The organism is Brachybacterium sp. YJGR34, from assembly GCF_003347015.1.
Taxonomy (GTDB): Bacteria; Actinomycetota; Actinomycetes; order Actinomycetales; family Dermabacteraceae; genus Brachybacterium.
In genome coordinates this window covers 1-57671 of record NZ_PNFB01000022.1, presented here as the reverse complement: position 1 = coordinate 57671, position 57671 = coordinate 1, and the positions used below count along the sequence as shown (strand labels likewise).

The following is a 57671-nucleotide window of genomic DNA, read 5'->3' as shown; positions in this document are numbered from 1 at the left end:
GACGTCGTCGCCGGCGGCATCGAGATCGCCCTGGTGCGCGACGAGGACGGCGGCGTCCACGCCCTCGAGGACGTCTGCTCGCACGACGAGATCGCCCTCTCCGACGGCGACGTCGAGGGCTGCACCATCGAGTGCTGGAAGCACGGCAGCCAGTTCGACCTGGTCACCGGTCGCCCGCTCCAGCTCCCGGCCGTCCTGCCCGTGCGGGTGTTCCCCGTCCGGGTCGACGAGGAGAGCGGCTCGATCCTGGTGGATCCGACCGCGACCACCTCCCCCTGAACTCATCGGGTGGGGCGCCTGCGCTCCACCCATCCCACGAATCCACCAGCACCCCTGGTCAAGGAGAACCACTTATGTCGATCCTGGAGATCAAGAACCTCCACGCCACCGTCGAGACCCCCGAGGGCACCAAGGAGATCCTCAAGGGCGTCGACCTGACGATCCGGTCGGGCGAGACGCACGCGATCATGGGCCCCAACGGCTCGGGCAAGTCCACCCTCGCCTACGCCGTCGCCGGCCACCCCAAGTACGAGATCACCGACGGCGAGCTGCTGCTCGACGGCGAGGACGTGCTCGAGATGAGCGTCGACGAGCGCGCCCGCGCCGGCCTCTTCCTCGCGATGCAGTACCCCGTCGAGGTCCCCGGTGTGACCGTCTCGAACTTCCTGCGCACCGCCAAGACCGCGATCGACGGCGAGGCCCCTGCGCTGCGCACCTGGGTCAAGGACGTCAAGGGCGCCATGGACGGACTCCGCATGGATCCCGTCTTCGCCGAGCGCAACGTCAACGAGGGCTTCTCCGGCGGTGAGAAGAAGCGCCACGAGATCCTGCAGATGGAGCTGCTCAAGCCCGGCATCGCCATCCTCGACGAGACCGACTCCGGCCTCGACGTGGACGCGCTGCGCGTGGTCTCCGACGGCATCAACCGGGTCAAGGAGAACACCGAGGTGGGCATCATGCTCATCACGCACTACACCCGCATCCTGCAGTACGTGAAGCCCGACTTCGTGCACGTCTTCGTCGGCGGCCGGATTGCCGAGGAGGGCGGCCCCGAGCTCGCCGAGCGCCTCGAGAACGAGGGCTACGACCGCTTCCTCGTCGGCGCCGGGAGCTGACCCGGATCGCCGGCCCGGCCCGGGGAGCATTCCCGGGGCCGGGCCGGCACCCCATCCATCCGCGGGCCGCGCGCCCGCACCGCATCGGGAGGATGCCATGACCGACCAGAAGACCTCCGACGCGACCGTGAGCTCCGAGGACGTCATCGAGGCGATGAAGGACGTCATCGACCCCGAGCTGGGGATCAATGTCGTCGACCTCGGGCTCGTCTACGGCGTCACGGTCGAGGACGGCCACGCCGTCGTCGACATGACCCTGACCTCCGCCGCCTGCCCGCTCACCGAGATGCTCGAGGAGCAGACCTTCGCGGCGCTCGATCCGATCACGGAGACCCACCGCATCAACTGGGTGTGGATGCCGCCGTGGGGCATGGAGAAGATCACCGAGGACGGCCGCGAGCAGCTGCGCGCGATCGGCTTCAACCTCTGAGCTGACGCGAGAGACCCCCTGATCTGCGCGAGCGCAGGTCAGGGGGTCATTTTCGTGTCGTCCGGACGGACGGATCCCGTCATCCTGGCGATGCTCTCGGCCCGAGCTCGCTGCTGCCGAGGTTCTCCGGTCTCTCGATCCACCCGAGCCCGCGGCGAGTGAACGACGGCCGAACAGTTCCGCGTCCTGTCGCTCGGATCCCTCCTGTTCTCTACCGTGGACCCATGGACAGCGAGTTCGGGCCGGCCGGCAGCGTCCTGATCGTGGTCGCGACGCTCGCGCTCGCGGCGATGATGCTGCTGTTCGGGCTGCTGGCGCGACAGGGCAGGCCGGAGCGGAACTTCGCGACGGCGGATGCGCAGGATCTGCGCAGCCTCCTCTGGACCTCGGAGGCGACGTGGCGGGCCGCGCACCGCGCGCACGCCCCCTGGTTGTTCGCCGCCTCGGCGGGCCTCGTCACCGGCGGCGCGGTCATGACCGTCGCGATGGTCGTCAAGGGTCCGGGGGAGGCCGTACCGGCCGTCGTCGCCACGCTGTGCGTCGCCCTGTTCTGGGTGATCGCGTGCTGCAGCGTGGCGGTGATCGCCGGGCGCATCGCGGCGAAGCGGGTCCTCGCGCAGCAGGCGGCTGCCGATCGAGAGGCGCGATCCCCGCGTGACCCGGATCGATAGGCTGTCTCGATGTCGTGGGTAGGGGTCGTCCTCGGAATCATCGTCGCCGTCGTGCTGGTCCTCGTCGCCGGGGCCGCGCTGGCGTACGGATCGATGCGCCGCAGGTACCGACGTCAGCTCGATCGGCAGGCGCAGCAGGCCGCCGAGTTCCCGGCCTGGGCGGACGAGCACGGCTATGCCTTTTCCGCGGACTTCCCGGAGTCCGACGTCGACCGGCTCCGTGGTCTGGGGCACCTGATGCCGTTCAGCGATTTCGTGTTCTCGCGCGTCGAGCACGTCTTCCGCCGCACCGAGCACGGCAGGGTCCGCTATCTGCTGCAGCTGACGGTCCTCGGCGAACCGGGGCCTGCGGTCCGCCCGCGCGGCGCGCTGACCGTCGCCGTGGCCGAGCTCCCGTCGTCGTCGGCGACGGCCGCCGCGACGCATGCGCCGGCGGCCTCGCGCGGGCAGGCGAGCGTGCACGCGCACGGCCGCTGGGTGACGAGCTACCTCGGCGGACCGCTCACCATCTCCTCGATGGAGACCGTCGAGGAGGAACTCGACCGCTACCTGCAGACGCGGTGAGAACGTCCGCCGCGGGCGACACCGGACCCGTGCACCGACCCCGTCGCGCCCACCGGGACGCCGCCCCGGTGCGCTCATCGCCCCGGGGCGGGGGAGGGGCGTCGCTCAGCCCAGGATCTCCTCGGCCGCGGTGACCTCGAGGCCGTGCGCCTCCCCGGTGCCGGCATGGGTCAGCTGCCCGTCGTGGGTGTGCAGGCCCGCCGCCAGCGCCGGATCCGCCCGCAGCGCCTCCCGCCACCCCGCTCCCGCAAGGCGGAGGATGTAGGGGAGGGTCGCGTTGTTCAGGGCCGCGGTCGCGGTCACCGGCACCGATCCCGGCATGTTCGCCACGCAGTAGTAGACCGTGTCGTGGACGCGGAAGGTGGGGGCGTCGTGCGTGGTGGGACGGGAGTGCTCGAAGCAGCCGCCCTGGTCGATCGCGACGTCCACCAGCACGGCGCCGGGCTTCATGGACGCGACCATCTCGTCGGTGACGAGCTTGGGCGCCCTCTTGCCCGGGATCAGCACCGAGCCCACCACCACATCGGCCTCGCGGACCATCGCGGCGAGATCCAGCGAGGTCGAGTAGCGGGTGAGGATCCCGCCGTGGTGGACGGTCGCGATCTGTCCCAGGCGCTGGACGTCGAGGTCCATCACGGTGACATTCGCGTGCAGGCCGTGCGCCATCAGCGCGGCCTGCTCGCCCACCACGCCGCCGCCGATGACGACCACGTTCGCCTCGGAGGTGCCGGGCACGCCGCCCATCAGCACCCCCGAACCGCCCAGCGGAGACATCAGGTGGTAGGCGCCGACCTGCGCCGCCAGCCGACCGGCGATCATGCTCATCGGAGCCAGCAGCGGCAGCGAGCGGTCCGGCAGCTGCACGGTCTCGTAGGCGATCGCGGTGGCGCCCGAGCGCAGCAGGGCGTCAGCGAGCGCCCGGTCGGCCGCGAGGTGCAGGTAGGTGAAGAGCACCTGTCCGCGGCGCAGGCGCCCGTACTCCTCGGCGACGGGCTCCTTGACCTTGACGATCAGCTCCGCCTGCGCCCAGACCTCGTCGGCGCTCTCGAGGACGTGCGCGCCCGCGGCGCGATAGTCCTCGTCGCTCACCCGCGAGCCCCGGCCCGCTCCCGACTCGACCACCACCTCGTGGCCGCGCACCACCAGCTCGTGGACCCCGGCGGCGCCGAGGCCCACGCGATTCTCATTGTTCTTGACCTCACGGGGGACACCGATTCTCATCTCGCGCCTCTCTGCGGTGATCTCCGGCCCCGCACGGGGCCGCTCCCACCCAGCATGGCACCGCAGGGCGCGGCGTGCGGTGGAATGCGAGCACCTCCGGCACCGGGGTCGCCGCTCCGGGAAGCACACCTCGCTGCCGGAGCGGCCGGAGGGTCCGCCGACGGGCGGCGAGTGTGGTTCGCGGCACCGTCGGCGGCGTAATCACGGGCGGTGGGGGCGGTGCGGCCCTAGACTCGATCCGGCCCTGCGCGGGACCGGCCCCGGGCCGCCGCGTCGCAGCGTCCGCCCCGTCCCGTCCCGAACAGGAGCACCCCTGCAGTGATCACCGTGCACGACCTCGCCATCCGCGTCGGCGCCCGGCTGCTCATGAGCGACGTCTCCTTCCAGATCACCGACGGGGACCGGGTGGGCCTGGTGGGCCGCAACGGCGCCGGCAAGACCACCCTGACCAAGGTGCTCTCGGGGACCCTGGATCCCTCCGAGGGGTCCGTCGAGGTCACCGGCGAGCTCGGCTACCTGCCCCAGGACACCCAGAGCGGCGACCCCTCGGAGCTCGTGCTCGCCCGCATCCTCTCCGCCCGCGGCCTCGACGGCATCTTCCGTCGCCTGCGCAAGGCGGAGCAGGAGATGGGGGACATGAGCCTCTCCGAGGCACGGCGCGAGAAGGCGATGAACCGCTACCCGCGGCTCGAGGCCGAGCTCGACGCCGCCGGCGGCTACGCCGCCGAGGCCGAGGCCAAGCGGATGTCCGCCAACCTGGGCCTGCCCAACCATCTGCTCGAGCAGGAGCTGGGGACGCTCTCCGGCGGTCAGCGCCGCCGCGTGGAGCTCTCCCGGATCCTCTTCTCCCAGGCCTCCACCATGATCCTGGACGAGCCCACCAACCACCTCGACCACGACTCGATCGTGTGGCTGCGCGAGTACCTCATGAGCTTCCGCGGCGGGCTGATCGTCATCAGCCACGACGTGGAGCTCGTCGAGCAGGTGGTCAACAAGGTGTTCTACCTCGACGCCAACCGCTCGATCATCGACATCTACAACATGGGCTGGAAGCTGTACCAGCGCCAGCGCGAGGACGACGAGAAGCGCCGCAAGCGCGAGCGCACCAATGCCGAGAAGAAGGCCACCGCGCTGACCGCCCAGGCGGAGAAGATGCGGGCCAAGGCCACCAAGGCCGTCGCCGCCCAGAACATGCTCAAGCGGGCCGAGCGGATGCTCGACGGCGTCGAGGGGGAGCGGCAGGTCGATCGCGTCGCCTCGCTGCGCTTCCCCAAGCCCGCGCCGTGCGGCAAGACGCCGCTGATGGCGAAGGACCTCTCGAAGTCCTACGGCAGCCTCGAGATCTTCGCCGGCGTGGACCTCGCGATCGACCGCGGCTCCCGTGTGGTGATCATCGGCCTCAACGGCGCCGGCAAGACGACGCTGCTGCGGATCCTGGCCGGCGTGGACGCGCCGGACACCGGTGAGATCCTGCCCGGCCACGGCCTGCGCGTGGGCTACTACGCCCAGGAGCACGAGACCCTGGACCTCGAGCGCACGGTGCTGGAGAACATGATGACCGCGGCGTACGAGCTGCCGGAGGTCGAGGCCCGCAAGATCCTTGGCTCCTTCCTGTTCACCGGCGACGACGTGCACAAGCCCGCGGGCGTGCTCTCCGGCGGGGAGAAGACGCGCCTGGCGCTCGCGGCGCTGGTCGTCTCCAGCGCGAACGTCCTGCTCCTGGACGAGCCGACGAACAACCTCGATCCGGCCAGCCGCGAGGAGATCCTCGGGGCGCTGGCGGCCTTCGAGGGCTCCGTGGTGCTGGTCTCCCACGACCCGGGCGCCGTCGCCGCCCTGAACCCCGAGCGGGTGCTCATGATGCCCGACGCCGTCGAGGACCTCTGGAACGCCGAGTACCAGGAGCTCATCGAGCTCGCGTGACCCGCTCGGGGACGCCCCGCAGGGAGCGTTCCCTCACCTCGGCCCCGGGGCCCCGTCGAGTGCTCGCTGCGGTGCCCCGGCGGGGACCTCGAGGGTGATCGACACCCGACCCCACGGCGGCACCGCCAGGTCCACGAGGCCGGGCGCATGCGCGGTCAGCTCGCTGTGGAGCGTCCCGTCGGCTGTGCGGACTGAACCGCCGAGGATCGCGCAGGGGGTGCGCACGAGCAGGGACGCCTCCGCCGTGGCATTGAGGATCGTCACCTCGGCCACGAACACGGAGCCCAGCTCGATCGGCTGCGGTGCGTAGCGTGCGATCACCGCGCGCCCCAGATCCGGGCGGACCGCTGCCACCGTGTCGTACCCTCGCTGGGCCCCGGTGACCACGAGGTCGCCGTGCAGGACGAGCTCGGCGTGGTCGCGCCACAGCTGCAGCAGGTTGCGCACGGTCTTCAGCTGTCGCGCAGGGAGCTCCGTCAGCCGCATCGAGATCTGCGGCACGGAGAACCATCCGGCATACAGCTGCTGTGCGGCGGCCTCCGCCCCTCCCGTGGGCCCCCACATCATGGGGTCGGCATGGACGATCTGGCCGGCGGCGAACAATCGCGCGTCGATCGTGGAGGTGCGGTTGGCGATGCTGTCGGCGGGGCAGTCGCCGGCGCGGAGGATCTGCCCGAACCGCGCGACGGCCGGGCTCACGTAGGGCTGACGGAACTCGAAGACGACCTCGGCCCTCCCCGCGAGGACCAGGGCCTCGCGCAGCCGTCCCAGCAGCTGGGCCATCGCCTCGCCGACGTCGGCGATGTCACCGGCCGGCGGTGCGTCGCGGTAGACCATGGCCTGTTCGAGGAAGTCGATCTTCAACAGATCCGCCCCGTACTCCGTCACCAGTCGCAGGCACGTCTCGACCACGAAGGTGCGGACCTCGGGGTGGCGCGGGTCCAGCACGGAGCAGCTGAGGTTCTCGCGCCGCTGCGGGGCGAACGGTGCCATCGAGGAGTAGGCATCGCTCTGTGCGCCCAGCAGGAGCGGTGCCACCCAGAGAGCGACGCCGAGTCCCTGCCGATGGATCCGTGAGACGGTGCCCGGCAGGTCGGGGAACTTGGTCCGGTCCGGGACCCAGTCCCCGCAGCCCTGGTATCCGCGCCCGTGGGCGAGGCGCTGCCAGCCGTCGTCGATGAAGACCGATCCGCAGCCGAGCTCGGCCGCGCGGCCCGCCTCCTCGAGCACGAGGGCGTCGCTGATGCTCTGCGTGAAGGTGTACCAGGTCGAGTACACGGGACGGTGTGCGACCGGCGGGACGGGGAGGGCGGCGCCGGCGACGCGCTGCGACATCCACTCCGCCAGGCGGCCCAGCGTCCTCGGCAGTGAGTCCCCCGTGGTGTCGAGGACCAGCTGCAGGGGGCCGGACAGCGGGCGTGCCGGACGGACGGCGAGGGTGAAGATCTTGCGCTCCTCCGAGACGCCCGCCGTGATGATCAGCTCGGCCACGGCCTCACCGGCCGCCCAGGCGAAGAGCACGGTGCCGCTGTCGTCGTACAGGGCTCCGGCAGGCGCGGAGTCGACCAGGCCGGACGAATGGGTCCCGGCCCAGTCCGGAGGGAGCAGGTGGCCATCACGGCCTCCGGGCCTCCAATAGGCCACGGCGGCGCCGAGCTCGACCTCCACCTGGAGCGAGGGGAGTCCGTCTATGGCGTGGGCAGAGATCTCGAGGGCCGCGTCCCCGGTGCGGTCGACCTCGAGGGCGGTGGCACCGCCGGCCCTCAGGGCGATGACGCCGGGGAGGGTGGCGTCGCTCGGCGGTGTGCTGCTCGGGGTCGGGACAGCGGATGGAGGGTGCGAGGTCTCGGGGGCGGCGGTGGTCGTCGGTGAGGAGGGGGTGGAGTGCATCGGTGCCTCTCGGTGAGGGGGTGGAGTGGTCAGATGCCCGGGATCGTGGCCGAGGGGACGGAGCCCGGGCGGCGGGTCCCGGTCTAGGTCTTCGATCCCGAGAGTGCGATCCCCTCGACGATCTGACGCTGGGCGATGACGAACAGCAGCAGGAAGGGCACCGCAGCCAAGGTGGTGGCGGCCATCAAGCCGCCCCAGTCGGAGGAGTAGGCGCCCTTGAACTGGTTCACCCAGAGCGGCAGCGTGAAGAGCTCGGCGCTGTTGAGGAAGATGAGCGGGTGGAAGAAGTTGTTCCACTGGCCGAGGAACGTGAAGATGCCCAGCGCGACCATCGGGGTGCGCAGCAGCGGCAGGATGATCGTGATGAACACCTTCACCCGGCCAGCGCCGTCGATCGCGGCAGCTTCCTCCAGCTCCCTCGGGATGCCGCGCACGTACTGGCGCAGGAGGAACACGCCGAAGGCGTTGAACAGTGCCGGCGGGACGAGGAGCGCCAGGTGGGTGTCGATCCACTGCAGCTTCCCGAGGATGATGTAGAGCGGGATGATCGTCAGCTGACCGGGAACCATCATCGTGGCCAGGAACACCGCGAACAGCAGATTGTTGCCCGGGAAGCGCATGCGGCCGAAGGCGTAGGCGGCCATGGCACAGGTCAGAAGCGAGACTGCAGTGACGACGGTGGCGATGTAGAGGCTGTTGAGGAATGCGGGCAGGAAGCCGCCGGTGGCGAACGCCGTCTCGTAGTTCTGGATCGTCGGCGCCATCGGCAGCAGCTTCGGAGGGCGGAGGAAGATCTCCTCGAGCGGCTTGAACGAGGACAGGATCATCCAGAGGAACGGCAGGGCCATGACGACGGCCCCGAGGATCAGCAGCGCGTGGAGCAGGACGCGGGTCCACCGCAGCGGGCGGCGTGCTGTCCTGGTGGTCGCCGAGGGCGGAGCGAGTGTCGGGGGCTCGGAGCGGAGGTCGGGGGGAGTGGTCATTCTGTGTAGTGGACCCATCTCTTCTGGGCCAGCAGCTGCAGACCGGTCAGCGCCAGCAGGATCAGGAACAGCACGACGGCGAGGGCGGAGCCCCGTCCGAAGTTGAACTCGCGGAAGGCGATCTGGACGATCTCGTAGACGATCGTGCGTGCCGACGAGGGCGCCGTCGTGTCCAGGAAGAAGTAGATGTAGTCGAAGACCTGGAACGAGCCGATGATGCCCGTGATCGACAGGAAGAGGATCGTCGGGGAGAGCAGCGGGAGGGTGATCCTCCACAGCTTCTGCCGTTCGGAGGCGCCGTCGATCGAGGCGGCCTCCAGCAGCGCCCGGGGCAGGTTCTCGAGCCCCGCCATGAAGATGACCATCTGGTACCCGAGGCCCTGCCAGATGCTGACCACGGCGATCGCCGGGATGACGGTGCGCGGGTCCTGCAGCCAGTCCGGGGCGATGATGCCCAGCTGCAGCAGCGCGTTGTTGATCGGCGAGAGCTCGGGATTCAGCAGCCACAGCCAGATCGCGGCGACCGCCACGCTCGAGGTGACCACGGGCGCGAAGAAGAACACCCGGTACAGGTTCCGTCCGCGGGCCGCCTTCTGGAGCATGAACGCCACGAGGAAGGCGGAGACCATCATGCCCGGGACCTGGATGACGGTGAACCACAGCGTGTTGCGCATCGACGTGAGCATCTGCGGGTCGGTGAAGACCCACCGGAAGTTGGCGAGCCCGGCGAAGGAGCGCGTGCCGAAGCCGTCCCAGTTGCTGACAGCGAGGACCAGGGCGAACAGGAGCGGGCCGAGCATGAACACCGTCAGCCCCAGGAGCTGCGGAGAGAGGAAGGCCAGGGCGAGGGCGTTCTCCGCGCGTCGCCGCGCACGACGTGCCGGGGAGGAGCGCCGGCCGCGGGAGCCGTCGCCCGAGGGGGCGGCCGCGGGGGTCGCGGCCCGGAGGTCGGTGCTCATGGTCAGCTGCCCTCGTTGATGAAGGCGGCGATCTTCGTGGCGAAGGTCTGGGCATCGTCGCCGGCCCGGATGGATCGGTCCATCTCGGTGCCGAGGTTCGTGGACACCTCGGCCTTCCGGGCGAGCACGAGCGGGATGGCGTATCCCGTGGCGGCGACCTCGGTGAACCACGCCCCGTGCTCGGGCAGCCCGCCTTCCGTGACGACTTCGTCGAGGCCCGCGATCGAGGGGACGGCGTTCCCTCCTCCGGCCAGACGTGCGCGCTGGCCATCGACGTTGACGTAGTGGGACATGAACGTCAGGGCGGCGTCCTTGTCCTGCGCGTCGGTGTTCACGGACATCGCGGCGACGCCCACCGCCACCGGAGCGAACTCGTCGCCGGTCGCGGACGGCATCGGCGCGATGTCGAAGTCCTCGACATTGGGGAGCTTCTCGAGGTTGGGCAGGATCCAGCGTCCGTACTGGATGGTGGCCAGCTGCCCCCCGTAGAAGAGGGCATCGACGCCCTGCCCCTTGGGCAGGCTCCCCCCGTAGGAGATCGTGCCGGCCTCGAAGTGATCGAACAGCCAGCTGATGACATCCATCGCGACCGGGTCCGTGTCGAAGACGGCTTCGGTGTCCGTGAACGCGGTCCCGCCGAAGGTGGTGATGAGGCTGACGAAGTCGAACCAGTTCGCCTCCATCACCATGCCGCGCTTGCCGGTCGCCGCGACCTTGGTGAGCAGGTCGTCGAGCGCTTCGCGATCCCAGGACCCCGCCTCGAAGGACTCGGCCGGGGTCGTCGTCACGCCGGCCTCCTCCAGCAGCGCCTTGTGGAACCAGAACACCTTGGGGTTGGAGTCGACCGGGAGGCCGTAGAGGCCTCCGTCCTCTCCCTGGCACCACTGGGTCAGGCCCGGATAGACCGCGTCGGGGTCCACCGCGGACTCCGGGCCGTGGAGGAAGGCGGAGAGGTCCTCCAGCTTGCCGGACTCGATGAGCGTGGCCATCGAGCCGTCGCCGACGTAGAACGCATCCGGTCCCGAGCCGCTGGCGAGCTGCGTGAGGAGCTTGGCCTGGTAGTCGCCGACGACCTGCTGCCAGGTCACGGACACCCCGGTGGATTCCTCGTAGTCCTGAGAGAACTGCTTGAACCGTTCGGCTTCGCCGGGGTTCGCCCACGAGCTCCAGGTCACCCCACCGCCTCCTCCCGCTCCGTCGGCGGGCATGCCGCTGCTGCCGCTCCCGCAGGATGTGAGCACGGTGCTCGCGCCGGCGGCGGCGACGGCACCGGTGCCGGTGAGCAGGGCGCGGCGGCCGAGCGGGCGCTGGTGGGCAGTGCTGAGGTATCCGGCCATGTCATTCCTCCTTGAATGATCCGCCCGGGACTGCTCGTCCGGTGGCCCGTCACGGGGACGTGACGGGTGTGATCGGACAGGGCGGCGACTGTGGGTCGTCGGGACTCTACACGAATAGATTCTGGATGCAAGAGGAGTCCTGAAGTCTCCTGACCTCCGGGTCTATTCGAGTAGCGACCGCATAGTGCGAAGAGGCTCTCATTCGTCCGGATCGGCCCGCTCGGCACCGCCCCCGCAGTAGTGTCACCGTCATGGCCGATCCGACCGCTCCACGTCCGACCACCCGACGAGCGGTCACCCGCGCGGACGTGGCGCGGGAGGCGGGCGTCTCCACGGCGGTGGTCAGCTACGTCATCAACGACGGACCGCGTCCGGTGGCGGCGACGACGGCGGCACGGGTGCGGGAGGCGGTGGAGCGCCTGGGGTACCGCCCCAATCTCAGCGCGCGCGCCCTGCGCCTGGGGACCACGGATCTGATCGGGCTCATCGTGCCCGACAGCAGCAATCCGTTCTTCGCCGAGTACGCGCTGGAGATCGAACAGGCGGCCGCCCGTCGTGGCTGCTCCCTGGTGGTCGCGAACAGCAAAGGCAGCCCGTCCCTCGAGCGGCGTAACGTGGAGAGCCTGGCGAACCGTCAGGTCAGCGGACTGATCGTGGCCAGCGCGACGGCAGGTGATCGAGTGGACCTCCGCGCCCGGCGCGACGTCCCCGTCGCCCTCATCAACGCCGACGGCCCGGTGTCCGGCCTCTCGACCCTGGGTCCGGACTTCCGGCAGGGTGCCAGAGACGCGGTCGAGCACCTCATCGTCGAACACGGGGCTGCGACCGTCGGCCTGGCCACCGGGCCGCGGCGGAACCACACCGCCTACGGGCGCGAGGACGGCTGGCGGGAGGCGTTGGCCCGGCACGGGCTGCCCGCAGGGCCGATCCTCGAGGATGAGTTCAGTCGCGCCGGAGGCTACCGCATGGGTCGACAGCTGCTGCGCGGTGATGCCCCGGACCTCCCGGACGCTCTCTTCGCCCTGTCGGACCTCCAGGCCGTCGGGCTCCTGCGGGCTCTCCATGAGACCGGCATCGACGTCCCTCGCGATGTGGCCCTGGTCAGCTTCGACGGCACCATCGAGTCCGAGTACTGCTGGCCGGGCCTGACCGTCGCGCGCCAGCCCATCCGGGCCATGGCGGAGGCCGCCGTCGCCGCGGTCATGGACGCCCCCTCGGAGCATCAGGTCTTCCGCACCGAGCTGGTGATCCGACGCTCCTGCGGCTGTGAGAGCAGCGAGCCGGTCGTCGTGACCCCGTAAGCCGGGCGGTCGATCACGGCATCCGGTGTCGGCACGGTGTCAGCTGCAATCGCGTGTACGCTGTCGTACAGCGCATTTTTACTGAGTTCCGGGTGAGAGGTGGTCGAGGCCGATGTACGTCCTGTCGTTCTCCGGAAGGGCTCTGGGCTCTCGTGACCGCAGTGATCCCGTGCCCGCGCTCCTCGACGCCCTGGCACCGGTGCCGCAGGTGCTGGCGGCCGAGCGCACCGCCGGCGCCGAGGCGCTCGCCCTGGTCTCGCGCGCGGAGGATGCGCTGGCCGCGGTGCTCCGTGCCCGCGAGGCGGGGCAGTGGGCCATCGGACTCGGGATCGGGGCGGTCGAGCGCCCCCTGCCCGACACCGTCCGTGCGATCTCCGGCCCCGCGGTCCTCGCGGCGGAGCGGGCCGTGCGCGCGGCGCGCACCACCTCCTCCGTCGCCGTCTCCGTGCGCGCAGCCGACGGGCGCCAGGACGCCACCGCCGCGGATGCGGAGGCTGTGCTGCGGCTCATCGGCTGGATGATCCGCACCCGCAATCGCGGCCAGTGGGAAGCGGTCCGGGCGCTGCGCGAGGATCCCGGCGCCACGCAGGCGCAGCTCGCCGAGCGCCTGGGCGTCACCCAGCAGACCGTCTCCCGGGCGGTGAAGACCAGCGGCTGGCGCGAGGAGAGCGCCGCCCACCCCCTCGCCGAGCGTCTGCTGAGCATGATCGACCTCACGTCGGCCCGCTGACTCGTCCCGCGCCCCGCGGTTCCGGCGCCCCTGCGCGCTATCCTTGGTCCGCCCCGACGACTACCGAGGAGACTCATGGCGACGACGAACGATCTGAAGAACGGGATGGTCCTCGTTCTGGACAAGCAGCTCTGGAGCGTGGTCGAGTTCCAGCACGTCAAGCCCGGCAAGGGACCGGCCTTCGTGCGCACCAAGCTCAAGAACGTGATGTCCGGCAAGGGCGTGGACAAGACCTTCAACGCGGGCGTCAAGGTCGAGACCGCGACCGTCGACCGCCGCGACATGCAGTTCTCCTACCTGGACACGGACATGTACGTGTTCATGGACACCTCCGACTGGGAGCAGACCTCCGTCACCGAGGAGATCGTCGGCGGCGCCAAGGACTTCATGCTCGAGGGCCAGGACGTCGTCGTCGCCTTCCACGAGGGCCAGGCGCTGTTCGTCGAGCTGCCCGCCTCCGTGGTGCTGACCATCAGCTTCACCGAGCCCGGCCTGCAGGGCGACCGCTCCAGCGGCGGCACCAAGCCCGCGACCCTCGAGACCGGACGCGAGATCCAGGTCCCGCTGTTCCTCAACGAGGGCGACAAGGTCAAGGTCGACACCCGCAGCGGCGACTACCTCGAGCGCGTCAAGTGACCCGAGGCTCCGCCGAGGACGGCACCGGGGAGCAGGCCGCTCCCCGGGCCACGGGCCTGCCGCATCCCACCCGCGAGGGCGCGGAGGTCGAGTTCGAGCGCACCGTCCCGGCGCGCGCCGATCGGCTGCACGGACGCTCCCGGGACCGCATCCGGGCGATCGACGTGCTGTTCGAGGCCGACGCCAAGCAGGTCGAGGTGCTCGACGTGCTCGCGGAGCGCCTGAAGGTCTCCGCCGCGCAAACGCCCCTGCCGCCGCGCGCCCGTCAGCTGGTCGAGCTGTACGCCCCGCACGCCGTGGACATCGACGAGGACCTCGCCACCCACTCGCGGGACTGGCCGCTGCACCGCATGCCCGCCGCGGACCGGGCGATCCTCCGCCTGGGCAGCGCCGAGGTGCTGTACGGCGAGGACGAGTCCTCCCGCGGTGCGGTCATCGGCGAGTACACGAAGATCGCCGAGGTCCTCTCGACCGACGACTCCCCGCGCTTCGTCAACGGCCTGCTCCAGCGGCTCGTGGACGTCCGCGGACTGCTCTCCTGAGCGCACGGCACCACCCTCCGGTCCACCGGGAGGACGAGCCGACGCGCTCCGTCGCGCTCGGGTAGGATCGCGAGAGCTCGCACGAGCACCCGCACCCTTTAACGACACGTCCTGTGAGGCGTGGAAGGGAGACAACTCCATGACGAACGACCCCGCGGCGCCCTCGGGCGCCGCACCCCCCGCCGACGAGCACGCTCGCGTGCTCGGGGCCGACGAGATCCGCCGGGCCCTCACCCGCATCGCGCACGAGATCCTCGAGAGCGGCCACGGCGCCGAGGACCTGGTGCTGCTGGGCATCCCGCACCGCGGCGTCCCGCTCGCCCAGCGCCTCGCCGAGCAGATCCGGCGCGCCGAGGGCGTGGACCGTCCGACGACGGACCTCGCCGGCTCCCTCGACATCACCATGTACCGCGACGACCTGCGCGGCAATCCCACCCGCTCGCCGAGCCCCACGCGGATCCCGCGGGCGGGCATCGACGGCCGCATCGTCGTGCTGGTGGACGACGTGCTGTACTCCGGGCGCACCGTCCGGGCGGCGCTCGACGCGCTCGGCGCGATCGGCCGGCCGGCGGCCGTGCGCCTCGCGGTCCTCGTGGACCGTGGCCATCGGGAGCTGCCGATCCGCGCCGATCATGTCGGCAAGAACCTGCCCACCTCGCGCGCCGAGCGCGTGCACGTGCAGCTGGAGGAGACCGACGGCGTCGACGCGGTGGACATCGTCCGCCCGGCGGCCGGGACCCGGGAGGGGCAGGCATGAGGCACTTCATCTCCATCGCCGACCTCGACCGCGCCGCGGCGATCGACGTGCTCGCGACCGCCGAGCACATGGCGGAGACCCAGTCCCGCTCGATCCGCAAGCTCCCCACCCTGGTGGGGAGCACGGTGGTGAACCTCTTCTTCGAGGACTCCACGCGCACCCGCATCAGCTTCGAGGCCGCCGCCAAGCGGCTCTCCGCCGACGTCATCAACTTCTCCGCCAAGGGCTCGAGCGTCTCCAAGGGCGAGTCCCTCAAGGACACGGCGCTGACCCTGCAGGCCATGGGAGCCGATGCGGTCGTGGTGCGCTCCGGCTCCGCGGGCGCCGCGCACCTGCTGGCCCATGCGGGCTGGATCGACCAGCCGATCGTCAACGCGGGCGACGGCGCCCACGAGCATCCCACCCAGGCGATGCTCGACGCCTTCACCCTCCGCCGCCACCTGCGTCCCGGGGATTCCGCCGCAGGCCTGGACGGGCTCCACGTGGTGATCGTCGGCGACGTGCTGCACTCGCGCGTGGCCCGGTCCAACGTGCTGCTGCTGACGCTGCTGGGTGCCCGCGTCACCCTGGTGGCGCCGCCCGCGCTGGTGCCCGTCGGCGCCGGCGCCTGGCCCTGCGAGATCAGCTACGACCTCGACGAGGCCCTCGCCTCCGGCCCCGACGCGGTGATGATGCTGCGCGTCCAGCGCGAGCGCATGGTCGGGGGCGGCTTCTTCCCGACGGCGGGGGAGTACTCCCGGCGCTACGGGCTCACCATCGACCGCGCCGCCGTCCTGCCCGAGCACGCCATCGTCCTGCACCCCGGCCCCATGAACCGGGGCTTCGAGATCGCCGGGGACGTCGCCGACTCCCCGCGCAGCGTCATCGTCGAGCAGGTCGCCTCCGGCGTGTTCGTCCGCATGGCCGTGCTCTACCACCTGCTCGCCACCGACGCCCGGGAGGCGCCCCGTGAGAACTGAGAACACCACCACCGCAGCGGCGACCGCCGAGGCGCCCACCCTGCTGATCCGCGGCGGCCGTCCCTACGGCGAGGACGTCCAGGACCTGCTGCTCGAGGGCGGGGAGATCCGCGCCGTCGGCACCGACCTCGAGGCACCCGCGGGCGCCGAGGTGATCGACGCGGAGGGCTGCATCGTCCTGCCGGGTCTCGTCGACCTCCACACCCACCTGCGCGAGCCCGGGGGAGAGGAGGCCGAGACCGTCGAGACCGGCACCCGCGCCGCCGCTCGCGGCGGGTTCACCGCGGTGCACGCCATGGCCAACACCACCCCGGTCGCGGACACCGCCGGCGTCGTCGAGCAGGTGGCGCGCCGCGGGGACGTCGCCGGCTGGTGCGCCGTGCGGCCCGTCGGCGCGGTCACCGTGGGCCTGGCGGGCGAGCGGCTCGCCGAGCTCGACGCGATGGCGGGCTCCCGCGCCCGGGTCCGCGTGTTCAGCGACGACGGGAAGTGCGTGCACGACCCGGTGCTCATGCGCCGCGCGCTGGAGTACGTGAAGTCCTTCGACGGGGTCATCGCCCAGCACGCCCAGGACCCCCGTCTCACCGAGGGCGCCCAGATGCACGAGGGCGTGGTCTCCGCGGAGCTCGGACTGGCCGGCTGGCCGGCCGTCGCCGAGGAGTCGATCATCGCGCGCGATGTGCTGCTGGCCCATCACGTCGGCTCCCGCCTGCACGTGTGCCATCTGTCCACCGCCGGCAGCGTGGACATCATCCGCTGGGCCAAGCAGCGCGGCATCGCGGTGACCGCCGAGGTCACCCCGCACCACCTGCTGCTGACCGATGAGAAGGTGCGGCAGTTCGACGCGGTGTACAAGGTCAACCCGCCGCTGCGCACCGCCGAGGACGTGGCCGCGGTGCGGGAGGGCCTGGCCGACGGCACCATCGACATCGTCGCCACCGACCACGCACCGCACCCCCGCGACGCCAAGGACCGCGAATGGGACCAGGCCGCGATGGGGATGACGGGCCTCGAGACCGCGCTGTCCGTGGTGCAGTCCACGATGGTCGACGAGGGGCGCCTGACCTGGCGGGACGTCGCCCGAGTGCTGTCCGAGAAGCCTGCGGAGATCGGCCGGGACGAGGACCAGGGACGCCCGCTGGCACCGGGGTCCCCGGCCACCGTGCTGGTCTGGGACCCGCGCCCCGTGCGGATCGCCGATCCCGGTGAGCACGCCTCGCGCAGCCGCAACTCGCCCGTCGCGGGCCTCGAGCTGCCCGGCGCCAACCGCCTCACGGTGCTGGCCGGCCGCCCGACGGTGCGCGACGGCGCGATCGTGGAGCACCCCTGATGGACCAGCTCGTCCCCGTCCTGCTCCTCGCCGCGCTGTTCGTCCTCGCCCTCGCCGCCATGGCGTGGGGATGGCGGCGCCGGGGCCGGTCCCAGAGCCACCTGCCCGCTCCCGAGCACGCAGCTCTCGCCGCGCGCGGCGAGGAGATCGCCGCCGGCCCCTTCGAGGCCGTGTACGTCGACACGGTCCTGGCCGATCAGCCGCTCGAGCGCGTCGTCGCCCACGGCCTGGGCCAGCGGGCACGGGCAGCGGTGAGCGTCGGCGACGGCGGCAGCTGGCGCCTCGAGCGCGAGGGCGCCGCGGACCTGACGATCCCCGCCCCCGCTCTCGCCGAGGTGACCTCCGCTCCCGGCATGGCCGGGAAGTTCATCGGGGGCGACGGCCTCCTCGTCCTCCGCTGGCGCCTCGGCGACCAGCTCCTCGACACCGGCCTGCGCCTGGCCCGGCGCGCCGACCACGACCTCCTGCTCTCCCGGAAGGAGCACGCATGACCCTCCACGCGGTCCCCGCTACGAACGCTTCCACCAGGCCGCCGGCCGCCCGCGCGCGCCGCGACCGTGCGCTGCTGATCCTCGAGGACGGCACCGTCCTGCGCGGCAGCGCCTACGGCGCCCGCGGCGCCCGTCTCGGCGAGGTGGTCTTCTCCACCGGCATGACCGGCTACCAGGAGACCCTCTCGGATCCCTCCTACGCCGGCCAGATCGTCGTGCAGACGGCCCCGCACATCGGCAACACCGGAGCCAACAGCACCGACATGGAATCGCGGAAGGTCTGGGTGCGCGGCTACGCCGTCCGCGACGCCAGCCGCATCTCCTCGAACTACCGCGCCGAGCAGACCCTCGACGACCTGCTGATCAGCAGCGAGGTGGTGGGCATCTCGGACATCGACACCCGCATGCTCACCCGGCGCCTGCGCGAGACCGGTTCGCTGCGCGGCGGCATCTTCTCCGGCGACGCGCTGACCTCCTCCGAGGAGGAGCTGCTCGCCGCGGTGCGGGACCAGCCGGAGATGACCGGCGCGAACTTCGTCGAGGAGGTCACCCTCGCCCAGCCCGTGGTGCTCGAGCCCGAGGGCGAGGCGATCGCCACCGTCGCCGCCGTGGACCTCGGCATCAAGGGCGCCTCGCCGCGCAGCATGCTCGAGCGCGGCCTGCGCGTGCACCTGCTGCCGGCCACCACCTCCCTCGAGGACCTGCTCGCCACTGAGCCCGACGCCGTGTTCTTCTCCAACGGGCCCGGCGACCCCGCCGCGGCGGAGGAGCAGGTCCAGCTGCTGCGCGGCGTCCTCGACGCCGATCTGCCGTTCTTCGGCATCTGCTTCGGCAACCAGCTGCTGGGCCGTGCCCTCGGCTTCGACACCTACAAGCTCAAGTTCGGTCACCGCGGCATCAACCAGCCGGTGCTGGACCGTGAGACCGGGAAGGTGGCGATCACCGCGCACAACCACGGCTTCGCCGTGGACGTCCCGCTCGAGGGCGAGCACGTGGCCCCCCACGACGGCGGCCGCTACGGCCGGGTCGTGGTCAGCCACGTCGGCCTCAACGACGAGGTGGTCGAGGGCCTGCGCTGCCTGGACCGCCCCGTCTTCTCCGTCCAGTACCACCCCGAGGCGGCCGGCGGCCCGCACGACGCCGCGCCCCTGTTCGACACTCTGGCCGAGATCGCCGTCGCCCACCGCGCCGCCTCCGCCACCAAGGAGTCCTGATGCCCCGTCGCTCTGACCTCTCGTCCGTCCTGGTCGTCGGCTCCGGCCCGATCGTCATCGGCCAGGCCGCCGAATTCGACTACTCCGGCACCCAGGCCTGCCGGGTGCTGCGCGAGGAGGGCCTGCGGGTCATCCTCGTCAACTCCAACCCCGCCACGATCATGACGGACCCGGACATCGCCGATGCCACCTACATCGAGCCGATCGACCCCGGGATCCTGCGCTCGATCATCGCCGCCGAGCGGCCCGACGCGCTGCTGCCCACCCTGGGCGGGCAGACCGCCCTGAACGCCGCGATCGCCCTGGCCGAGGACGGCACCCTCGAGGAGTTCGGGGTCGAGATGATCGGCGCGAGCCTCGACGCGATCCAGAAGGCCGAGGACCGCCAGCAGTTCAAGGAGGTCGTCGAGCGGGTGGGCGGCGAGTCCGCGCGCTCGAAGATCTGCCACTCCGCCGAAGAGCTGCTCGAGGCCGCCGAGGAGCTCGGCTACCCGATGGTGGTCCGTCCCAGCTTCACCATGGGCGGGCTGGGCTCCGGCATGGCGTACGACGAGGCCGACCTGCTGCGCATCGGCGGCGACGGCCTCCACTACTCGCCCACCACCGAGGTGCTGCTGGAGGAGTCGATCCTGGGCTGGAAGGAGTTCGAGCTCGAGCTGATGCGCGACCACCACGACAACTGCGTCGTGGTCTGCTCGATCGAGAACGTCGACCCCGTCGGCGTCCACACCGGCGACTCCGTGACCGTCGCCCCGGCGCTCACCCTCACCGACGTCGAGCTGCAGAAGCTGCGGGACCTCGGCATCGGGATCATCCGCGAGGTGGGCGTCGACACCGGCGGCTGCAACGTGCAGTTCGCGACCCACCCCGAGACCGGCCGCGTGGTCGTCATCGAGATGAACCCGCGCGTCTCGCGCTCCTCCGCGCTCGCCTCCAAGGCCACCGGATTCCCGATCGCGAAGATCGCGGCGCGCCTGGCCATCGGGTACACGCTCGACGAGATCCGCAACGACATCACCGGCACCACGCCGGCGAGCTTCGAGCCGGCGCTGGACTACGTCGTGGTCAAGGTCCCGCGCTTCGCCTTCGAGAAGTTCCCCGCGGCGGACGCGACGCTGACCACCACCATGAAGAGCGTGGGCGAGGCGATGGCGCTGGGGCGCAACTTCACCGAGGCGCTCGGCAAGGCGCAGCGCTCGATCGACGTCAAGGGCGCCGCCCCCTCCTACGAGGGCCTGCCGCCCACGGCCGGGGAGGTCGCGTCCCTGCTGGACGAGGTGCGCACACCCACCGACACCCGCCTGGTGACCATCTCGCGGATCCTGTGGTCCGCGGCGGAGGGGATCCTGGATCCGCGCGAGACCCTGGACCGGCTGGTGGAGGCCACCGCGATCGACCGCTGGTTCCTCGACCAGATGCTCATGGTCGCGGAGATCGCCGCCGAGATCCGTGCCTCCGCGGTGCTGGATGCGGAGCTGCTCTCCCTCGCCAAGCGTCACGGCTTCTCCGACGACCAGATCGGCACGCTCCGCGGCCAGAGCGGCGACGTGGTCAAGGGCGTGCGCGAGGCGCTCGGCATCAACCCCGTCTACAAGACGGTGGACACCTGCGCCGCGGAGTTCGCCTCCCGCACCCCGTACCACTACTCGAGCTACGACCAGGAGACCGAGGTCGAGCCGCGCGAGCGCCCGGCCGTGCTGATCCTGGGCTCGGGCCCCAACCGCATCGGCCAGGGCATCGAGTTCGACTACTCGTGCGTGCACGCCGCGCTCGCGCTCGGCAACCCCGAGCTGCCCGGCGGCGGCTACGAGACCGTCATGGTCAACTGCAACCCCGAGACGGTCTCGACCGACTACGACATCGCCGATCGCCTCTACTTCGAGCCGCTCACCTTCGAGGACGTCGTCGAGGTGTACGAGGCGGAGCTCGCCGCCGGTCCCGTGGCGGGCGTCGTGGTGCAGCTCGGAGGGCAGACCCCGCTGTCCCTGGCCCGGCGCCTGGAGGCGGCCGGTCTGCCGATCATCGGGACCAGCCCCTCCGCGATCGACAACGCGGAGGACCGCGGTCACTTCGGCGCGGTCCTCGCCGAGGCCGGGCTGCCGGCCCCGCCCTACGGCACCGCCTGGGGCCTGAGCGATGCGGTCGAGGTGGCGGCGACGGTCGGCTACCCGGTGCTGGTGCGCCCCAGCTACGTGCTCGGCGGGCGCGGCATGGAGATCGTCTTCGACGAGGCGGGCCTGGTCGACTACGTGAGCCGGAACCTGCCCGACGGCGGTCGCGCCGAGGCCCCGATCCTCATCGACAGCTTCCTGGACACGGCGATCGAGATCGACGTCGACGCCCTCTACGACGGCACGGATCTGTACATCGGCGGCGTCATGGAGCACATCGAGGAGGCCGGCGTGCACTCCGGCGACTCGGCGTGCACCCTCCCGCCGGTCACGCTCAGCGACGCCGTGCTGGACCGCATCCGCACCTCGACCCTCGGGATCGCCGAGGGCGTGGGCGTGCGCGGCCTGCTCAATGTGCAATACGCCCTCTCCCACGGGGTGCTCTACGTGCTCGAGGCGAACCCCCGCGCCTCCCGCACGGTGCCCTTCGTCGCGAAGGCGACGGGCGTCCCGCTCGCCCAGGCGGCCGCCCTGCTGATGGCCGGGACCTCGATCGCGGACCTGCGCCGCACCGGGGTGCTGCCCGCCATCGGCGACGGCACCGACCTGCCCGATGACTCGCCGATCGCGGTCAAGGAGGCCGTGATGCCCTTCAAGCGCTTCCGCACCAAGGAGGGTCGCGCGGTCGACTCCGTGCTCGGCCCGGAGATGCGCTCGACCGGCGAGGTGATGGGACTGGACTCCACCTTCCCGCTGGCGTTCGCGAAGTCCCAGCTGGCGATCGGCGGAGAGGGCCTGCCCACCGCGGGCACCGCCTTCGTCTCCGTGGCCGACCGCGACAAGCGCTCGCTGCCGCTGCCGGTCGCCCGCCTCGCAGCGCTCGGCTTCGAGATCCTCACCACCGCCGGCACCGGTCGGGTGCTGCGCCGCTACGGCATCCCCTGCCGGGTGCTGCGCAAGGCCTCCGAGCCGGGGGACGAGGCGAGCGTGCTCGACCTCATCGAGAACAGCGCGGTGGACCTGGTGCTGAACACCCCCTCGGGCTCCAACGCCCGGGTGGACGGCTACGCCATCCGTGCCGCCGCCACCAGCATGGACGTCCCGGTGATCACGACCCTCCAGGAGTTCCAGGCGGCGGTGCAGGCGATCGAGGCCCGCCCGGTGGAGCCCTTCGAGGTGCGCAGCCTCCAGGCCCACACGGCCACGCTGCACGCGGCCCGCGCGGCCCAGGGTTCGGCATGAGCGCGGCGGCGCCCTTCGGGAGGCGCCTGCAGGGTGCGGTCGTCGAGCGGGGGCCGGTGGTGGCGGGCATCGACCCCCACGCCTCCCTGCTCGAGGACTGGTCCCTGCCCGATGACGCGGACGGTCTGCGCACGTTCTCGCTGCGCACCCTCGAGGCGGTGACCGGGCGCGTGGCCGCGGTCAAGCCGCAGTCGGCGTTCTTCGAGCGCCACGGGGCGGCGGGGGTCGCCGTGCTCGAGGAGCTGCTGGCCGCGTGCCGCGAGGCCGGGGTGCTGACCATCCTCGACGTCAAGCGCGGCGACATCGGCTCGACCATGGGCGCCTACGCCGCGGCGCACCTGCGCGCCGGCGCACCGCTCGAGGCCGACGCGATCACCGTCAGCCCGTTCCTGGGCGCCGGATCCCTCGCCCCGGCCGCGGAGCTCGCGGCCGCCCACGGGAAGGGGCTGTTCTATCTCGCGCTCACCTCGAACCCGGACGGGCCGCAGGTGCAGCACGCCCGGACGGCGGGGGACACGCCGGTCGCGCTCGAGATCGCGCGACACGCCGAGGAGATCGGCGGCGGCGCGCCGGGGCAGTGGTCGAGCGTCGGGCTCGTGGTCGGCGCGACCGTCGGCGACGCCTACCGACGGCTCGGTCTGGAGACCGCCGCCCCCCACGTCCCCCTGCTCGCCCCGGGATTCGGCACCCAGGGCGCCGGCCCCGAGCAGAGGTCCGAGGTCTTCGGCAGCAGTGCAGGTCACGTCCTGGTTTCGCTCTCCCGAGGGCTGCTCGGCGCCGGACCGGACAGCGCCGCGCTGCGCCGCCGCGCCGAGGAGCTGCGGACCGCCTACGCCTGATCCGCGAGGGCCGGATCCGGACCCCCGCGGGAGGATCGAGAGCCTCTCGCGGAGGGCTCACGGAAGGCACCGATATGCATCGGACCAGGGCGGAAGCGTGTCGAAACTGCCCCCTGCCGCGAATATGGGGTTACGCTCTTCCCACACCGAGGTCCTTCCGGATCTCGCCCGTCACCAGCAAGAGAACAAGAGGTAAGAACAGTGGCTCTCCCTCCCCTCACCCCTGAGCAGCGGGCCGATGCCCTGAAGAAGGCTGCCGAGGCCCGTCGCGAGCGCGCGGCCATCAAGGCCCGTCTGAAGGACAGCGCCGGTCACCGCGGCGAGGAGATCAAGAAGGTCCTCGCGGAGGCCGAGACCAACGAGGTCGTCGGCCGTCTGCGCGTCTCCGCACTGCTGGAGGCGCTCCCCGGCGTCGGGAAGGTCAAGGCTCAGCAGATCATGGAGGAGATCGGCATCTCCCCCTCGCGCAAGATCCGCGGCCTCGGCTCCCACCAGGCGGAGAAGCTCGTCGCCCACTTCTCCGAGTGAACGAAGCACGTCCCCACGGGGCCGGCGCCGGCGCGGCGCCGGCCCCGGTGACGGTCCTGGCCGGCCCGACGGCGGTCGGCAAGGGCACGATCTCCGCCGCGATCCGTGAGCAGTACCCGCAGATCCGCCTCTCGGTCTCCGCGACCACCCGTCCTCCACGTCCCGGTGAGGTCGACGGCGTGCACTACCTCTTCGTGAGCGAGGAGGAGTTCACGCACCTGGTCGAGTCCGGCCAGATGCTCGAATGGGCCGTCGTCCACGGCCGTCACCGCTACGGCACGCCGCGCGGACCCGTCGAGGAGGCCGTCGGCCAGGGCCATCCGGTGCTCCTGGAGATCGACCTCGCCGGGGCGCGGCAGGTCCGCGAGAGCCTGCCCGAGGCCCGCTTCGTCTTCCTGGCCCCGCCGGACTGGGAGACCCTGGTGGACCGCCTCGTGGGCCGTGGCACCGAGGACGCCGAGGAGCGCTCCCGCCGCCTGGAGACCGCCCGTCGCGAGCTCGCCGCCGAATCCGAGTTCGACGTCACGATCGTCAACGACGAGGTGCCGCGGGCGACGGCGGAGCTCGCCGCCCTCCTGGGCGTGCGCGACCTCACCTGACCCCGTGCGCGCCCGCCCTCGCCCTCGACGGGCGGAGGGCGTATCCTGGAGCGTCGCACGCCGAAACTCACGAAGGGACTTCCGTGGCCGGAACAGTCGCCCAGCCCGAAGGCATCACGAACCCCCCGATCGACCGTCTCCTGGAGACCGTCGACTCGAAGTACGCCCTGGTGCTCTACGCCTCCCAGCGTGCGCGCCAGATCAACGCCTACTACTCGCAGCTCTCCGAGGGCCTGCTCGAGTTCGTCGGCCCGCTGGTCGACGTCGAGAACCAGGAGAAGCCGCTCTCGATCTCGCTGCGCGAGATCGACGAGGGCCTGCTGACCGTCCGCGAGATCGACGAGGAGGAGTACGCCGCGCAGAACGAGCCGGACCCCAACGCTCCGGCGCCGCTCGTGCTCGGCGACGACGCTCCCGAGATCCCGCCGACCGACTTCCCGCTCTGATCCCGGCCCTCGCCGGATGATCCGATGAGCAGCGTGCCGCGCACCCTGGCCGGTGCCCGCGTCCTGATCGGCGTCGGCGGCGGCATCGCCGCCTACAAGACCGCGCACCTGGTGCGCGGTCTTGTCGGTGAGGGGGCCGAGGTCCGCGTCGCCCCGACGGCCGCCTCGCTCGAGTTCGTGGGCGCCGCGACCTGGGAGGCGCTCAGCCACCACAAGGTCCTCACCTCCGTCTTCGAGGACGTTGAGTCGGTCGCCCACGTCCGGCACGGCCAGGAGGCGGACCTCGTGGTCATCGCCCCGGCCACCGCGGACCTGCTCGCCCGGATGCGCGGCGGCCGGGCCGACGACATGCTCACCGCCTCGCTGCTGGTCACCCGGGCCCCCGTGGTGGTGGCCCCCGCCATGCACACCGAGATGTGGGAGCACCCCGCCACGGCCGAGAACATCGAGGTGCTGCGCGCGCGAGGCGTGACCGTGCTCGAGCCCGCCGTCGGCCGGCTCACGGGCCCCGACTCCGGTCCGGGACGGCTGCCCGAGCCCTCCGCGATCCTGGAGGCGGCGCGGGCGGCGATCACCGCCCCCCGCGATGAGCGCGGTGCCGTGCGGCGGGACCTGGCCGGTCGCGAGCTCCTGATCACCGCCGGCGGCACCCGCGAGGACCTCGACCCGGTGCGCTTCCTCGCCAACCACTCCTCGGGCCGACAGGGCTGGGCCCTCGCCCATGCCGCTCTCGTGCGCGGTGCGCGAGTGCACCTGGCCGCCGCGAACGTGGATCTCGAGACGCCCCCCGGGGCCCGCCGCCGGGACGTGGGCAGCGCCGCGGAGCTCGCCGAGGCCGTGGCCGCGCACCGCTCCGCGGTCGACGCGCTCGTCATGGCCGCCGCTGTGGCGGATTTCACCGCCGCGGAACGCGCGGAGGCGAAGATCAAGAAGGACGACGGGGACGAGGACTCGGTGCCGGCGATCGCGCTGCGCCGCACCGAGGACATCCTGCGCCGCAGCGTGCTCGAGCGCGGCGATGCCGCCCGACCCGCGATCGTCGGATTCGCCGCCGAGACCGGTGGCGACGGCGCCTCCGCCCTGGACCTGGCGCGGTCCAAGGCGCGCCGCAAGGGCGCCGACCTCCTGGTCTTCAACGACCTCACCGCCGGGGTGTTCGGGGCGGCCGACAACGCCGTGCGGGTGCTGGACCGCGAGGGCGAGGAGGTCGCCCGCGCCGAGGGCAGCAAGACCGCCGTCGCCCACGCCGTGCTCGACGAGCTCGTGGGTCTGCTCCCAGAAGTACCCTGGACCGCATGACGACCAGCGAGCTGCGCACCTTCACCTCCGAATCGGTCACCGAGGGGCACCCCGACAAGATCTGCGACCAGATCTCCGACGCGATCCTCGACGACCTCCTCGCGCAGGACCGCGACGCCCGGGTCGCCGTGGAGACGATGGTGACCACGGGCCTCGTGCACGTGGCCGGCGAGGTCCGCACCTCCGGGTACAGCGACGTGGCCACGATCGTGCGCGACGTGATCCGCGAGATCGGCTACGACTCCTCGGAGAAGGGCTTCGACGCCGACTCCTGCGGCGTCGAGGTGTCGATCGGCGCGCAGTCCCCGGACATCGCCCAGGGCGTGGACGCCTCCGTCGAATCGCGGGGAGACGCGACCGCGGAGGCCTTCGCCCGTCTCGGGGCCGGCGACCAGGGCCTCATGTTCGGCTACGCCTGCCGGGACACCCCCGAGCTGATGCCGCTGCCGGTCCATGCCGCTCACCGCCTGACCAGCAACCTCTCCACGGCCCGCCGGGACGGCGTGCTGCCGTACCTCCGTCCCGACGGCAAGACCCAGGTCTCGATCGGCTACGACGAGGAGGGCGTGGCGCGCAGCGTCGAGGCGGTGGTGGTCTCGACCCAGCACAGCGAGGAGGTGGACCTGCTCAGCCAGCTCGCCCCGGCGATCTCCAAGGTGGTCATCGCGCCCGTGCTCGAGGACCTCGCGGCGCTGGGCCTGGACACCTCGGACGTCACCACCCACATCAACCCCTCCGGGCGCTTCGTCCTCGGCGGGCCCAAGGGCGATGCCGGGCTGACCGGCCGCAAGATCATCGTCGACACCTACGGCGGGATGGCCCGCCACGGCGGGGGCGCCTTCTCCGGCAAGGACCCCTCGAAGGTGGATCGCTCCGGGGCCTACGCGATGCGCTGGGTGGCCAAGAACATCGTCGCCGCCGGCCTCGCGGACCGCTGCGAGGTGCAGATCGCCTACGCCATCGGCGTCGCGGAGCCGGTCGGGCTGTACGTGGAGACCTTCGGCACCGGCCACGTCCCCTCCCACCAGATCGCCGCCGCGGTGCGGAAGGTCTTCGATCTGCGCCCCGCGGCGCTGATCGACGCCCTCGACCTGCTGCGCCCGATCTACGCGCGGACCGCGGTGCACGGCCACTTCGGCCGCGAGCTGCCGGAGTTCACCTGGGAGCGCACCGACCGCGCCGAGGAGCTGGAGCGCGCCCTGTGACGACCACCGACCCCACCGACCCCGTCGCGGAACTCGATCCCGAGCTCGCCGCCCGCCTCAAGCACGACGCCTCCGGTCTGCTGACCGCCGTCGTCCAGGACGCGGGCGACGACCGCGTGCTGATGGTGGGCTGGATGGACGACGAGGCCCTCCGCCGCACCCTCACCTCCGGACGCGCCACCTACTGGTCCCGCTCGCGCGGGGAGTACTGGCGCAAGGGGGACACCAGCGGTCACGTCCAGTGGGTGCGCTCGGTCGCACTCGACTGCGACGGCGACACCCTGTTGGTGCGCGTCGACCAGGTCGGCGCGGCCTGCCACCGCGGCACCGACACCTGCTTCGACGGCGGGGACCTCGGCGCCGTCGTCCTCGACCCCACGGAGCGCACCGCATGACCGACGCATCGTCCGCCCCGCGCACGGAGGCCTACCCGGAGCTGGTGGGCGGCCGCGAGGGGGAGCCCCTCGGTGTGATCACGCCCGACCGGGAGACCTTCCGCGAGCTCGCCTCCCGCCAGCGGGTGGTGCCCCTGAGCGTGCGGCTGCTCGCCGACGAGGACACCCCCGTCTCGCTGTACCGGCGGCTGACGGCCGACGGCGACGGCCGGGGCACCTTCCTGCTGGAATCGGCGGGCGAGGGCGAGGCCTCCCGCTACTCGATCATCGGGACCCGGGCGCGCGCCGTGCTCACCGAGCAGGACGGCGAGGCCCGGTGGCGCGGCGACGTGCCCGCCGGGGTGCCGACCGGCGGCAGCCCGGTCGAGGCGCTGCGCGAGGTGACCGGCGCCTTCCGCGCGGCCCGCCAGCCCCACCTGCCGCCCTTCTCCGGGGGCATGGTCGGCTTCGTCGCCTACGACGCGGTGCGCCACTGGGAGAAGCTCGAGGCCTCGCCGCCCGACGAGGTGGGCCTGCCCGATCTCTCGATGCTGCTGGCGCAGGATGTGGTGGTGCACGACGCCCACGACTCCACCGTGGTGCTGGTCGCCAACGCGCTGAACCTCAACGCCACGCCCGATGGCGTCGATGCCGCCTACGAGGACGCCCTCGCGCGGCTCACCGCGATGCGCGAGCGCCTGCGCACGCCCCTCGGCGGCGGCGCGACGGTCTATGACGCGGTGCGCGATCTCGAGCCGAAGTCGCGCACCAGCCGCCTCGAGTACGAGCGCTCCGTCCAGGCGGCGGTGCGCGACATCGTCGACGGCGAGATCTTCCAGGTGGTGCCCTCGCAGCGGTTCTCGCTGCCGGTCGCCGCGGATCCGCTGGACGTCTACCGCGTGCTGCGGAGGATGAACCCCAGCCCGTACATGTACCTGCTGCGCACCGTCGACGCCGAGGGCGAGAGCATCGACGTGGTGGGGGCGAGCCCCGAATCGCTGGTGACGGTGCGCGGTCGGACCGCGACCACCCACCCGATCGCCGGCTCACGACCCCGCGGGGCGACCCCCGAGGAGGACGAGCAGCTGGGCGGCGAGCTGCTGGCCGACCCCAAGGAGCGCAGCGAGCACCTGATGCTCGTCGACCTCGCCCGCAACGACCTGCAGAAGTTCTGTGACCCCGGATCGGTCGTGGTGCGCGACTTCATGCACCTCGAGCGGTTCTCGCACATCCAGCACATCGTCTCCACCGTCACCGGGCATCTGCGCCAGGACGCGATCGCCTACGACGCGCTGCGGGCCACCTTCCCGGCCGGCACCCTCTCGGGGGCCCCGAAGCCCTCGGCGATGCGCATCATCGACCGGCTCGAGCCGGTGCGGCGCGGCGTGTACGGCGGCACCGTGGGCTACATCGACTTCGCCGGTGACATGGACATGGCGATCGCCATCCGCACCGCCGTGCTCCGCGACGGCACCGCGCACGTGCAGGCCGGCGGGGGAGTGGTCGCCGATTCGGACCCCACCACGGAGTACCGGGAGACACAGACCAAGGCCGCCGCCGCCCTCCGCGCCGCCGCCTCGGCGGAGACGCTGCGCCCGGCATGAGCGCTGCGACGGATCCCACCCCCACCCCCTCGGAGCGCGGTCGTGCCGGGGGAGGGCGCGCACCGAGCCGACGCGTCGCCGTGCTGCTGGGCCTGGCCGCCTCCGCCGCGCTGATCGGCGCCACCCGCACCCTCTGGGTCCGGGCGAGCGCCCCGGATCTCACCGGCACCGCCCAGCAGATCGACGTGCTCGGGGCGGACGCGGCCCCGGCCGTGCTCGCCCTCGGGCTCGTGGCGGCCGCCGCCTCCGTGGCCACCGCGCTGTCCTCGCGCTGGGTGCGTCGCATCACCGGTCCGGTCCTGATCCTCTCCGGCCTCGCCGCGGGCTGGTCCGCGCTCGGGGCCTGGCGGGACCCGCAGGACGCCGCGGGCTCGGCGGTCGCCGGGGCCACCGGCGTGGTGGGCGGCACCATCGACGCCGCGGCGACCCCCTGGGCGCTGGTCGCGCTGCTGCCCGCCCTCGCCGTCGTCGCGGTCGGGGTCCTGGTGCTCGCCGTCGGCCGGCGCTGGCCGGTGGGCACCCGCTACCGCAGCCCCGCCGTCGCCGCGACCGCCGATCCCTCGGCGGATCCGGCGGCGGCCTGGGACGCGCTCACCCGCGGGGAGGACCCGAGCCTCGAGGACCCCGCGGACGACCCCGCGGACGACCCCGACGAGGACCCCGGGGCGGAGCACACACCGTCGTCACGGTGAGGCCGGTCACCTCCCGGCACCGCCGCGACCCCGCGGTGCCGGGAGGATCCCGGAGGGGCCGCGACGGCGTGGCACAATGGCCTCGACCGGGACCCTGACTGGAGAAGGACCATGCCGAAGACCTACACCGTGCCGCCGCCGCCCCACCACAACGAGGGCAAGACCGTCGCGGGCTGGACGATGAGCCTGGGCATCGTCGCCGGGTCGACCGTGTTCTGCGCCGGCATGGTGCTCGCGGACATGGCCGTGCTGCTCTGGGTCGGTGCGGCGATCGTCGCCCTGGCCATCGTGGTGAGCATCGCGCTGTCGCTGGCCGGGCTCGGACAGCCGCGCGGACGGTCCCACGAGGCCGCGCACGCCGCCCACGCCCCCGCCGTCGCGCCGCAGCCGGCCGAGGCCGACGCGAGGTGACCACCGCGGCGCGGGCGCCCCGCGGCGAGGCCGCGGCGGACACCCCCGCCGGCGGCCTGCGCAGGGTGCTCCTGCCGCTGGCCGTCCTCGCCGGCGGAGCGGCGCTCGCGCTCGGCGTGCAGGCGGTCTTCGATCCGTTCCGGACGCATATCCCCCTGTGTATCGTCCATGAGCTGACCGGTCTGGAGTGCCCCGGCTGCGGAGCGATCCGCTCCGTGCACGCGCTGCTGGCGGGGGACCCGCTGCTGGCCCTGCGCAGCAATGCGCTGGTCATCACGGCCCTCCCGCTGCTCGCCCTCGGCATGGTGCTCTGGGCCGTGCGCCGGGCCCGTGGACAGTTCGCCGGACTGAGGCCCTCGACCCGTACGCTCCTGGTGCTGATCGCGATCATCGTGCTGTACACCGTGCTGCGGAATCTCCCGGCGTTCTGGTTCCTGGCCCCGATCTCCTACGTCGGCGCCTGACCTCTGATCCCTCCCCGGTGCTGCGCTGAGCGCGGACCGTCACGACCTGCTGCAGGAGGCACCACGATGACCACGGGAACCGTCCTCGACGAGATCATCGTCGGCGTGCGGGAGGACCTCGCCCCGCGGCGGGCCGCCGTGCCCGACGCGGAGATCGAGCGTCGCGCCCGCGAGGCGGCGCCGGCGCGCGATGCCCGCGCCCACCTGGAGGGTGACGGCACCACCATGGGCCTGATCGCGGAGGTCAAGCGCTCCAGCCCGTCCAAGGGAGATCTGGCCGAGATCCCCGAGCCCGCCGAGCTCGCCGCCGTGTACGCGGAGCACGGGGCCTCGGCCATCAGCGTCCTCACCGAGCAGCGCCGCTTCCGCGGCAGCCTCGCCGATCTCGACGCGGTCCGTGCCCGGGTCGACGTCCCGGTGCTCCGCAAGGACTTCGTGGTCGAGCCCTACCAGGTCCACGAGGCGCGCGCCCACGGGGCCGATCTCGTGCTCCTCATCGTCGCCGCCCTCGACGACGAGCGCCTGCGGGCGCTGCACGCGCTGGTGGCGGAGCTCGGGATGCAGTCCCTCGTCGAGGTCCACACCGAGCAGGAGCTCGAGCGGGCGCTCGCCCTGGGGGCGGACATCATCGGCGTCAACGCCCGCAACCTCAAGGATCTCAGCGTGGACCTCGCCCGCGCCGCCGATCTCGTGCGGCGGATCCCCGCGGGGCCCCTCGCGATCGGGGAGTCCGCCGTCTCCTCGGTGCAGGACGTCCGCGCCTATGCCGAGGCCGGTGCCGATGCCGTCCTGGTCGGCGAAGCCCTGGTGACCTCCGGGGATCCCGCCGCCGCCGTCACCTCGTACCGCCGGGTCGCCCGCCGCGGCCGCCCCTCCCCGGAAGGAGCCCAGGCATGAGCACCTCGCACGACCCCGTCCTGCCCGACCTCACCCGCCCGGAATCCGAGCTGCGCTCCGAGATCGGTCCGTACTTCGGCGACTTCGGGGGGCGCTTCCTGCCCGAGGCCCTGGTGCCGGCCCTCGACGAGCTCTCCGAGCACTACGAGAAGGCGCTGGTGGACCCGGAGTTCCTCGCCGAGCTGCGGCGCCTGGCGGCGGAGTACACCGGCCGGCCGTCCCTGCTGAGCGACGCGCCCCGCTTCTCCGAGCTCGCCGGCGGAGCGCGCCTGCTGCTCAAGCGGGAGGACCTCAACCACACCGGCAGCCACAAGATCAACAACGTCCTGGGCCAGGCGCTGCTGACCCGGCGCATGGGCAAGACCCGGGTGATCGCGGAGACCGGCGCCGGCCAGCACGGCGTGGCCACCGCCACCGCCGCCGCCCTGTTCGGCCTGGACTGCACCATCTACATGGGCGAGGAGGATACCGAGCGCCAGGCGCTGAATGTCGCCCGGATGCGCCTGCTGGGCGCCGAGGTGGTCGCCGTGACCCAGGGGTCGCGCACTCTCAAGGACGCCATCAACGAGGCGTTCCGCGACTGGGTCGCCAATGTCGAGACCACGCACTACCTGCTGGGCACCGTCGCCGGCCCGCACCCGTTCCCGGCCATGGTCCGCGACTTCCACCGGATCATCGGCGAGGAGGCCCGCGCCCAGACCCTCGAGCGCGCGGGACGCCTGCCCGATGCGGTGGTCGCCTGCGTGGGCGGCGGGTCCAACGCGATGGGCATCTTCCACGCCTTCCTCGACGACACCGACCCCCTGGTGCGCCTGATCGGCTGTGAGGCCGGAGGCGACGGGGTCTCCACCGGCCGCCACTCCGCGACCATCACCGGCGGCAGCGCGGGAGTGCTCCACGGCGCCCGCAGCTTCGTCATGCAGGACGAGGACGGGCAGACGATCCCCTCCCACTCCGTCTCCGCGGGGCTGGACTACCCGAGCGTGGGCCCCGAGCACGCCTGGCTCGCCGACATCGGCCGTGCCGAGTACCGGGCGGTCGACGACGAGGCGGCGATGGAGGCCTTCGCGCTGCTGTCGATGACCGAGGGCATCATGCCGGCGATCGAGTCCGCGCACGCCCTGGCCGGCGCCCTCGCGCTGGGCCGCGAGCTGGGGGAGGACGCCGTGATCGTGGTGAGCCTCTCCGGCCGCGGCGACAAGGACGTCGACACCGCCTCGCGCTGGTTCGGCCTGGTGGGCGACGAGCCCGCCCGCTCGGACCTCCCCGCCCTGAGGGCCCTCGCCCGCCGCAGCGCGCCCCGTGCGCCCCACGAGACCGAGGAGTCGGAATGAGCACCGTCGACACCCATCGCCTGCGCGCCGCCGAGGTCCTGGACCGTGCCCGCGGCGAGGAGCGCTCGGCGCTCATCGGCTACCTGCCCGTCGGCTATCCGGACCTGAAGGGATCGATCGAGGCCGCACGCGTGCTCATCGACCACGGTGCGGACATGATCGAGCTGGGGCTGCCGTACTCGGATCCCGTCATGGACGGTCCGGTCATCCAGCGCGCCGCCTCCGCGGCCCTCGCCGGCGGCACCCGCACCCGGCACGTGCTCGAGGCCGTGGAGGCCCTCTCCGGCCGCGGCGCCGCGATCCTCGTGATGTCCTACTGGAACCCGATCCTGGCCTACGGCCCGGACGCCTTCGCCCGCGACCTCGCCGCGGCGGGCGGCGCCGGGGTCATCACCCCCGATCTCATCCCCGACGAAGGAGAGCGGTGGATCGCCGCGAGCGAGCAGCACGCCGTGGACCGTGTGTTCCTCGTCGCACCCAGCTCGCCGCGCGACCGGCTCGAGCATGTGGTCTCGCACACGCGGGGATTCGTCTACGCCGCCAGTACGATGGGGGTGACCGGAACCCGCGCCAGCGTGTCCCAGGCGACACAAGGCCTGGTCGAGCGCACCCGGGAGGCCGGCGCGACGAACGTCTGCGTGGGCCTGGGCGTCTCGAACGGTGAGCAGGCCGCCCAGGTCGGCGCGTACGCTGATGGGGTGATCGTCGGCTCCGCCTTCGTCCGCGCGCTCCTCGAGAACGACGGGGACGATGCGGCGGCCCGCACCGCCCTGGCCACGGTGGCCGACGACCTGCGCTCCGGGGTGGAGCGCTCCCGCACCACGACCTGAGGAGGCACCGGACATGATTCCCAGCCCGGCCATCTCCTCGGTCTCCCTCGGACCGCTGACGGTGCACTTCTACGCGCTGTGCATCCTCGCGGGCATCGCCTCGGCCCTGTGGTGGGCGAGCAAGCGCTGGGTCAAGCGCGGCGGCGACGCCGACGCTCTGTTCGACATCGTCTTCGTCGCGGTCATCGCGGGGATCATCGGCTCCCGCATCTGGCACGTCCTGACCTCCCCGGAGCCGTTCTTCGGCCCGGACGGCGACCCGATCGCCGTGCTCTACCTCTGGCAGGGCGGGCTCGCGATCTACGGCGGCGTCGCCGGCGGTGCGGTCGGCGCCTACCTGATGGCCCGGCACAAGCAGGTCTCCTTCACGGCCCTGGCCGACACCATCGCCCCCACCCTGCTGCTGGCCCAGATCCTGGGACGCTTCGGCAACTGGTTCAACCAGGAGCTCTACGGCCCGCCCCTGGACGCCTGGTGGGCCTGGGACGTCACCTGCGTGACCAACGGGGCCACGATCCCCGGCTGCGTGCCCGGCACGTACCACCCCACCTTCCTCTACGAGCAGCTGTGGAACCTCGGCGGGATCTTCCTGCTGCTCCTGCTCAGCCGCCGCTTCCATCTCGCCGGTGGCCGTGTGTTCTGGTCCTACGTCGCGATCTACTCCACCGGCCGGGCCTGGATCGATGCGATCCGCAGCGAGCCGGTCCTGATGGTCGGACCCCTGCGCATCCACACGCTGGTCGCGATCGTCATGGCCCTGGTGGGCATCGGCATGGTCGTCTACCTGACCCATCGCCGCAAGCAGCGCGACGGCGAGGTCGTCGCCGCCGACGGCAGCTTCGAGCTGCCCGCACAGACCGAGGGCAACGCTCCGGACGAGGACGAGGTCGAGAAGTCCGGCACGCCTCCCTCCGGCCCCACCGACCGCGCACCCGACGCCTAGGGCCCGCCTCTCCCGAGCGACGCAGATCGCCAGGACGGGAGCGAGGCCCGGGCGAGGACGTGCGCCGGCCCTCGCCCCACCCCTGACCGCCCACTCCCGAAGGGCTCTGCCACATGCTCCCGCTCACCTCCCGCTTCTCCTCCTTCCCCGCTCCGCAGGGCCTCTACCGCCCCGAGAGCGAGCTCGACTCCTGCGGCGTGGCGATGATCGCCACGCTCCGCGGACGGCCCGGTCACGACATCGTCGCCCATGCCCTGCAGGCGCTGCGCAACCTCGAGCACCGCGGCGCGGTGGGCGCCGAGGAGGACACCGGCGACGGCACCGGCATCATGGTGCAGCTGCCCGATGCCTTCCTGCGCGAGGTCAGCGGCCTGGAGCTGCCGCCGCGAGGGTCCTACGCGGCGGGCACCGCCTTCGTCCCCCGCACCCCCGAGGGTCGCCGCGCAGTGCTCACCGCCCTCGAGGAGATCGCCGCCGAGGAGGGTCTGCGCCTGCTGGGCACCCGGGAGGTCCCCGTCACCGAGGGGCTCGTCGGACCCTCCGCGGAGCAGGTCCGGCCCGACTTCGTCCAGGTCTTCCTCGTCGACGCCGCCGGTGAGCGCAGCGGTCTGGACCTCGAGCGCGCGGCCTTCGCGGTGCGCCGCCGCGTCGAGCACACCACCGAGGGCTACTTCCCCTCGCTGTCCACGCGGGTCATGGTCTACAAGGGGATGCTCACCCCCACCCAGCTCGACGAGTTCTACCCGGATCTCACCGATCCCCGCTTCGCCTCCGAGCTCGCCATCGTCCACTCGCGCTTCTCGACCAACACCTTCCCGGCCTGGCCGCTCGCGCACCCGTTCCGGACCCTCGCCCACAACGGTGAGATCAACACGGTGATCGGCAACCGCAACCGCCTGCGCGCCGCCGAGGGCTCGATGCGCACGGACGCCTTCGGCGAGGAGTTCGAACGCCTGCTGCCCGTCAGCACCCCCGGCGCCTCCGACTCCGCCGCGCTGGACGAGGTGCTCGAGCTGCTGCACCTCTCCGGGCGGTCGCTCGCCCAGTCGCTGATGATGCTCATCCCGGAGCCGTGGGAGAACGACCCCACGATGGATCCGGATCTGCGGGCCTTCTACGAGTTCCATGCCGCGCTGCAGGAGCCGTGGGACGGTCCCGCCGCCGTCGTGTTCTCCGACGGCGCGCAGGTGGGCGCCCGCCTGGACCGCAACGGCCTGCGACCGCTGCGCTACTGGGTGACCGAGGACGATCTGGTGATCCTGGGCTCCGAGACCGGGGTGGTGGACGTGCCGCGCGCGAGCGTGGTGCGCACCGGGCGCGTCGCCCCCGGGGAGATCTTCCTGCTGGACCTGGAGCGCGGCGAGATCGTGCCCAGCGACCGCCTCAAGCACGAGATCGCCACCGAGCGCCCCTACGGGACCTGGGTGCGCGAGCAGAAGATGCGCCTGCAGGACCTGCCCGAGCGCGAGCACATCACCCACTCCCGCTCCTCGGTCCTGCGCCGCCAGCAGACCTTCGGGTTCACCGAGGAGGAGCTGCGGGTGCTGCTGGCCCCCATGGCCGCCAAGGGCGCCGAGCCGCTGGGCGCGATGGGCACCGACACCCCGATCGCGGTGCTCTCGGACCGTCCGCGGCTGCTGTTCGACTACTTCACGCAGATGTTCGCCCAGGTGACCAATCCGCCGCTGGACGCGCTGCGTGAGGAGATCGTCACCTCGCTCGGCGTCACCATCGGTCAGTCGCGCAACCTGCTCGACGCGACGCCGCAGCACGCCCGCCAGCTGGCCCTGGACTTCCCGATCATCGACAACGACGAGCTCGCGAAGATCATGGCGGTGGACGCCCACCCCGACACCGCGGACTTCCACACCGTCCGCCTGCGGGGCCTGTACACCGTCGCCGGCGGGACCGAGGCGCTCGAGGCCCGGCTGCGCGAGATCTGCGACGAGGCGGTCGCCGCGATCGATCGCGGCGCGACCTTCCTGGTGCTCTCGGACCGCGACACCAACCAGGCCCTCGCGCCGATCCCCTCGCTGCTGCTGACCAGCGCCGTCCAGCACCATCTGGTGCGCACGGGTCGACGCACCCGGGCGGCTCTCGTGGTCGAGGCCGGCGACGTCCGCGAGGTCCACCACGCGGCGCTGCTGATCGGCTACGGCGCGAGCGCCATCAACCCGTATCTCGCGATGGAGAGCGTCGAGGAGCTCGTCGAGCGCGGCGTGGTCAGCGATCTCACGCCCGAGCAGGCCGTGAAGAACCTCCTCCAGGCGCTCGGCAAGGGCGTGCTGAAGATCATGTCGAAGATGGGCATCGCGACCGTCGCCTCCTACCGCGGCGCGCAGATCTTCGAGGCCGTGGGGCTCTCGCAGGAGCTCGTCGACGAGTGGTTCCCCGGCACCATCAGCCGCATCGGCGGCATCGACCTGGGCGTCATCGCGGCGGAGACCGCGGCCCGGCACGCGCTCGCCCATCCGGTGGACGGCACCCACCCGCCCCACCGGACGCTGCCCGTGGGCGGCGAGTACCAGTGGCGCCGCGAGGGGGAGCCGCACCTGTTCACCCCGGAGACGGTCTTCCGCCTCCAGCACTCCACGCGGCATCGTCAGTACGACGAGTTCCGCCGCTACACCGACGAGGTCGACGAGCAGCACGAGCACCTCATGACCCTCCGCGGCCTGCTGCAGCTGCGCGCCGAGGAGCGAGAGCCGATCCCGCTGGAGGAGGTCGAGCCCGTCGAGGCGATCACCCGGCGCTTCATGACCGGCGCGATGAGCTACGGCTCGATCTCGCAGGAGGCGCACGAGACCCTCGCCATCGCGATGAACCGCCTGGGCGGGATGTCCAACAGCGGCGAGGGCGGCGAGGACCGCGAGCGTCTGCGCGATCCCGAGCGGCGCAGCGCGATCAAGCAGATCGCCTCCGGCCGCTTCGGCGTGACCAGCGAGTACCTGACCTTCGCCAAGGACATCCAGATCAAGATCGCCCAGGGCGCCAAGCCCGGCGAGGGCGGCCAGCTGCCGCCGGAGAAGGTGTACCCGTGGATCGCCCGCACCCGGCACTCCACCCCGGGCATCGGCCTCATCTCACCGCCGCCGCACCACGACATCTACTCGATCGAGGACCTCGCCCAGCTGATCCACGACGCGAAGTCCGCGAACCCCGCGGCCCGCGTCCACGTCAAGCTGGTCTCCCGCTTCGGGGTGGGCACGGTCGCGACCGGCGTCTCGAAGGCCCACGCCGACGTCGTGCTGATCTCCGGGCACGACGGCGGCACCGGGGCGAGCCCGCTGAACTCCCTCAAGCACGCGGGCACCCCCTGGGAGCTGGGCCTCGCCGAGACCCAGCAGACGCTGCTGCTGAACGGCCTGCGCGACCGCATCACGGTCCAGGTCGACGGGCAGATGAAGACCGGTCGCGACGTGGTCATCGCCGCCCTGCTGGGGGCCGAGGAGTACGGCTTCGCCTCCGCCCCGCTGGTGGTCTCCGGCTGCGTCATGATGCGTGTGTGCCATCTGGACACCTGCCCGGTGGGCGTGGCCACCCAGAATCCCGAGCTGCGCGCCCGCTACACCGGCAGCGCCGACCACGTGGTGACGTTCTTCCAGTTCGTCGCCGAGCAGGTGCGCGAGCACCTCGCCGCCCTGGGCCTGCGCAGCCTCGACGAGGCGATCGGCCGCACCGACCTGCTGGGCCTGCGGGACGACGACCGGGCGCGCGGCGTGCTCGGCCAGGCGAAGCGCGAGGGCCTCGACCTCGAGGCCATCCTCGCCCGGCCCGAGATCCACGAGGGCGACTTCCCCCGGCGCCGCCGCGGCCAGGACCACGGCCTGGACAAGGCGCCGGACCATCCCTGGATCGCGCAGGCGACCCCCGTGCTGGACGGCGCGCTGGCCTCGGTGCGGGTCTCCGACACCGTGAACAACATCCAGCGCAGCGCCGGCACGCTGCTGGGCCACGAGGTCACCCGGCGCACCGAGGGCGAGGGCCTCGAGGAGGACTCCGTGGTGCTGGACCTCGAGGGCACCGGCGGGCAGTCCTTCGGCGCCTTCCTGCCGCGCGGGGTGAGCATGCACCTGCACGGCGACGCGAACGACTACGTCGGCAAGGGCCTCTCCGGCGGGATCATCGCCGTTGGCCACGGCGCGGGCACGGAGCCCTCGCTGACCTCCGCGGCGATCGCCGGCAACACCTGTGCCTACGGCGCCACCAGCGGACGTCTGCTGCTGGCGGGCGCCGCGGGCGAGCGCTTCGGGGTGCGCAACTCCGGGGCCACCCTGGTGGTGGAGGGCATCGGCGACCACGGCGCGGAGTACATGACCGGCGGCGCCGTCGTGGTGCTGGGGCCGACGGGGCGCAACCTCGGCGCCGGCATGAGCGGCGGCACGCTGTTCGTGCTCGATCTCGACCGCGAGAGCCTCAATCCCAAGGACGCCGCCGGCTTCGCGATCACGCCGGTGCGCGAGGAGCACCGCGCCTTCGTGCTCGAGGCGCTGCGCGACCACGCCGCGCGCACCGGCTCCGACCGCGCGGCCGCGCTCCTGGCCGACGAGGCGGAGCTCATGGAGCGGCTCACCGAGATCGCCCCGCGCGCCTTCCTCACGATCACCGGGATCCGCGAGGACGCCCTCACCCGTGGGATCGACCCCGATTCGAACGACGTCTGGAACGAGATCATGGAGGCCACCCATGGCTGATCCCCGAGGATTCCTTCGCTACCGCGACCGTGAGCTGCCCGCCCGGCGCCCGGTGCCCGTGCGCCTGATGGACTGGCGCGAGGTGTACGAGGCCCGTGAGAAGGGCACTCTGTCCGTCGTCTCCCGCCAGGCCGGCCGCTGCATGAACTGCGGCATCCCGTTCTGCCACCAGGGCTGCCCGCTGGGCAACCTGATCCCGGAGTGGAACGACCTGGTCTACCGCGACGACTGGCGGGAGGCCTCCGAGCGCCTCCACGCGACGAACAACTTCCCGGAGTTCACCGGCCGCGCCTGCCCGGCGCCGTGCGAGTCCAGCTGTGTGCTGGGGATCAACCAGCCGCCGGTGACGATCAAGAACGTCGAGGTCTCGATCATCGATCGCGCCTTCGAGGAGGATTGGGTGCGTCCGGTCGAGCCCACCCGCCACACGGGACGTGCGGTGGCCGTGGTGGGCTCGGGTCCGGCGGGGCTCGCCGCCGCCCAGCAGCTGACCCGGGCCGGCCACTCGGTGGTGGTGCTCGAGAAGGACGACCGCCTGGGCGGTCTCCTGCGCTACGGCATCCCGGAGTTCAAGCTCGAGAAGCGCCATGTGGATCGCCGCCTGGCACAGATGCGCGCCGAGGGCACCCGCTTCCGCACCGGCGTGGACGTCGGCGGGGAGGGGGAGGGCGCGCTGAGCGTGGAGGACCTCCGCTCCCGCTTCGACGCCGTGGTGCTGGCGACCGGGGCGAGCACGCCCCGCGAGCTCGCCGTGCCCGGCAACGATGCCCGTGGCATCCACCCGGCGATGGAGTACCTCACCCAGGCCAACCGCCTGGTGGAGGGGGACTGGGTGAACGAGCCGATCTCCGCCGAGGGCAAGGACGTCGTGATCATCGGCGGCGGCGACACCGGCGCGGACTGCCTGGGCACGGCGCTCCGTCAGGGAGCCCGCTCGGTGACCACGCTCGCGATCGGCACGCAGCCGCCCGCGGAGCGCGACGAGACCCAGCCCTGGCCCGTCCACCCCGTGCTGTTCGAGGTCTCGACCGCGCACGAGGAGGGCGGCGACCGCTCCTACCTCGCCTCGACCACCGGCTTCGAGGTGGACGAGAGCGGCGCGGTGACCGGTCTGAAGGTGGCGCGCACCCAGTTCCGCGACGGGAAGCGCCTGCCCACTCCCGGCACCGAGACCGTTCTGCCGGCCTCCCTCGTGCTCATCGCGATGGGCTTCACCGGGACGCAGGAGCAGGGCCTCCTCGCCGAGCTCGGGGTGGAGACCTCCCAGCGCGGCAACATCGTGCACGACGGGAACTGGGCGACCTCCGTCCCCGGCGTGTTCACCGCGGGCGACTGCGCCCGCGGTCAGAGCCTCATCGTGTGGGCCATCGCCGAGGGCCGCTCCTGCGCGGCCGCGGTCGACGCCCATCTGATGGGATCCACCTCTCTGCCCACGCCTGTGCATCCCGGCGAGAAGCCCGTCACAGTGTGAAAGACTAGGGTCAGTACACGCGATGCCGCGGCCCACTGGGCGGTGCCTCGCGCGCTGTCCCACGGAAGGGCCGCGGCCCTCACTCGAACTACAGATGGGTTGTCATGCGCAAAGCGAAGATCGTCTGCACACTTGGTCCTGCGACCAATACCTACGAGCAGATCCGGACGCTGATCGATGCCGGGATGAACGTGGCGCGGATGAATCTGAGCCACGGCACCTACGACGATCACGAGAAGGTCTACGCCAACATCCGCAAGGCCGCCGAGGACCTCGGCCGCAATGTGGCCGTGCTGGTGGACCTGCAGGGTCCCAAGATCCGGCTCGGCAACTTCGCCGACGGCCCGCACCAGCTCGAGGTCGGTGACACCTTCGTCATCACCACGGACGACATCGAGGGCACCCGCGAGCGGGTCTCGACGACGTTCAAGGGCCTCCCGGGCGACTGCCGCCCCGGCGACGTGCTGCTGATCGACGACGGCAAGGTGTCGGTCCGCGTCACCGACGTCACCGACACGGATGTCACCACCGTCGTCGAGGTGCCCGGCCCGGTCTCGAACCACAAGGGCATCAACCTCCCGGGCGTCGCGGTCTCCGTGCCCGCCATGAGCGAGAAGGACGTCGCGGATCTCCGCTGGGGCCTCGCCCTGGGCGCGGACCTCATCGCCCTGTCCTTCGTGCGCGACGCGCACGACATGGACGAGGTGCTGCGGATCATGCAGGAGGAGGGTCGCCGGGTCCCGGTGATCGCGAAGATCGAGAAGCCGCAGGCCGTCCGCGCGCTGCGCTCGATCGTCGGCGCCTTCGACGGCATCATGGTCGCCCGCGGCGACCTGGGCGTCGAGCTGCCGCTCGAGCAGGTCCCGCTGGTGCAGAAGCGCGCCATCGAGCTGGCCCGCCGGAACGCGAAGCCCGTGATCGTGGCCACCCAGGTGCTCGAGTCGATGATCGAGAGCCCGCGTCCCACCCGCGCGGAGGCCTCGGACTGCGCCAACGCCATCCTCGACGGTGCCGACGCCGTCATGCTCTCGGGCGAGACCAGCGTGGGCAAGTACCCCTTCGAGGCGGTCCGGACCATGGCCCGCATCGTCACCAACACGGAGGAGAACGGCGCCGATCGCATCCTCCCGCTGGGCACCATCCCGCACACCCGCGGCGGCGCCATCACCCGTGCGGCCGCCGAGATCGGCGATCAGCTCTCCGCGCAGTACCTGGTGACCTTCACCGAGTCCGGCGACACCTCCCGTCGCCTCTCCCGGCTGCGTCCCACCATCCCCCTGCTGGCGATGACCCCGTATCCGGAGGTGGCCCGGCAGCTGTCGCTGACCTGGGGCATCGAGGCGCATCTGGTCCCGATGCAGAAGGATTCCGATGCCATGGTGAGCGTGGTGGACGACCTGCTGCGCGAGCAGAAGGGCCTGCAGAAGAACGACCTGGTCGTCATCGCGGCCGGGTCGCCTCCCGGAGTGCACGGCTCGACCAACACCCTGCGAGTGCATCGGATCGGTGACCTCGACGGCACCGAGTCCGCGCGCATCGAGGCCGACCGCATCGCGGCCGGTCCCGAGGTCTGATCGAGACCTTCCCCGAGGAGACGGCGCCCGCGGCCTTCGAGGCCGTCGGGCGCCGTCCCGTCGGACGCGGCGCAGGGATCGTGCCCCACGGGTGCCGGATGCGGGACTCGAACCCGCACGCCCTCGCGGACAGCGCATTTTGAGTGCGCCGCGTCTACCGTTCCGCCAATCCGGCGCGCCCCCGGTGGGGGAGTGCTGGACTAGGATACCGCTGACGACCACCGGCCTTCGCCGCGCGGGTGCACATCACCCCCGCGTGCAGGACCTTTTTCGGAGACACGAGCCCCATATGACTGACGAGAACGCACCCCTTCCCGATGACCCGCAGGACCTCGCACCGGAGGAGGGCACGGCCCGCCGCACCGCGGTGGTGGCCGAGGACGAGAGCCTCATCCGCATGGACATCGTCGAGACCCTCACGGAGGCCGGTTTCGACGTGATCGCCGCGGTGGGCGACGGCGAGAGCGCCGTGGAGAAGGCCCGCGAGCTGCGCCCCGACGTGGTGATCATGGACGTGAAGATGCCGCAGACCGACGGCGTCACGGCCGCCGAGCGGATCGGCGAGGACAACCTCGCGCCTGTGGTGATGCTCACCGCCTTCTCGCAGGCGGAGCTCGTCGAGCGCGCCCGCGACGCCGGGGCGATGGCCTACGTGGTCAAGCCCTTCACGCCCGCGGACCTGCTGCCGGCGATCGAGATCGCCATCTCCCGGTTCACGCAGATCACCCAGCTCGAGGCCGAGATCCAGGACCTCGGTGAGCGGTTCGAGACGCGCAAGCGCGTCGACCGCGCCAAGGGCCTGCTGCAGACCAACATGGGTCTGTCCGAGCCGGAGGCCTTCCGCTGGATCCAGAAGACCTCGATGGACCGCCGCCTGACGATGCGCGAGGTCGCCGACGCGGTCGTCGACCAGCTGGGCGGTCCGGGCAAGGCCTGAGCCGGGCGGCCCTGCCAGGGCCTGAGAGGACGCGCCTGCGGGCTGCGAGGGGAGTGAACGGGGGATGGCCATCACACGGCGCACCCTGGTGCGCGGGCTCGGGATGGGGGTCCTGGGCGCCGGTGCGCTGAGCGGCTGCGGGGACGGCGAGGGGATCCGCGGGCGCCGCGGCCGGCGCCGGGCCACCACCACCGCGCCGACGGCCGGCGCCCTCGAGGAGCCCGAGACCCCGCTGGTCATCGGCCAGATCGGGGCGAGCTACGGGCGGGCGGCTCCCTTCGAGAAATCGGTGGCCGTGGCCATCTCCGAGGCGGCCATCGACGTCAACGACCGCTGGGACGGCCTGTTCGGCCAGGAGGTCGCCCTCCACGACCGCCATGTGATGAGCGAGGCCGGCGAGGACCTCTCCGATGTCATCGCCGGCTTCGCCGACGAGGGTGTCACCTGCGTGATCACCTCGATCGACGAGGAGGCGCTGGTCGCGGCGATGCCGCACCTGGTCGAGCACGAGATGGCCGTGATCGACGTGTTCACCTCGGGGATGCAGCTGCGCTCCGCGGAGGTCCACACCGCCAATCTCCTGGCGCGCCTGTCCCCGAACGATCGCACGATCGCGGCGCTGTACGAGGAGGCCGCCTGGTCGAGCTCCGATCGCGGCGGCCCCGCGGGCACGGTGGCCTTCGTCTCACAGGACACGATGCAGGGCCGCGGTCTCCTCCACCAGATCACCCAGCTCCTCAACCCCAAGGACGGCCGGGTGCTCTCGGAGCAGTTCTACCCGGTCGGCGACATCGGGAACGTCGGCGAGCGGGTCTCGGCGGTGCTCGAGACGCCTCCGGCGCTGCTGGTGGTGAACGGGGGACCGGAGGCGGGCCCCTTCCTGTCCGCGCTGCGCGAGGCCACCCTCGACGAGGACGGCCGCCCCGCGGTGGAGTTCCCGATCCGGCTCGGGCCGGCGGCGACCCTCGACTACTCGCAGATCGCGGCCGGGGACTCCCTCGTGGCGGAATCCCTCGCGGGCGCCACCGGCTACGAGCCCGGGGGAGAGATCACCGTGGAGCACGAAAACATGATGCTGAATCGCGATGCAGGTTTTCTGACCAGCGGCTACGCCTACTCTCAGCAGGCCTACGACGCCTTCACCCTCGCCTGCCTCGCGGCCCAGGACGCCCTCGCGGTCGACGGCCCGGCGATCGCCAGCTCGCTGCCGCGCGTGCTCACGGGATCCGAGGAGTGCACCGACTACGGGCTGTGCCGCGGAGCGCTGCAGACCGCGCTCGAGGCGCAGGAGACCACGACCATCGCCTACGTGGGGCGCACGGGCGCCGTCGAGCTGGGCCCCCAGGCCGATCTCCGGACCGGGGAGCTGCGGGAGTACTCCTGGTCGGAGGCGAACGTCCTCGAGGCCGGGACGGCGAAGAACGTCGAGGACCCGGTCTGAGCCGAGGGGCGGGTCCCCGGCGCCGCGTTCAGCGGGGCGGCAGCAGGGTGGTCTGCACGCTCACCGTGCTCAGCAGCGTGCCGCGGTCGTCGCGGACCTCCACCTGGTAGCTCGCGATCTGACGGCCTGTGCGCAGCGCCGTGCAGGTCGCGGTGACGATCCCCGAGCGCGCGGAGCGATGGTGCAGGGCGGAGACGGAGGTGCCCACGGCCTGCGCGCCCTCGCCGTGCACCTCGCGCGCCCGGAGGATCGCGGCGAAGGAGGCCACCGACTCGGCCAGCGCGATGGTGGCGCCGCCGTGCAGGAGCCCGGCCGGCTGGGTGTTCCCGGCCACCGGCATCGTCATCGTCCCGCCCTGGGCGTCGAGCGTGAGCAGCTCCATCCCGCACCGCTCGATGAGCGTGCCCTCCAGCAGCGGCGCGAAGGACGCGCGCAGCTCCGGGCCGACGGGCGGTGCGGTGTTCGGGAGGTGGCGGTCGGCGGTGCTCCGGTGGCGATCGTCCATGGGGCGAGGGTGCCACAGTCGGCACGGTGGGCGGGTGTCGGCCCGACGTGGGAGACTTCTGTGCATGAGTGCGAGCGACACCGATGACCAGCGCATCCTCCTGATCGACGGGCACGCGATGGCGTTCCGGGCCTTCTTCGCCCTGCCCGCGGACGGTTTCAGCGACGGCCGGGGGCAGTCCACGAACGCCGTCTACGGCTTCGCCCGGATGATCATCAACGTCGTCGCCTCCGAGCGGCCCACCCACCTCGCGGTGGCCTTCGACCTGCCCGGCGGGACCTTCCGCGACCGCATCTACGACCAGTACAAGGGCGGCCGCGACGAGACCCCGCCGCAGTTCCACGGCCAGATCGACCTCATCAAGCAGGTGCTCGACGCGCTCGGCGTGCGCTGGCTGACCTACGAGGACTACGAGGCCGACGACATCGTCGCGACCCTCGCCACCCGCGCCGCCGAGGAGGGCCACGAGGCCCTCATCGTCACCAGCGACCGCGACTCCATCCAGCTGGTCGGCGAGAACGTCACGCTGCTGCAGCCGATCAAGGGCGTGACCGAGATGCGCCGCATGACCCCGGCGGCCGTCGAGGAGAAGTACGGGATCCCGCCGGAGCGGTACCCGGACCTCGCGGCGCTGGTGGGGGAGGCCGCGGACAACCTGCCGGGCGTGCCGGGCGTGGGCCCCAAGACCGCCGCGAAGTGGATCGTGAAGTACGGGGACCTGCCGGGCGTCATCGCCCACGCCGGGGAGATCGGCGGCAAGGCCGGCCAGTCGCTGCGCGACCACCTCGAGGACGTCGAGCGCAACCGTCTGATGAACGCCGCCTTCACCACGCTCGACCTGCCCACCGATCCGGAGCACTACGTGCTGGGCCGCGGGGACCGGGCCCGGGTCGCCGAGGTCTTCGACGACCTGGCCTTCGGGGACACCATCCGGCGCGATCTGCCCGATGCCCTCTTCGGCGAGGGACCGGCGGAGCCGGTCGTCGAGGAGCCGGCCCCGTCCGCGGTCCTCCTCGAGGACGCCGGGAGCCTCACGGCGCTGCTCGGCGAGGCCCCGGGGGAGATCGTGCTCACCGCGGCGGACGACGTGCGCGGCGGGCCGCTGCTCGGCCTCGCCGTGGCCGACGGCCAGGGCTGGCTGCGCCTCGCGGAGTTGGACTCCGAGGGGTCCACCGCGCTCGGCGCGGCACTCGAGCAGGCGGACCGGATCCTGGCCGCGGACCTCCCGACGCTGCGCGTGTGGCTCGCGCACAACGGCTATGCGCTGGGGGAGTCGGGCCGCGATCTCGCCCTGGAGGCCTTCGTGCTGCGCCCCGGCGCCCGCAGCTACGACGCCGAGGCCCTGGCCGGAGAGCTGGGCGGGGTCTCCTTCGAGCCCCGGCCGCGCAAGCCCGCGGAGTCCACGCTGCGCAAGGAGAGCCCGGAGGTGCGCGCGGGGCATGTGGACACCGCCGGGGCGCGCCTGTCCGAGGCCGCCCGGGGTCTGCGGAGCGCGGCGGAGGCGCTGACGGCGCAGCAGGCCGACGCCCCCTGGGCCGCGGCCATCCTCGGGGACCTCGAGCAGCCCCTGCAGAGGGTGCTGGAGTCCATGCACCAGCGGGGGATCGCCATCGACAGCGAGGCGCTGGACCGTCTCCGCGAGGAGTTCGAGGGCTTCGTCGCGCAGGCCAAGCGCGAGGCGGGCGCCCTGGTGGGGGAGGAGGTCAACCTGGCCTCGCCGAAGCAGCTGCAGGTGGTCCTCTTCGAGACCCTCGCGCTGCCCACCACCCGGAAGATCGCCTCCGGGCACTCCACGGATGCCGAGTCCCTGGTCGACCTGCAGGACAAGCTGGTTCCGGAGTCGATCGGGCACCAGTTCCTCGCCTGGCTGCTGCGCTTCCGCGAGATGAGCAAGCTGACCGGGTACCTGGTGGGGCTGGACAAGGTGCTCGACGACGGCGCGCGCGTGCACACCACCTTCCAGCAGACCGCCGCGGCCACCGGGCGCCTCGCCTCGACCGACCCGAACCTGCAGAACATCCCCACGCGCACCGCGGAGGGCCAGCGCATCCGTGACCTGTTCGTCGCCGGCGGCGGCTTCGAGACCCTGCTGACGGCCGACTACTCGCAGATCGAGATGCGGATCATGGCCCACCTCTCGGAGGACGCGGGTCTCATCGAGGCCTTCCGCTCCGGCGAGGACCTCCACAACTTCGTCGCCTCCCGCGTGTTCGGCGTCGCGCCCGACGAGGTCGATCCCGCGATGCGCTCCAAGACCAAGGCGGTCAGCTACGGCCTGGCCTACGGGCTCTCCGCCTTCGGCCTCTCGCGCCAGCTGCGCATCTCCGTGGCCGAGGCGACCACGCTGCGCGACGGCTACTTCGAGCGCTTCGGCGGGGTGCGCGACTACCTCCATCGCAGCGTGGAGACGGCGCGCTCGACGGGCTACACCGAGACGATCCTGGGGCGCCGCCGCTACCTGCCGGACCTCACCTCCGACAACCGCCAGCGTCGCGACAACGCGGAGCGGGTGGCGCTGAACTCGCCCATCCAGGGCAGCGCCGCGGACATCATCAAGCTCGCGATGCTCGCCGTCGAGCGACGGATGCGCGAGGCCGACCTGGCCTCGCGGATGCTGCTGCAGGTGCACGACGAGCTGGTGGTCGAGGTCGCTCCCGGGGAGCTCGAGCGAGTGCGCGAGATCGTGGTCGAGGGGATGGACGGCGCCTACGAGCTGTCGGTGCCGCTCGAGGTCGGGGTGGGCATCGGGCGCACCTGGCGCGAGGCCGCGCACTGAGCGCTCCGCCCACCAGGACGGAAGTCACACCGGCCGTCGACGCGGAGGGCATCCCCGCCCTCGCGGAACCGCGCCCGGGCTGTTAGGATTTCGGAGGTCTGCGCACGCGGCGGGACGACCGTGCCCTGCACGTGGCGCCCCGGTGCGCGCGGATCGGTTCCCTCCGGGGAGCCGTGCACGTCCATCGACCCTACTCATTTCCTGTCCCGACGGAGTTCCTACCTACATGACCGACACCACGACCCCCCAGATCGCCATCAACGACATCGGCGGCGCCGACGAACTCATGGCTGCCATCGATGCGACCATCAAGTACTTCAACGATGGCGACATCGTCGAGGGCACTGTGGTGAAGGTCGATCACGACGAGGTCCTCCTGGACATCGGCTACAAGACCGAGGGCGTCATCCCCTCGCGCGAGCTGTCCATCAAGCACGACGTCGACCCCGGTGAGGTCGTCGAGGTCGGTGACGAGATCGAGGCCCTGGTCCTCCAGAAGGAGGACAAGGAGGGCCGGCTGATCCTGTCCAAGAAGCGCGCCCAGTACGAGCGCGCCTGGGGCACGATCGAGCAGATCAAGGAGGACGAGGGCGTCGTCACCGGTCGCGTCATCGAGGTCGTCAAGGGCGGTCTCATCGTCGACATCGGCCTGCGCGGCTTCCTCCCCGCCTCCCTCGTCGAGATGCGCCGCGTGCGCGACCTGCAGCCCTACGTGGGCCAGGAGATCGAGGCGAAGATCATCGAGCTCGACAAGAACCGCAACAACGTGGTCCTCTCGCGTCGCGCCTACCTGGAGGAGACCCAGTCCGCGGTCCGCTCCGACTTCCTGCAGACCCTGCAGAAGGGCCAGGTCCGCGAGGGCGCCGTGTCCTCGATCGTCAACTTCGGCGCCTTCGTCGATCTCGGCGGCGTCGACGGTCTGGTGCACGTCTCCGAGCTGTCCTGGAAGCACATCGACCACCCGTCCGAGGTCGTCGAGGTCGGTCAGAAGGTCAGCGTCGAGGTGCTCGACGTGGACATGGACCGCGAGCGCGTCTCCCTGTCGCTGAAGGCGACCCAGGAGGACCCGTGGCAGCTCTTCGCCCGCACCCACGCCATCGGCGAGGTCGTCCCGGGCAAGGTCACCAAGCTGGTTCCCTTCGGCGCCTTCGTGCGCGTCGAGGACGGCATCGAGGGCCTCGTGCACATCTCCGAGCTGGCCCAGCGCCACGTGGATCTGCCCGAGCAGGTCGTCACCGTCGACCAGGACGTCTTCGTCAAGGTCATCGACATCGACCTCGAGCGTCGCCGGATCTCCCTCTCGCTCAAGCAGGCGAACGAGGGCGTCGACCCCGAGGGCGACGACACCACCTTCGACCCGGCGCTCTACGGCATGGCCGCGGAGTACGACGCCAACGGCGAGTACAAGTACCCCGAGGGCTTCGACCCGGAGACCAACGAGTGGCTCGAGGGCTACGACGCCCAGCGCGAGGAGTGGGAGGGCCAGTACGCGGCCGCCTACGAGCGCTGGACCGCCCACAAGGCCCAGGTCGCCGAGGCCCTCAAGGCCGACGAGGAGTCCGCGAACGCTCCGGCCGCCGCGTCCTCGTCCTCCTCGAGCTCCTCCTCGTCCTCCGAGGCCCCGGCCGCGCCGCAGGCCTCCTACCAGTCGAGCTCCACGGACGAGGGCACGCTCGCCTCGGACGAGGCCCTGGCCGCCCTGCGCGCCAAGCTCACCGGCAACTGATCCTCGGATCGTTCTGCGGAACGGCCCGGTCCCCGCGCTGCGGGGGCCGGGCCGTTCCCGTTTCCCGGCCCGGACAGGGCACACTGGTCCCATGACCACAATGCTCGACGATCTCCCGATCCACACCTGGCTCACCGACATGGACGGCGTCCTCGTCCACGAGGACCGGCCGTTGCCCGGCGCCGCGGACTTCATCGCCGCTCTGCAGCGCTTCGGCCGCCCCTTCCTGGTGCTCACGAACAACTCGATCTTCACGCCGCGGGATCTGCGGGCCCGCCTGTCCCGCAGCGGGATCGATCTGCCCGAGGAGTCCCTGTGGACCAGCGCGATGGCCACCGCGCGCTTCCTGGCGGAGCAGAAGCCCGGCGCGGCCGCGTACGTGATCGGCGAGGCCGGCCTGACCAGCGCCATGCACGACGAGGGCTTCATCCTCGCGGACATCGACGTCGAGTTCGTGGTGCTGGGGGAGACGCGCACGTACTCCTTCGAGGCGATCACCCGCGCCATCCGACTCGTCCAGGGCGGGGCGAAGTTCATCGCCACGAACCCCGATGTGACGGGGCCCAGCATGGACGGTCCGATGCCGGCCACCGGGGCGGTGGCCGCGATGATCACGGCCGCCACCGGGATCAGCCCCTACTACATCGGCAAGCCGAACCCGCTGATGATGCGCACGGCCCTGAACCGCCTCGGCGCCCACTCGGAGACCTCGGTGATGATCGGGGACCGCATGGACACCGATGTGAAGTCCGGTCTCGAGGCGGGGATGCGCTCGGTGCTGGTGCTCAGCGGCTCCACCACCGAGGAGGAGATCGCGCAGTATCCGTTCCGGCCCACCGCGGTGCTCGACGGGATCGCGGACGTGGTGCCGCTCGTGGAGCAGCTCACCCCGATCGAATCGGTGGAGCTGGACGAGGACTAGGGGCCCGGCGCCCGGACGTCGACCCGGCGTCCGGGCTCCGCATGAGAGAATCACCCCCATGTTGCGCTGGCTCACGGCCGGGGAATCCCACGGCCCCTCCCTCATCTCCCTGCTCGACGGCGTCCCGGCCGGCATCGAGCTGACCAGTGACGATCTGAAGGCGGCGCTCGCCCGTCGGCGGCTGGGCCACGGCCGCGGCAGCCGTCAGAAGTTCGAGCAGGACGTTCTGACGATCCACGGCGGTCTGCGCCACGGCCGCACCCTCGGCTCCCCGCTCGCGATCGAGATCGCGAACTCGGAGTGGCCGAAGTGGGAGAAGGTCATGAGCGCCGATCCGGTGGCGCGCGAGGACCTGCTGATCGACGCCGGGACCGGCGATGAGCGCGAGATCGCGCGCAACCGTCCGCTCTCCCGCCCCCGGCCCGGCCATGCGGACCTCTCGGGGATGCTGAAGTACGGCTTCGACGAGGCCCGCCCGGTGCTCGAGCGGGCCAGCGCCCGCGAGACCGCGGCCCGGGTCGTCGCCGGGCGCGTCGCCGCGGCGCTGCTCGAGCAGACCGCCGGGATCCGCCTGGTCTCGCACACCCTGCAGACCGGATCGGTGCGCACCCCCGAGGAGGCGGCGCTGCCCACCCCGGACGACGTCGACGCGCTGGACGCCGATCCGCTGCGCTGCTTCGACCGGGAGGCTTCCGCCGCGATGGTCGCCGAGGTGGACGCCGCGAAGGCGGACGGCGACACGCTCGGCGGTGTGGTCGAGGTGCTCGCCTACGGCCTGCCGGTGGGGCTGGGCTCGCACATCCAGTGGGATCGTCGGCTCGACGGGCGGCTCGCCCAGGCGATCATGTCCATCCAGGCGATGAAGGGCGTCGAGATCGGCGACGGCTTCGCCACCGCCGGTCGGCGCGGCTCCGCGGCCCACGACGAGATCCTCGCCGTCGACGACTCGGCCGACGCCGACACCTACCCGCGTGTCACCAATCGCGCCGGCGGTCTCGAGGGCGGCATCACCAACGGTCAGGTGCTCCGTGTCCGCGGCGCGCTCAAGCCCATCTCGACGGTGCCGCGCGCCCTGCGCACGGTCGACGTCTCCACGGGTGAGCAGACCACGGCCAATCATCAGCGCTCGGACACCTGCGCCGTCGCCCCCGCCGCGGTGATCGCCGAGGCCGTCGTGGCCCTCACCCTGGCCGATGCGCTGCTGGAGAAGACCGGCGGCGACTCGGTGGAGGAGATCCGCGCCCATCTGGAGCAGACGCAGTCCCTGCAGGCGGTGCTGACCGACCGCCGTCCGGACTCCGCTTCGTGACCGGCCCCCTCGCCATCCTGATCGGCCCGATGGCGGCGGGCAAGACCAGCGTGGGGCGCGCGCTCGCATCCCAGTTGGACGTGCCCTTCGCCGATCTCGACGCCCTGATCGCCGAGGCGGCCGGGCGGAGCATCCCCGAGATCTTCGCCGAGGAGGGGGAGGCCGCCTTCCGCGAGCTCGAGGCGGAGACCCTCGAGAGGGCGCTGCACGAGCACCCCGGGGTGCTGTCCCTCGGCGGAGGCGCCCCGCTGCACCCGCGCTCCCGCGAACGCCTGCGCGGCGCCCCGGTGATCTGGCTCGATGTCGACGAGGTGATCGCCGCCCGCCGCCTCGCGCACGGCGCGGGCCGACCGATGCTGAGCGGCGCGGACCCGATGGCCCGGTGGCGCGAGCTGACGGTCGCCCGGGCCTCCTGCTACCGCGAGCTCGCGGCGCTGCGCATCGACGCCGGCCGCGGCAGCCCCTCGCGCGTGGCCCGCTCCATCCTCCACCTGCTGCAGCTCGACCCGCCGGCCCGCCCCGAGAAGGAGATCTCATGAGCACCACGGTCATCCCCGTGACCACCCCGACCGGAGGCTACGACGTCCTGGTGGGACGCGGCCTGCTGGCCGATCTGCCCGCGCTGCTGCCCGAGCGCGCACGGCGGATCGTCATCGTCCACCAGCCCAGCCTGCGCGAGGTCGCCGAGCAGGTGCGCTCCGCGATCGCGGACTCCGGCCGGCAGGCCTTCGCCGCGGAGATCCCCGACGGTGAGGAGGCCAAGACCGCGCAGGTCGCCGGGTTCCTCTGGGGCGTGTGCGGCCAGGCGGAGATCGGCCGGCAGGACCTCGTGATCGGTCTGGGCGGCGGTGCCGCCACGGACCTGGCCGGCTTCGTCGCGGCCTCCTGGCTGCGCGGCATCGACGTGCTGCAGGTGCCCACCACCGTCGCGGCCATGGTCGATGCCGCCGTCGGCGGGAAGACGGGGATCAACACCTCCGAGGGCAAGAACCTCGTGGGCGCCTTCCACCCGCCGATCGCCGTGGTCGCCGACCTCGACGTGCTGGGCGGCCTGGGGGCGAACGACGTGGCCGCGGGCCTCGCCGAGGTCGTCAAGGGCGGCTTCATCGCCGATCCGCGCATCCTGGAGATCATCGAGGAGGATCCCGCGGCCGTGCTCGACGTCCGCAGCGACGCCTTCCGCGAGGTGGTCGAGCGGAAGATCCGCGTCAAGGCACAGGTGGTCTCCGCCGATCTCACCGAGCAGGGTGATCGCGAGATCCTCAACTACGGCCACACCCTGGGCCACGCCATCGAGCGGAACGAGCGCTACCTGTGGCGCCACGGCGCGGCGGTCTCGGTGGGCATGGTCTTCGCCGCGGAGCTCTCCCACCTCGCCGGGAAGCTCTCCGAGGCCGAGGTGGACCGCCACCGCAGCGTCCTGACCTCGCTGGGCCTGCCCACCACCTACCGGGACCGGCAGTGGCCGAAGCTCGAGGACGCCATGAAGCGGGACAAGAAGACCCGCGCGGGTCTGCTGCGCTTCGTGGTGCTCGACCGCATCGGTACGGTCTCCCGGCTCGAGGGCCCCGACCCCGCCCTGCTGCTGTCCGCCTACGCCGCGATCACCGAGGAGTGAGCACCCCCGTGCACGACGAGAACCCCCGTCCGGACGAGACCGATCCGTCGGACCCCGCCGTCCCGCCGGAGACCGATGTGCGCCGCCGCACGGCGACCGTGCGGGGGATCGAGCTCGGCAGGGCCCGCCCCGAGATCATCGTCCCGCTGGTCGGCGCCTACGAGGACGACCTGCTCGCGCAGGCGGAGGCCGCGACCCTCACCCGCGCCCGCATCATGGAGTGGCGCCTGGACGCCTTCCGACCCGATCTCGAGGACGCCGGGGAGCACCGGGAGGCCGTCCTCGCCGCCCTGCCCGCGCTGCGCTCCCGGCTCGGCGCGGACCGGGCGCTGCTGGCCACCTTCCGCACCGCCGTCGAGGGCGGCCGGCGCACGATCGACGACGCGGACCTGGGGACGCTGCTGGAGGTCCTCATCACGGGTCGCCGCGCGGGCACCCAGTCCGCCGTGGACCTCGTGGACATCGAGACCTCCCGCGATCCCCGCACCGTCGAGCGGGTGATCGCCGCCGCCCACCGCCACGGCACCGTCGTCATCGGCTCCTTCCACGACATGGCCTCGACCCCGCCCGAGCACGAGCTCGTCGAGCGCCTGCGCGCCCAGCGCCGGCTGGGGGCGGACGTCCCCAAGATCGCGGTGACTCCGCGCACCCCGCGGGACGTGCTCACCCTGCTCTCGGCGAGCCTCACCGTCGCCGAGGACCTCTCGGGACCGCACATCGCGATCAGCATGGGCACGCTCGGGGCGAGCAGCCGGGTCGCGGGGGAGACCTTCGGCAGCGCCGCGACCTTCGCGAGCGTCGGGCAGGGCTCCGCCCCCGGGCAGCTGCGGGCCGAAGACGTCGCGGGCGTGCTCGAGATGCTGCGTCCCTGAGCTTCGCTCAGCGCTCCGGCGCACCGGAGTCGTCCCGGCGCTCGTGCTCGGCCGTTCCGGGCAGCTCCTCGGCCTCGGTGTGCACGTCGTGGGGGAAGATGCGGTCCTCGTAGTCGGCGGCGTCGACGTCGTCGCTGTGGGCGTCGGCGGCCAGGTCGTCCTCGTTCGCGTCGAGCATGGGGATCGTCCCGGTCTCCAGGGCGACCCGCTCCCGCTCGTCCTTGCGCGTGCGCCGCACCAGCCGCTTGAGCTGCGTCGCGGACAGCGTGACCTGCCATTCGCTGTGGCCGGGCAGTCGCCAGCGCCGCCACGCCGCGAGCAGCGCGAGGAGCGCGCCGACGGCGACGGCGACCAGCACCAGCGGGGAGGGCAGGCCCAGGGCGACCACGAGCCAGGTCAGGATCGCCGTGACGAGGGCTCCGGTGGCGTACAGCGGACCGCCGCCGAAGATCGAGGGGATCCGCCCGACGAGCACGTCGCGGAGCACGCCGCCGCCCACGGCGCTGGTGACCCCGAGCAGGATCGCCGGCAGCTCGTCGAGCCCGTAGCCGAGGGACTTCGCGGTCCCGGTCGCGGCCCACAGCCCCATCGCCATGATGTCCAGCGCGGTGACCAGGCGCCGCCACCAGGCGCCGTCCGCGGCGATGAGGAAGGAGAAGGCGGAGCCGGCCAGCGCGCAGGCGAGGTACCAGGGCCCGTCGAAGGCCGCCGGGGTGCCGTAGTCCAGGATCAGGTCTCGGACGATGCCGCCGCCGAGCCCCGCCACGATCCCGATGATCGCGAAGCCGACGGCGTCGAAGTCCAGGCGGGAGGCGAGGGCTCCCGCCGCGACGCCCATGATGAACACGCCCAACAGGTCCAGCACGCGCAGGAGGTCGTTGGTCACGAGCAGTTCGAGGGGGTCCACCCCAGCACCGTAGACCGGGTCGCCGCCAGCGGGAACGGGGCCGTGCCCGCTCTCACGACGGCACGCCGTAGCATCGTCTCCATGGCTGATCCCGCACCCCTGCCGCGCCTCGGCCTCACCGGAGGGATCGGCGCGGGGAAGTCGACCGTCGCCGCGCTCTGGCGGGAGGCCGGGCTCCGCGTCATCGACCTCGACGCTCACTCCCGGGCGGTGCTCGACGTGCCCGGCGACGGTGTCGAGGAGGCGGTGTCGCGCTTCGGCGAGGAGTTCCGCGCCGACTCCGGGACCATCGACCGGGCGGCCCTCGCGCGCCTGGTGTTCTCCGACCCCGTCGCGCGGGCGGACCTCGAGCGGATCGTGCTGACCCGGGTCGATGCCGCGGTGGCCGCGGAGGAGCGGGAGGCCGCAGCGGGCGGGGAGGCTCTCGTCGTGCACGACAGTCCGCTGCTGCTCGAGAAGGGGAAGGAGGGGGACTACCGAGCGGTCGTCGCGGTGCTCGCCCGGCGGGAGGACCGCATCGCGCGCGTGATGCGGGAGCGCGGCCGGGATCGCGCCTACGTCGACTCCGTCATGGCCGCCCAGGTGACCGATCTTGAACGGATCCGCCGCGCCGATCGCCTGGTCCTCAACACCTCCACCCGCGAGGCCCTCGCCGAGCGCTCCCGGCGAGCACTGGAGGTGCTCGCCCCGTCCCTCGCCTCCTGAGGGGCGTCGGCGGTGTCGCCGCCCGACTTCGTCGTTCGGCCGAGTGTCGGAGCGCTGTGGTGGTCTGGGTGGTGACGATCAGAGTCGACGTCTGCAGGAGGTTGTCATGTCCGCCACCGATCCGTTCCCGTTCCCGTCGGCCTCGCCGTCCGCTGAGTACTCGTCGGGCGTTCCCGCGGGAGCGTCTGTGTCTGGGCCTGTGGGGCGGTTGTCGGAGGAGGAGGCGGTGGCGTTGGGGCAGCGGATTCAGGGGCAGGCGGCGCTGGTCGCGGAGTTGACGTGTGAGTTTCTGCTGTTGGTGGGGGAGTTCGACGCGCGGGAGGCGTCGGGCTGGTATGTCGGGTTGACGTCGACGGCGCATTGGTTGGCGTGGGCGTGTTCGCTGACGCCGGGGACGGCGCGGGAGCAGGTCCGGGTCGCGCGGGCGCTGCGGTCGATGCCGCGGACGGTGGCGGAGTTCCGGGCGGGGAGGTTGTCGTATTCGAAGGTGCGGGAGATGAGCCGGGTCGCGGACCGGGTCGAGGAGGAGGCGCTGTTGGAGCTGGCGCGGGACATGACCGCTTCGCAGCTGGCGCGGACGATCTCCAGCTTCCGGGCGCTGGATGGTGCGCGGATCTCCCAGGATGCGGTGCGTCATGCGCGGTGGTCGGTCCGGGAGGACGGGATGGTGGAGGTCCGGGCGCTGCTGCCCGCGGAGACGGGTGCCGAGGTGGTGACCGCGTTGGAGCTGGCGGTGGACCGTGACGGCACGCCCCCGCCCGCCGCGAGGGACATGGATCCGACGCGGCGGGAGGACGCGGAGGAGCGCGCCGCCCGCATCGCCACCACGGCGACGCTGGAGCAGCGGCGTGCCGATGCGTTGACCGAGCTCGCACGGGCCTATCTGGTCGCGGAGCCTGATGATCGTTCCGGTGAGGACCGTCAACTGGTGGTCGTCCAGGTCAGTGCCGAGGCGCTTCCCAGGGGCGTTCCCGCGGAAACGCCGGCTGAGCCCGCGGTGCGGGGCGCTTCGTCCGTGCCGGATGGCGCGGTGCGGGGCGTTCCTGCGGGAGCGCTGCCGCGCTGTCACGTGGCCGGTGGTGGTGCTCTGGAGCCGGCTACCGTGGAGCGGTTGGCGTGTACGGGGAAGGTGGCGCTGGCGGTCACTGATGCCGGTGGGGAGGTGCTGCATCTGGGGCGGGCGCGTCGTCTGGCGTCGCGGGCGCAGCGCCGGGCGCTGCGGTTGCGGGATGCCAGCTGCGTGTTCCCCGGCTGCCACCGGTCCCGGCATCTCGATGCTCATCACGTCACGCCCTGGTCGCAGGGCGGTGCCACGGATATTGAGGGGTTGGCGCTGCTGTGTC

52 protein-coding genes and 1 tRNA gene (1 of these 53 running past the window's edge) are annotated in these 57671 nt (G+C 72.1%); 45 read left to right on the top strand and 8 right to left on the bottom strand.

Translation table 11 applies throughout. The features are described from left to right. The 5 genes from CXH06_RS15630 to CXH06_RS15610 all read left to right on the top strand — a co-directional run. Window positions 1-279, top strand: partial view of a non-heme iron oxygenase ferredoxin subunit gene (locus CXH06_RS15630; protein ID WP_114856122.1) — the 3' portion only. It extends 60 nt beyond the left edge of the window; the window shows 279 of its 339 coding nt (coding positions 61-339); the start codon falls outside the window, past its left edge; its stop codon occupies window positions 277-279. A 74-nt stretch (window positions 280-353) separates the two neighbouring features. After that, window positions 354-1115, top strand: a complete 762-nt coding sequence (gene sufC / locus CXH06_RS15625; protein WP_114856121.1) for a Fe-S cluster assembly ATPase SufC — start codon at window positions 354-356, stop codon at window positions 1113-1115. A gap of 97 nt (window positions 1116-1212) precedes the next feature. Further along, window positions 1213-1545 carry a metal-sulfur cluster assembly factor gene (locus tag CXH06_RS15620; RefSeq protein WP_114856120.1) on the top strand — a complete coding sequence of 111 codons (333 nt, stop codon included), beginning with the start codon at window positions 1213-1215 and terminating at the stop codon, window positions 1543-1545. A 224-nt stretch (window positions 1546-1769) separates the two neighbouring features. Beyond that, window positions 1770-2216 carry a hypothetical protein gene (locus CXH06_RS15615; protein ID WP_114856119.1) on the top strand — a complete coding sequence of 149 codons (447 nt, stop codon included), beginning with the start codon at window positions 1770-1772 and terminating at the stop codon, window positions 2214-2216. A 9-nt stretch (window positions 2217-2225) separates the two neighbouring features. Then, window positions 2226-2780, top strand: coding sequence for a hypothetical protein (locus CXH06_RS15610; RefSeq protein ID WP_114856118.1), 555 nt, complete (start codon window positions 2226-2228; stop codon window positions 2778-2780). Window positions 2781-2885: 105 nt separating this feature from the next. On the opposite strand, the gene ald is transcribed toward CXH06_RS15610, so the two are convergent. Beyond that, entirely contained in the window at window positions 2886-4001 is a 1116-nt protein-coding gene (gene ald, locus CXH06_RS15605) for an alanine dehydrogenase (RefSeq protein WP_114856117.1), read from the bottom strand. A 318-nt stretch (window positions 4002-4319) separates the two neighbouring features. Between ald and CXH06_RS15600 the strand changes: the two genes are divergently transcribed. Continuing rightward, a complete protein-coding gene (locus CXH06_RS15600; RefSeq protein WP_114856116.1) occupies window positions 4320-5924 on the top strand; it encodes an ABC-F family ATP-binding cassette domain-containing protein in 1605 nt (534 codons plus the stop codon). Window positions 5925-5957: 33 nt separating this feature from the next. Here CXH06_RS15600 and CXH06_RS15595 read toward each other — a convergent pair whose 3' ends face one another. The 4 genes from CXH06_RS15595 to CXH06_RS15580 form a co-directional block, all read right to left on the bottom strand. Beyond that, window positions 5958-7814: a glycoside hydrolase family 36 protein gene (locus CXH06_RS15595; RefSeq protein ID WP_114856115.1), complete on the bottom strand. Its 1857-nt coding sequence runs from the start codon at window positions 7812-7814 to the stop codon at window positions 5958-5960. Between the two features lie 83 nt (window positions 7815-7897). Continuing rightward, entirely contained in the window at window positions 7898-8797 is a 900-nt protein-coding gene (locus CXH06_RS15590; protein ID WP_114856114.1) for a carbohydrate ABC transporter permease, read from the bottom strand. Beyond that, on the bottom strand, window positions 8794-9756 hold the full coding sequence (locus tag CXH06_RS15585) for a carbohydrate ABC transporter permease (protein ID WP_114856113.1): 963 nt from the start codon (window positions 9754-9756) through the stop codon (window positions 8794-8796). Before CXH06_RS15585 ends, CXH06_RS15590 begins: the two co-directional genes overlap by 4 nt. Before the next feature lie 2 nt (window positions 9757-9758). Next, complete coding sequence (locus CXH06_RS15580) at window positions 9759-11093, bottom strand: ABC transporter substrate-binding protein (protein WP_114856112.1); 1335 nt, start codon at window positions 11091-11093, stop codon at window positions 9759-9761. Between the two features lie 251 nt (window positions 11094-11344). Here CXH06_RS15580 and CXH06_RS15575 point away from each other — a divergent pair, with 251 nt between their 5' ends. The 28 genes from CXH06_RS15575 (at window position 11345) to pyk (ending at window position 42610) form a co-directional block, all read left to right on the top strand. Beyond that, complete coding sequence (locus tag CXH06_RS15575; RefSeq protein ID WP_114856111.1) at window positions 11345-12394, top strand: LacI family DNA-binding transcriptional regulator; 1050 nt, start codon at window positions 11345-11347, stop codon at window positions 12392-12394. Between the two features lie 169 nt (window positions 12395-12563). Then, complete coding sequence (locus tag CXH06_RS15570) at window positions 12564-13124, top strand: helix-turn-helix domain-containing protein (protein WP_232820389.1); 561 nt, start codon at window positions 12564-12566, stop codon at window positions 13122-13124. A gap of 75 nt (window positions 13125-13199) precedes the next feature. Next, entirely contained in the window at window positions 13200-13760 is a 561-nt protein-coding gene (efp, locus tag CXH06_RS15565; RefSeq protein ID WP_114856109.1) for an elongation factor P, read from the top strand. Beyond that, window positions 13757-14302, top strand: coding sequence for a transcription antitermination protein NusB (locus tag CXH06_RS15560; RefSeq protein ID WP_114856108.1), 546 nt, complete (start codon window positions 13757-13759; stop codon window positions 14300-14302). Before efp ends, CXH06_RS15560 begins: the two co-directional genes overlap by 4 nt. A gap of 139 nt (window positions 14303-14441) precedes the next feature. Continuing rightward, window positions 14442-15059, top strand: a complete 618-nt coding sequence (gene pyrR / locus CXH06_RS15555) for a bifunctional pyr operon transcriptional regulator/uracil phosphoribosyltransferase PyrR (RefSeq protein WP_114856107.1) — start codon at window positions 14442-14444, stop codon at window positions 15057-15059. Next, window positions 15056-16018: an aspartate carbamoyltransferase catalytic subunit gene (locus CXH06_RS15550; protein WP_114856106.1), complete on the top strand. Its 963-nt coding sequence runs from the start codon at window positions 15056-15058 to the stop codon at window positions 16016-16018. Before pyrR ends, CXH06_RS15550 begins: the two co-directional genes overlap by 4 nt. Beyond that, window positions 16008-17348, top strand: a complete 1341-nt coding sequence (locus tag CXH06_RS15545; protein WP_114856105.1) for a dihydroorotase — start codon at window positions 16008-16010, stop codon at window positions 17346-17348. The genes CXH06_RS15550 and CXH06_RS15545 overlap by 11 nt, the downstream gene beginning before the upstream one ends. Then, entirely contained in the window at window positions 17348-17839 is a 492-nt protein-coding gene (locus CXH06_RS15540) for a hypothetical protein (protein ID WP_232820388.1), read from the top strand. Before CXH06_RS15545 ends, CXH06_RS15540 begins: the two co-directional genes overlap by 1 nt. Beyond that, a complete protein-coding gene (carA, locus tag CXH06_RS15535; protein ID WP_114856103.1) occupies window positions 17836-19053 on the top strand; it encodes a glutamine-hydrolyzing carbamoyl-phosphate synthase small subunit in 1218 nt (405 codons plus the stop codon). The genes CXH06_RS15540 and carA overlap by 4 nt, the downstream gene beginning before the upstream one ends. Beyond that, complete coding sequence (carB, locus tag CXH06_RS15530) at window positions 19053-22406, top strand: carbamoyl-phosphate synthase large subunit (protein ID WP_114856102.1); 3354 nt, start codon at window positions 19053-19055, stop codon at window positions 22404-22406. Before carA ends, carB begins: the two co-directional genes overlap by 1 nt. Further along, the gene (pyrF, locus tag CXH06_RS15525; RefSeq protein WP_114856101.1) at window positions 22403-23245 is read left to right on the top strand and encodes an orotidine-5'-phosphate decarboxylase; all 843 of its coding nucleotides are present in this window, start codon (window positions 22403-22405) and stop codon (window positions 23243-23245) included. Before carB ends, pyrF begins: the two co-directional genes overlap by 4 nt. Before the next feature lie 201 nt (window positions 23246-23446). Then, the gene (gene mihF, locus CXH06_RS15520; RefSeq protein WP_114856100.1) at window positions 23447-23773 is read left to right on the top strand and encodes an integration host factor, actinobacterial type; all 327 of its coding nucleotides are present in this window, start codon (window positions 23447-23449) and stop codon (window positions 23771-23773) included. Further along, window positions 23770-24372: a guanylate kinase gene (gmk, locus tag CXH06_RS15515; RefSeq protein ID WP_114856099.1), complete on the top strand. Its 603-nt coding sequence runs from the start codon at window positions 23770-23772 to the stop codon at window positions 24370-24372. The genes mihF and gmk overlap by 4 nt, the downstream gene beginning before the upstream one ends. Window positions 24373-24455: 83 nt before the next feature. Beyond that, window positions 24456-24818, top strand: coding sequence for a DNA-directed RNA polymerase subunit omega (gene rpoZ / locus CXH06_RS15510; RefSeq protein WP_114856098.1), 363 nt, complete (start codon window positions 24456-24458; stop codon window positions 24816-24818). A gap of 24 nt (window positions 24819-24842) precedes the next feature. Then, entirely contained in the window at window positions 24843-26117 is a 1275-nt protein-coding gene (gene coaBC / locus CXH06_RS15505; RefSeq protein WP_114856097.1) for a bifunctional phosphopantothenoylcysteine decarboxylase/phosphopantothenate--cysteine ligase CoaBC, read from the top strand. After that, a complete protein-coding gene (gene metK, locus CXH06_RS15500; protein WP_114856096.1) occupies window positions 26114-27322 on the top strand; it encodes a methionine adenosyltransferase in 1209 nt (402 codons plus the stop codon). Before coaBC ends, metK begins: the two co-directional genes overlap by 4 nt. Beyond that, a complete protein-coding gene (hisI, locus tag CXH06_RS15495) occupies window positions 27319-27717 on the top strand; it encodes a phosphoribosyl-AMP cyclohydrolase (protein WP_114856095.1) in 399 nt (132 codons plus the stop codon). The genes metK and hisI overlap by 4 nt, the downstream gene beginning before the upstream one ends. Next, window positions 27714-29300 carry an anthranilate synthase component I gene (locus CXH06_RS15490; RefSeq protein ID WP_157975778.1) on the top strand — a complete coding sequence of 529 codons (1587 nt, stop codon included), beginning with the start codon at window positions 27714-27716 and terminating at the stop codon, window positions 29298-29300. Before hisI ends, CXH06_RS15490 begins: the two co-directional genes overlap by 4 nt. After that, window positions 29297-29992, top strand: a complete 696-nt coding sequence (locus CXH06_RS15485) for a Trp biosynthesis-associated membrane protein (protein WP_114856094.1) — start codon at window positions 29297-29299, stop codon at window positions 29990-29992. The genes CXH06_RS15490 and CXH06_RS15485 overlap by 4 nt, the downstream gene beginning before the upstream one ends. Before the next feature lie 111 nt (window positions 29993-30103). Beyond that, a complete protein-coding gene (locus CXH06_RS15480) occupies window positions 30104-30403 on the top strand; it encodes an HGxxPAAW family protein (RefSeq protein ID WP_114856093.1) in 300 nt (99 codons plus the stop codon). Next, window positions 30400-30867, top strand: coding sequence for a DUF2752 domain-containing protein (locus CXH06_RS15475; RefSeq protein WP_114856092.1), 468 nt, complete (start codon window positions 30400-30402; stop codon window positions 30865-30867). Before CXH06_RS15480 ends, CXH06_RS15475 begins: the two co-directional genes overlap by 4 nt. 66 nt (window positions 30868-30933) lie before the next feature. Then, window positions 30934-31764, top strand: a complete 831-nt coding sequence (gene trpC, locus CXH06_RS15470) for an indole-3-glycerol phosphate synthase TrpC (RefSeq protein ID WP_114856091.1) — start codon at window positions 30934-30936, stop codon at window positions 31762-31764. After that, a complete protein-coding gene (trpB, locus tag CXH06_RS15465) occupies window positions 31761-33098 on the top strand; it encodes a tryptophan synthase subunit beta (RefSeq protein ID WP_114856090.1) in 1338 nt (445 codons plus the stop codon). Before trpC ends, trpB begins: the two co-directional genes overlap by 4 nt. Next, a complete protein-coding gene (gene trpA, locus CXH06_RS15460) occupies window positions 33095-33928 on the top strand; it encodes a tryptophan synthase subunit alpha (protein WP_114856089.1) in 834 nt (277 codons plus the stop codon). Before trpB ends, trpA begins: the two co-directional genes overlap by 4 nt. A gap of 13 nt (window positions 33929-33941) precedes the next feature. Beyond that, entirely contained in the window at window positions 33942-34871 is a 930-nt protein-coding gene (gene lgt / locus CXH06_RS15455; RefSeq protein ID WP_114856088.1) for a prolipoprotein diacylglyceryl transferase, read from the top strand. A 113-nt stretch (window positions 34872-34984) separates the two neighbouring features. Continuing rightward, on the top strand, window positions 34985-39565 hold the full coding sequence (gene gltB, locus CXH06_RS15450) for a glutamate synthase large subunit (protein ID WP_114856087.1): 4581 nt from the start codon (window positions 34985-34987) through the stop codon (window positions 39563-39565). Then, window positions 39558-41036, top strand: a complete 1479-nt coding sequence (locus CXH06_RS15445; RefSeq protein ID WP_114856086.1) for a glutamate synthase subunit beta — start codon at window positions 39558-39560, stop codon at window positions 41034-41036. Before gltB ends, CXH06_RS15445 begins: the two co-directional genes overlap by 8 nt. A gap of 104 nt (window positions 41037-41140) precedes the next feature. Next, complete coding sequence (gene pyk / locus CXH06_RS15440; protein WP_114856085.1) at window positions 41141-42610, top strand: pyruvate kinase; 1470 nt, start codon at window positions 41141-41143, stop codon at window positions 42608-42610. A 92-nt stretch (window positions 42611-42702) separates the two neighbouring features. Here the strand turns inward: pyk and CXH06_RS15435 are convergent. Further along, window positions 42703-42785, bottom strand: a tRNA-Leu gene (locus CXH06_RS15435). A 114-nt stretch (window positions 42786-42899) separates the two neighbouring features. Between CXH06_RS15435 and CXH06_RS15430 the strand changes: the two genes are divergently transcribed. Further along, on the top strand, window positions 42900-43547 hold the full coding sequence (locus CXH06_RS15430) for an ANTAR domain-containing response regulator (RefSeq protein WP_114856084.1): 648 nt from the start codon (window positions 42900-42902) through the stop codon (window positions 43545-43547). A gap of 64 nt (window positions 43548-43611) precedes the next feature. Next, window positions 43612-44988 (top strand): ABC transporter substrate-binding protein, encoded by a 1377-nt coding sequence (locus CXH06_RS15425; protein ID WP_114856083.1) that lies wholly within the window; start codon window positions 43612-43614, stop codon window positions 44986-44988. A gap of 28 nt (window positions 44989-45016) precedes the next feature. Here the strand turns inward: CXH06_RS15425 and CXH06_RS15420 are convergent, their stop codons facing one another. Next, window positions 45017-45493, bottom strand: coding sequence for a hotdog fold thioesterase (locus CXH06_RS15420; protein WP_114856082.1), 477 nt, complete (start codon window positions 45491-45493; stop codon window positions 45017-45019). A 64-nt stretch (window positions 45494-45557) separates the two neighbouring features. Here CXH06_RS15420 and polA point away from each other — a divergent pair, with 64 nt between their 5' ends. From polA to aroD, 7 genes are all read left to right on the top strand, one after another. After that, window positions 45558-48269, top strand: a complete 2712-nt coding sequence (gene polA, locus CXH06_RS15415; RefSeq protein WP_114856081.1) for a DNA polymerase I — start codon at window positions 45558-45560, stop codon at window positions 48267-48269. A 226-nt stretch (window positions 48270-48495) separates the two neighbouring features. Next, a complete protein-coding gene (rpsA, locus tag CXH06_RS15410; protein ID WP_114856080.1) occupies window positions 48496-49995 on the top strand; it encodes a 30S ribosomal protein S1 in 1500 nt (499 codons plus the stop codon). A 91-nt stretch (window positions 49996-50086) separates the two neighbouring features. Further along, window positions 50087-50917 carry an HAD-IIA family hydrolase gene (locus tag CXH06_RS15405; protein WP_114856079.1) on the top strand — a complete coding sequence of 277 codons (831 nt, stop codon included), beginning with the start codon at window positions 50087-50089 and terminating at the stop codon, window positions 50915-50917. A gap of 58 nt (window positions 50918-50975) precedes the next feature. After that, the gene (gene aroC / locus CXH06_RS15400; RefSeq protein WP_114856078.1) at window positions 50976-52226 is read left to right on the top strand and encodes a chorismate synthase; all 1251 of its coding nucleotides are present in this window, start codon (window positions 50976-50978) and stop codon (window positions 52224-52226) included. Continuing rightward, window positions 52223-52765: a shikimate kinase gene (locus CXH06_RS15395; RefSeq protein WP_114856077.1), complete on the top strand. Its 543-nt coding sequence runs from the start codon at window positions 52223-52225 to the stop codon at window positions 52763-52765. Before aroC ends, CXH06_RS15395 begins: the two co-directional genes overlap by 4 nt. After that, window positions 52762-53844 carry a 3-dehydroquinate synthase gene (gene aroB, locus CXH06_RS15390; protein WP_114856076.1) on the top strand — a complete coding sequence of 361 codons (1083 nt, stop codon included), beginning with the start codon at window positions 52762-52764 and terminating at the stop codon, window positions 53842-53844. The genes CXH06_RS15395 and aroB overlap by 4 nt, the downstream gene beginning before the upstream one ends. Next, window positions 53841-54716, top strand: a complete 876-nt coding sequence (aroD, locus tag CXH06_RS15385; protein ID WP_232820387.1) for a type I 3-dehydroquinate dehydratase — start codon at window positions 53841-53843, stop codon at window positions 54714-54716. The genes aroB and aroD overlap by 4 nt, the downstream gene beginning before the upstream one ends. Window positions 54717-54723: 7 nt before the next feature. On the opposite strand, the gene CXH06_RS15380 is transcribed toward aroD, so the two are convergent. After that, window positions 54724-55623 (bottom strand): trimeric intracellular cation channel family protein, encoded by a 900-nt coding sequence (locus CXH06_RS15380; RefSeq protein ID WP_157975777.1) that lies wholly within the window; start codon window positions 55621-55623, stop codon window positions 54724-54726. Between the two features lie 81 nt (window positions 55624-55704). Here CXH06_RS15380 and coaE point away from each other — a divergent pair, with 81 nt between their 5' ends. Further along, window positions 55705-56328 carry a dephospho-CoA kinase gene (gene coaE, locus CXH06_RS15375; RefSeq protein ID WP_114856075.1) on the top strand — a complete coding sequence of 208 codons (624 nt, stop codon included), beginning with the start codon at window positions 55705-55707 and terminating at the stop codon, window positions 56326-56328. Between the two features lie 106 nt (window positions 56329-56434). Then, the coding region (locus CXH06_RS15370; protein ID WP_157975780.1) for an HNH endonuclease signature motif containing protein at window positions 56435-57671 on the top strand (1237 nt) is incomplete at its 3' end.

What these genes read in the sequence shown, in the direction of transcription:
- sufC (WP_114856121.1), top strand. Translation starts at nt 354, where the DNA reads ATGTCGATCCTGGAGATCAAGAACCTCCACGCCACCGTCGAGACCCCC.
- CXH06_RS15620 (WP_114856120.1), top strand. Translation starts at nt 1,213, where the DNA reads ATGACCGACCAGAAGACCTCCGACGCGACCGTGAGCTCCGAGGACGTC.
- CXH06_RS15615 (WP_114856119.1), top strand. Translation starts at nt 1,770, where the DNA reads ATGGACAGCGAGTTCGGGCCGGCCGGCAGCGTCCTGATCGTGGTCGCG.
- CXH06_RS15610 (WP_114856118.1), top strand. Translation starts at nt 2,226, where the DNA reads ATGTCGTGGGTAGGGGTCGTCCTCGGAATCATCGTCGCCGTCGTGCTG.
- ald (WP_114856117.1), bottom strand. Translation starts at nt 4,001, where the DNA reads ATGAGAATCGGTGTCCCCCGTGAGGTCAAGAACAATGAGAATCGCGTG.
- CXH06_RS15595 (WP_114856115.1), bottom strand. Translation starts at nt 7,814, where the DNA reads ATGCACTCCACCCCCTCCTCACCGACGACCACCGCCGCCCCCGAGACC.
- CXH06_RS15590 (WP_114856114.1), bottom strand. Translation starts at nt 8,797, where the DNA reads ATGACCACTCCCCCCGACCTCCGCTCCGAGCCCCCGACACTCGCTCCG.
- CXH06_RS15585 (WP_114856113.1), bottom strand. Translation starts at nt 9,756, where the DNA reads ATGAGCACCGACCTCCGGGCCGCGACCCCCGCGGCCGCCCCCTCGGGC.
- CXH06_RS15580 (WP_114856112.1), bottom strand. Translation starts at nt 11,093, where the DNA reads ATGGCCGGATACCTCAGCACTGCCCACCAGCGCCCGCTCGGCCGCCGC.
- CXH06_RS15575 (WP_114856111.1), top strand. Translation starts at nt 11,345, where the DNA reads ATGGCCGATCCGACCGCTCCACGTCCGACCACCCGACGAGCGGTCACC.
- efp (WP_114856109.1), top strand. Translation starts at nt 13,200, where the DNA reads ATGGCGACGACGAACGATCTGAAGAACGGGATGGTCCTCGTTCTGGAC.
- pyrR (WP_114856107.1), top strand. Translation starts at nt 14,442, where the DNA reads ATGACGAACGACCCCGCGGCGCCCTCGGGCGCCGCACCCCCCGCCGAC.
- CXH06_RS15550 (WP_114856106.1), top strand. Translation starts at nt 15,056, where the DNA reads ATGAGGCACTTCATCTCCATCGCCGACCTCGACCGCGCCGCGGCGATC.
- CXH06_RS15540 (WP_232820388.1), top strand. Translation starts at nt 17,348, where the DNA reads ATGGACCAGCTCGTCCCCGTCCTGCTCCTCGCCGCGCTGTTCGTCCTC.
- carA (WP_114856103.1), top strand. Translation starts at nt 17,836, where the DNA reads ATGACCCTCCACGCGGTCCCCGCTACGAACGCTTCCACCAGGCCGCCG.
- carB (WP_114856102.1), top strand. Translation starts at nt 19,053, where the DNA reads ATGCCCCGTCGCTCTGACCTCTCGTCCGTCCTGGTCGTCGGCTCCGGC.
- pyrF (WP_114856101.1), top strand. Translation starts at nt 22,403, where the DNA reads ATGAGCGCGGCGGCGCCCTTCGGGAGGCGCCTGCAGGGTGCGGTCGTC.
- coaBC (WP_114856097.1), top strand. Translation starts at nt 24,843, where the DNA reads ATGAGCAGCGTGCCGCGCACCCTGGCCGGTGCCCGCGTCCTGATCGGC.
- metK (WP_114856096.1), top strand. Translation starts at nt 26,114, where the DNA reads ATGACGACCAGCGAGCTGCGCACCTTCACCTCCGAATCGGTCACCGAG.
- CXH06_RS15490 (WP_157975778.1), top strand. Translation starts at nt 27,714, where the DNA reads ATGACCGACGCATCGTCCGCCCCGCGCACGGAGGCCTACCCGGAGCTG.
- CXH06_RS15485 (WP_114856094.1), top strand. Translation starts at nt 29,297, where the DNA reads ATGAGCGCTGCGACGGATCCCACCCCCACCCCCTCGGAGCGCGGTCGT.
- CXH06_RS15480 (WP_114856093.1), top strand. Translation starts at nt 30,104, where the DNA reads ATGCCGAAGACCTACACCGTGCCGCCGCCGCCCCACCACAACGAGGGC.
- trpC (WP_114856091.1), top strand. Translation starts at nt 30,934, where the DNA reads ATGACCACGGGAACCGTCCTCGACGAGATCATCGTCGGCGTGCGGGAG.
- trpB (WP_114856090.1), top strand. Translation starts at nt 31,761, where the DNA reads ATGAGCACCTCGCACGACCCCGTCCTGCCCGACCTCACCCGCCCGGAA.
- trpA (WP_114856089.1), top strand. Translation starts at nt 33,095, where the DNA reads ATGAGCACCGTCGACACCCATCGCCTGCGCGCCGCCGAGGTCCTGGAC.
- lgt (WP_114856088.1), top strand. Translation starts at nt 33,942, where the DNA reads ATGATTCCCAGCCCGGCCATCTCCTCGGTCTCCCTCGGACCGCTGACG.
- gltB (WP_114856087.1), top strand. Translation starts at nt 34,985, where the DNA reads ATGCTCCCGCTCACCTCCCGCTTCTCCTCCTTCCCCGCTCCGCAGGGC.
- CXH06_RS15445 (WP_114856086.1), top strand. Translation starts at nt 39,558, where the DNA reads ATGGCTGATCCCCGAGGATTCCTTCGCTACCGCGACCGTGAGCTGCCC.
- pyk (WP_114856085.1), top strand. Translation starts at nt 41,141, where the DNA reads ATGCGCAAAGCGAAGATCGTCTGCACACTTGGTCCTGCGACCAATACC.
- CXH06_RS15430 (WP_114856084.1), top strand. Translation starts at nt 42,900, where the DNA reads ATGACTGACGAGAACGCACCCCTTCCCGATGACCCGCAGGACCTCGCA.
- CXH06_RS15425 (WP_114856083.1), top strand. Translation starts at nt 43,612, where the DNA reads ATGGCCATCACACGGCGCACCCTGGTGCGCGGGCTCGGGATGGGGGTC.
- CXH06_RS15420 (WP_114856082.1), bottom strand. Translation starts at nt 45,493, where the DNA reads ATGGACGATCGCCACCGGAGCACCGCCGACCGCCACCTCCCGAACACC.
- polA (WP_114856081.1), top strand. Translation starts at nt 45,558, where the DNA reads ATGAGTGCGAGCGACACCGATGACCAGCGCATCCTCCTGATCGACGGG.
- rpsA (WP_114856080.1), top strand. Translation starts at nt 48,496, where the DNA reads ATGACCGACACCACGACCCCCCAGATCGCCATCAACGACATCGGCGGC.
- CXH06_RS15405 (WP_114856079.1), top strand. Translation starts at nt 50,087, where the DNA reads ATGACCACAATGCTCGACGATCTCCCGATCCACACCTGGCTCACCGAC.
- aroC (WP_114856078.1), top strand. Translation starts at nt 50,976, where the DNA reads ATGTTGCGCTGGCTCACGGCCGGGGAATCCCACGGCCCCTCCCTCATC.
- aroB (WP_114856076.1), top strand. Translation starts at nt 52,762, where the DNA reads ATGAGCACCACGGTCATCCCCGTGACCACCCCGACCGGAGGCTACGAC.
- coaE (WP_114856075.1), top strand. Translation starts at nt 55,705, where the DNA reads ATGGCTGATCCCGCACCCCTGCCGCGCCTCGGCCTCACCGGAGGGATC.